This window comes from Nitrincola sp. A-D6 (genome assembly GCF_000764495.1).
GTDB lineage: Bacteria > Pseudomonadota > Gammaproteobacteria > Pseudomonadales > Balneatricaceae > Nitrincola.
Genome location: NZ_JRLB01000082.1, coordinates 1 through 52,678, shown reverse-complemented (window position 1 = coordinate 52,678; position 52,678 = coordinate 1). Strand labels below are relative to the sequence as shown.

General features: G+C 49.5%; 55 protein-coding genes and 5 pseudogenes. 32 read left to right on the top strand and 28 right to left on the bottom strand.

All coding sequences use genetic code 11. From position 1 onward, the window contains the following. Nucleotides 1-657 (bottom strand): LysR family transcriptional regulator (locus tag LH51_RS13170; RefSeq protein ID WP_036522828.1); only part of this gene is annotated, 657 nt, incomplete at its 3' end. A 94-nt stretch (nucleotides 658-751) separates the two neighbouring features. Here LH51_RS13170 and LH51_RS13165 point away from each other — a divergent pair. From LH51_RS13165 to LH51_RS13140, 7 genes are all read left to right on the top strand, one after another. Beyond that, entirely contained in the window at nucleotides 752-1,951 is a 1,200-nt protein-coding gene (locus LH51_RS13165; RefSeq protein WP_036522825.1) for an MFS transporter, read from the top strand. Between the two features lie 23 nt (nucleotides 1,952-1,974). Then, nucleotides 1,975-2,631: a fumarylacetoacetate hydrolase family protein gene (locus LH51_RS13160; protein ID WP_036522822.1), complete on the top strand. Its 657-nt coding sequence runs from the start codon at nucleotides 1,975-1,977 to the stop codon at nucleotides 2,629-2,631. Between the two features lie 99 nt (nucleotides 2,632-2,730). Next, nucleotides 2,731-3,687 (top strand): GGDEF domain-containing protein, encoded by a 957-nt coding sequence (locus LH51_RS19395; protein ID WP_052063772.1) that lies wholly within the window; start codon nucleotides 2,731-2,733, stop codon nucleotides 3,685-3,687. Further along, the gene (locus LH51_RS19390; protein WP_081960817.1) at nucleotides 3,645-4,391 is read left to right on the top strand and encodes a putative bifunctional diguanylate cyclase/phosphodiesterase; all 747 of its coding nucleotides are present in this window, start codon (nucleotides 3,645-3,647) and stop codon (nucleotides 4,389-4,391) included. The genes LH51_RS19395 and LH51_RS19390 overlap by 43 nt, the downstream gene beginning before the upstream one ends. Before the next feature lie 121 nt (nucleotides 4,392-4,512). Further along, on the top strand, nucleotides 4,513-6,033 hold the full coding sequence (gene exaC, locus LH51_RS13150) for an acetaldehyde dehydrogenase ExaC (protein WP_036522819.1): 1,521 nt from the start codon (nucleotides 4,513-4,515) through the stop codon (nucleotides 6,031-6,033). Nucleotides 6,034-6,176: 143 nt separating this feature from the next. Then, on the top strand, nucleotides 6,177-7,370 hold the full coding sequence (locus LH51_RS13145) for a sensor histidine kinase (RefSeq protein WP_081960816.1): 1,194 nt from the start codon (nucleotides 6,177-6,179) through the stop codon (nucleotides 7,368-7,370). Further along, the gene (locus LH51_RS13140; RefSeq protein ID WP_036522816.1) at nucleotides 7,370-8,044 is read left to right on the top strand and encodes a response regulator transcription factor; all 675 of its coding nucleotides are present in this window, start codon (nucleotides 7,370-7,372) and stop codon (nucleotides 8,042-8,044) included. The genes LH51_RS13145 and LH51_RS13140 overlap by 1 nt, the downstream gene beginning before the upstream one ends. A 22-nt stretch (nucleotides 8,045-8,066) precedes the next feature. On the opposite strand, the gene LH51_RS22855 is transcribed toward LH51_RS13140, so the two are convergent. The 3 genes from LH51_RS22855 to LH51_RS13130 all read right to left on the bottom strand — a co-directional run bounded on the left by LH51_RS22855 (nucleotide 8,067) and on the right by LH51_RS13130 (nucleotide 10,651). Continuing rightward, a complete protein-coding gene (locus tag LH51_RS22855) occupies nucleotides 8,067-8,387 on the bottom strand; it encodes a pentapeptide repeat-containing protein (RefSeq protein ID WP_052063769.1) in 321 nt (106 codons plus the stop codon). Further along, nucleotides 8,333-8,575 (bottom strand): pentapeptide repeat-containing protein, encoded by a 243-nt coding sequence (locus LH51_RS22850; protein WP_235263733.1) that lies wholly within the window; start codon nucleotides 8,573-8,575, stop codon nucleotides 8,333-8,335. The genes LH51_RS22855 and LH51_RS22850 overlap by 55 nt, the downstream gene beginning before the upstream one ends. Nucleotides 8,576-8,791: 216 nt before the next feature. Then, on the bottom strand, nucleotides 8,792-10,651 hold the full coding sequence (locus LH51_RS13130; RefSeq protein WP_036522850.1) for a PQQ-dependent methanol/ethanol family dehydrogenase: 1,860 nt from the start codon (nucleotides 10,649-10,651) through the stop codon (nucleotides 8,792-8,794). A gap of 448 nt (nucleotides 10,652-11,099) precedes the next feature. Here LH51_RS13130 and pqqA point away from each other — a divergent pair, with 448 nt between their 5' ends. The 11 genes and pseudogenes from pqqA (at nucleotide 11,100) to LH51_RS13085 (ending at nucleotide 20,202) form a co-directional block, all read left to right on the top strand. Then, nucleotides 11,100-11,171, top strand: a complete 72-nt coding sequence (pqqA, locus tag LH51_RS20115; RefSeq protein ID WP_003243383.1) for a pyrroloquinoline quinone precursor peptide PqqA — start codon at nucleotides 11,100-11,102, stop codon at nucleotides 11,169-11,171. A 65-nt stretch (nucleotides 11,172-11,236) separates the two neighbouring features. Further along, nucleotides 11,237-12,155, top strand: a pseudogene (gene pqqB, locus LH51_RS13125) (pyrroloquinoline quinone biosynthesis protein PqqB). Nucleotides 12,156-12,188: 33 nt separating this feature from the next. Beyond that, nucleotides 12,189-12,942: pseudogene (gene pqqC / locus LH51_RS13120) on the top strand (pyrroloquinoline-quinone synthase PqqC). Next, complete coding sequence (gene pqqD / locus LH51_RS13115; protein WP_036522813.1) at nucleotides 12,942-13,208, top strand: pyrroloquinoline quinone biosynthesis peptide chaperone PqqD; 267 nt, start codon at nucleotides 12,942-12,944, stop codon at nucleotides 13,206-13,208. Before pqqC ends, pqqD begins: the two are co-directional and overlap by 1 nt. Further along, nucleotides 13,201-14,328 carry a pyrroloquinoline quinone biosynthesis protein PqqE gene (gene pqqE / locus LH51_RS13110; RefSeq protein WP_036522810.1) on the top strand — a complete coding sequence of 376 codons (1,128 nt, stop codon included), beginning with the start codon at nucleotides 13,201-13,203 and terminating at the stop codon, nucleotides 14,326-14,328. Before pqqD ends, pqqE begins: the two co-directional genes overlap by 8 nt. A gap of 3 nt (nucleotides 14,329-14,331) precedes the next feature. Next, a complete protein-coding gene (locus LH51_RS13105) occupies nucleotides 14,332-14,673 on the top strand; it encodes a hypothetical protein (protein WP_036522807.1) in 342 nt (113 codons plus the stop codon). Between the two features lie 220 nt (nucleotides 14,674-14,893). Further along, nucleotides 14,894-15,700 (top strand): alpha/beta hydrolase family protein, encoded by an 807-nt coding sequence (locus LH51_RS13100; protein WP_036522804.1) that lies wholly within the window; start codon nucleotides 14,894-14,896, stop codon nucleotides 15,698-15,700. Then, nucleotides 15,690-16,226 carry an alpha/beta hydrolase family protein gene (locus tag LH51_RS13095; protein WP_268746575.1) on the top strand — a complete coding sequence of 179 codons (537 nt, stop codon included), beginning with the start codon at nucleotides 15,690-15,692 and terminating at the stop codon, nucleotides 16,224-16,226. The genes LH51_RS13100 and LH51_RS13095 overlap by 11 nt, the downstream gene beginning before the upstream one ends. Before the next feature lie 396 nt (nucleotides 16,227-16,622). After that, nucleotides 16,623-17,098: pseudogene (locus LH51_RS22845) on the top strand (FIST N-terminal domain-containing protein); the annotation flags it as partial. Then, on the top strand, nucleotides 17,084-17,608 hold the full coding sequence (locus LH51_RS22840; RefSeq protein WP_327125008.1) for an FIST C-terminal domain-containing protein: 525 nt from the start codon (nucleotides 17,084-17,086) through the stop codon (nucleotides 17,606-17,608). The pseudogene LH51_RS22845 and the gene LH51_RS22840, both read left to right, overlap by 15 nt. Next, nucleotides 17,608-20,202, top strand: a complete 2,595-nt coding sequence (locus tag LH51_RS13085; RefSeq protein ID WP_036522798.1) for a hybrid sensor histidine kinase/response regulator — start codon at nucleotides 17,608-17,610, stop codon at nucleotides 20,200-20,202. The genes LH51_RS22840 and LH51_RS13085 overlap by 1 nt, the downstream gene beginning before the upstream one ends. A gap of 31 nt (nucleotides 20,203-20,233) precedes the next feature. On the opposite strand, the gene LH51_RS13080 is transcribed toward LH51_RS13085, so the two are convergent. The 7 genes from LH51_RS13080 to LH51_RS13055 form a co-directional block, all read right to left on the bottom strand. Continuing rightward, nucleotides 20,234-20,908, bottom strand: a complete 675-nt coding sequence (locus LH51_RS13080; protein ID WP_036522795.1) for a response regulator — start codon at nucleotides 20,906-20,908, stop codon at nucleotides 20,234-20,236. A 45-nt stretch (nucleotides 20,909-20,953) separates the two neighbouring features. Further along, nucleotides 20,954-21,520: a rhodanese-like domain-containing protein gene (locus LH51_RS13075; RefSeq protein WP_052063768.1), complete on the bottom strand. Its 567-nt coding sequence runs from the start codon at nucleotides 21,518-21,520 to the stop codon at nucleotides 20,954-20,956. A gap of 146 nt (nucleotides 21,521-21,666) precedes the next feature. Next, nucleotides 21,667-21,936 carry an ABC transporter permease gene (locus tag LH51_RS22835; protein ID WP_235263730.1) on the bottom strand — a complete coding sequence of 90 codons (270 nt, stop codon included), beginning with the start codon at nucleotides 21,934-21,936 and terminating at the stop codon, nucleotides 21,667-21,669. Nucleotides 21,937-22,010: 74 nt separating this feature from the next. Then, complete coding sequence (locus tag LH51_RS22830) at nucleotides 22,011-22,469, bottom strand: ABC transporter permease (protein WP_235263729.1); 459 nt, start codon at nucleotides 22,467-22,469, stop codon at nucleotides 22,011-22,013. Further along, on the bottom strand, nucleotides 22,463-23,203 hold the full coding sequence (locus tag LH51_RS13065) for an ATP-binding cassette domain-containing protein (protein WP_036522792.1): 741 nt from the start codon (nucleotides 23,201-23,203) through the stop codon (nucleotides 22,463-22,465). The genes LH51_RS22830 and LH51_RS13065 overlap by 7 nt, the downstream gene beginning before the upstream one ends. Then, complete coding sequence (locus LH51_RS13060; protein WP_036522782.1) at nucleotides 23,200-24,171, bottom strand: YVTN family beta-propeller repeat protein; 972 nt, start codon at nucleotides 24,169-24,171, stop codon at nucleotides 23,200-23,202. Before LH51_RS13060 ends, LH51_RS13065 begins: the two co-directional genes overlap by 4 nt. 20 nt (nucleotides 24,172-24,191) lie before the next feature. After that, nucleotides 24,192-25,379: an ABC transporter substrate-binding protein gene (locus LH51_RS13055; RefSeq protein WP_036522779.1), complete on the bottom strand. Its 1,188-nt coding sequence runs from the start codon at nucleotides 25,377-25,379 to the stop codon at nucleotides 24,192-24,194. Nucleotides 25,380-25,551: 172 nt separating this feature from the next. On the opposite strand from LH51_RS13055, the gene LH51_RS13050 reads away from it, so the two are divergent. From LH51_RS13050 to LH51_RS13025, 7 genes and pseudogenes are all read left to right on the top strand, one after another. After that, nucleotides 25,552-25,992 (top strand): hypothetical protein, encoded by a 441-nt coding sequence (locus tag LH51_RS13050; RefSeq protein WP_036522777.1) that lies wholly within the window; start codon nucleotides 25,552-25,554, stop codon nucleotides 25,990-25,992. Between the two features lie 136 nt (nucleotides 25,993-26,128). Beyond that, on the top strand, nucleotides 26,129-26,578 hold the full coding sequence (pedF, locus tag LH51_RS13045; RefSeq protein ID WP_036522774.1) for a cytochrome c-550 PedF: 450 nt from the start codon (nucleotides 26,129-26,131) through the stop codon (nucleotides 26,576-26,578). Continuing rightward, entirely contained in the window at nucleotides 26,565-27,407 is an 843-nt protein-coding gene (locus LH51_RS13040; RefSeq protein ID WP_052063767.1) for a substrate-binding periplasmic protein, read from the top strand. Before pedF ends, LH51_RS13040 begins: the two co-directional genes overlap by 14 nt. A gap of 129 nt (nucleotides 27,408-27,536) precedes the next feature. Further along, nucleotides 27,537-27,902, top strand: a pseudogene (locus LH51_RS24825) (thiosulfate oxidation carrier protein SoxY); the annotation flags it as partial. A 56-nt stretch (nucleotides 27,903-27,958) separates the two neighbouring features. Continuing rightward, nucleotides 27,959-28,297, top strand: coding sequence for a thiosulfate oxidation carrier complex protein SoxZ (locus LH51_RS22825; protein WP_235263728.1), 339 nt, complete (start codon nucleotides 27,959-27,961; stop codon nucleotides 28,295-28,297). Between the two features lie 15 nt (nucleotides 28,298-28,312). Continuing rightward, nucleotides 28,313-29,245, top strand: coding sequence for a quinoprotein relay system zinc metallohydrolase 1 (locus tag LH51_RS13030; protein ID WP_036522772.1), 933 nt, complete (start codon nucleotides 28,313-28,315; stop codon nucleotides 29,243-29,245). Nucleotides 29,246-29,365: 120 nt separating this feature from the next. Then, the gene (locus tag LH51_RS13025; protein ID WP_036522769.1) at nucleotides 29,366-31,132 is read left to right on the top strand and encodes a PQQ-dependent methanol/ethanol family dehydrogenase; all 1,767 of its coding nucleotides are present in this window, start codon (nucleotides 29,366-29,368) and stop codon (nucleotides 31,130-31,132) included. A 146-nt stretch (nucleotides 31,133-31,278) separates the two neighbouring features. Here LH51_RS13025 and LH51_RS13020 read toward each other — a convergent pair whose 3' ends face one another. Continuing rightward, a complete protein-coding gene (locus LH51_RS13020) occupies nucleotides 31,279-31,560 on the bottom strand; it encodes a hypothetical protein (RefSeq protein ID WP_036522766.1) in 282 nt (93 codons plus the stop codon). A gap of 219 nt (nucleotides 31,561-31,779) precedes the next feature. Here LH51_RS13020 and LH51_RS13015 point away from each other — a divergent pair, with 219 nt between their 5' ends. Next, entirely contained in the window at nucleotides 31,780-32,199 is a 420-nt protein-coding gene (locus LH51_RS13015; RefSeq protein WP_036522763.1) for a CopD family protein, read from the top strand. On the opposite strand, the gene LH51_RS19380 is transcribed toward LH51_RS13015, so the two are convergent. The 14 genes and pseudogenes from LH51_RS19380 to LH51_RS24340 form a co-directional block, all read right to left on the bottom strand. Next, on the bottom strand, nucleotides 32,149-33,483 hold the full coding sequence (locus tag LH51_RS19380; RefSeq protein WP_052063766.1) for a GGDEF domain-containing protein: 1,335 nt from the start codon (nucleotides 33,481-33,483) through the stop codon (nucleotides 32,149-32,151). The two genes, LH51_RS13015 and LH51_RS19380, sit on opposite strands and share 51 nt — an antisense overlap. Next, nucleotides 33,480-34,850 (bottom strand): substrate-binding periplasmic protein, encoded by a 1,371-nt coding sequence (locus tag LH51_RS20110; RefSeq protein ID WP_081960814.1) that lies wholly within the window; start codon nucleotides 34,848-34,850, stop codon nucleotides 33,480-33,482. The genes LH51_RS19380 and LH51_RS20110 overlap by 4 nt, the downstream gene beginning before the upstream one ends. Before the next feature lie 143 nt (nucleotides 34,851-34,993). Then, nucleotides 34,994-35,131, bottom strand: a complete 138-nt coding sequence (locus LH51_RS20885; protein WP_160173730.1) for a hypothetical protein — start codon at nucleotides 35,129-35,131, stop codon at nucleotides 34,994-34,996. 11 nt (nucleotides 35,132-35,142) lie between these two features. Next, the gene (locus LH51_RS12990; RefSeq protein ID WP_036522760.1) at nucleotides 35,143-35,610 is read right to left on the bottom strand and encodes a ubiquinone biosynthesis accessory factor UbiJ; all 468 of its coding nucleotides are present in this window, start codon (nucleotides 35,608-35,610) and stop codon (nucleotides 35,143-35,145) included. 10 nt (nucleotides 35,611-35,620) lie between these two features. Next, nucleotides 35,621-36,379: a bifunctional demethylmenaquinone methyltransferase/2-methoxy-6-polyprenyl-1,4-benzoquinol methylase UbiE gene (ubiE, locus tag LH51_RS12985; protein WP_036522757.1), complete on the bottom strand. Its 759-nt coding sequence runs from the start codon at nucleotides 36,377-36,379 to the stop codon at nucleotides 35,621-35,623. A 90-nt stretch (nucleotides 36,380-36,469) separates the two neighbouring features. After that, nucleotides 36,470-36,847 (bottom strand): gamma-butyrobetaine hydroxylase-like domain-containing protein, encoded by a 378-nt coding sequence (locus LH51_RS12980; RefSeq protein WP_036522835.1) that lies wholly within the window; start codon nucleotides 36,845-36,847, stop codon nucleotides 36,470-36,472. A 96-nt stretch (nucleotides 36,848-36,943) separates the two neighbouring features. Continuing rightward, nucleotides 36,944-38,270 (bottom strand): annotated as a pseudogene (gene hslU, locus LH51_RS12975) (ATP-dependent protease ATPase subunit HslU). Beyond that, the gene (gene hslV, locus LH51_RS12970; protein WP_036522754.1) at nucleotides 38,270-38,812 is read right to left on the bottom strand and encodes an ATP-dependent protease subunit HslV; all 543 of its coding nucleotides are present in this window, start codon (nucleotides 38,810-38,812) and stop codon (nucleotides 38,270-38,272) included. Before hslV ends, hslU begins: the two are co-directional and overlap by 1 nt. A gap of 104 nt (nucleotides 38,813-38,916) precedes the next feature. Further along, nucleotides 38,917-39,600 carry an SPOR domain-containing protein gene (locus LH51_RS19375; RefSeq protein WP_052063765.1) on the bottom strand — a complete coding sequence of 228 codons (684 nt, stop codon included), beginning with the start codon at nucleotides 39,598-39,600 and terminating at the stop codon, nucleotides 38,917-38,919. Between the two features lie 3 nt (nucleotides 39,601-39,603). Then, nucleotides 39,604-41,361: an arginine--tRNA ligase gene (gene argS, locus LH51_RS12960; RefSeq protein WP_036522752.1), complete on the bottom strand. Its 1,758-nt coding sequence runs from the start codon at nucleotides 41,359-41,361 to the stop codon at nucleotides 39,604-39,606. 141 nt (nucleotides 41,362-41,502) lie between these two features. After that, entirely contained in the window at nucleotides 41,503-41,793 is a 291-nt protein-coding gene (locus LH51_RS24355; protein WP_327124987.1) for a hypothetical protein, read from the bottom strand. Next, a complete protein-coding gene (locus LH51_RS24350; protein WP_327124985.1) occupies nucleotides 41,756-41,992 on the bottom strand; it encodes a hypothetical protein in 237 nt (78 codons plus the stop codon). Before LH51_RS24350 ends, LH51_RS24355 begins: the two co-directional genes overlap by 38 nt. Beyond that, complete coding sequence (gene priA, locus LH51_RS24345; RefSeq protein WP_327125004.1) at nucleotides 41,971-43,071, bottom strand: replication restart helicase PriA; 1,101 nt, start codon at nucleotides 43,069-43,071, stop codon at nucleotides 41,971-41,973. Before priA ends, LH51_RS24350 begins: the two co-directional genes overlap by 22 nt. A gap of 73 nt (nucleotides 43,072-43,144) precedes the next feature. After that, a complete protein-coding gene (locus tag LH51_RS24340) occupies nucleotides 43,145-43,705 on the bottom strand; it encodes a hypothetical protein (RefSeq protein ID WP_327124983.1) in 561 nt (186 codons plus the stop codon). Between the two features lie 274 nt (nucleotides 43,706-43,979). Between LH51_RS24340 and rpmE the strand changes: the two genes are divergently transcribed. Next, a complete protein-coding gene (rpmE, locus tag LH51_RS12950; protein WP_036522749.1) occupies nucleotides 43,980-44,198 on the top strand; it encodes a 50S ribosomal protein L31 in 219 nt (72 codons plus the stop codon). Between the two features lie 313 nt (nucleotides 44,199-44,511). Further along, entirely contained in the window at nucleotides 44,512-45,777 is a 1,266-nt protein-coding gene (locus LH51_RS12945; RefSeq protein ID WP_036522747.1) for a malic enzyme-like NAD(P)-binding protein, read from the top strand. A gap of 110 nt (nucleotides 45,778-45,887) precedes the next feature. Here the strand turns inward: LH51_RS12945 and LH51_RS12940 are convergent, their stop codons facing one another. Beyond that, nucleotides 45,888-46,121, bottom strand: coding sequence for a DUF1127 domain-containing protein (locus LH51_RS12940; protein ID WP_036522746.1), 234 nt, complete (start codon nucleotides 46,119-46,121; stop codon nucleotides 45,888-45,890). Nucleotides 46,122-46,505: 384 nt separating this feature from the next. After that, nucleotides 46,506-49,334, bottom strand: coding sequence for an excinuclease ABC subunit UvrA (gene uvrA / locus LH51_RS12935; protein ID WP_036522741.1), 2,829 nt, complete (start codon nucleotides 49,332-49,334; stop codon nucleotides 46,506-46,508). A 293-nt stretch (nucleotides 49,335-49,627) separates the two neighbouring features. Between uvrA and LH51_RS12930 the strand changes: the two genes are divergently transcribed. The 4 genes from LH51_RS12930 (at nucleotide 49,628) to ssb (ending at nucleotide 52,639) form a co-directional block, all read left to right on the top strand. Then, on the top strand, nucleotides 49,628-50,287 hold the full coding sequence (locus LH51_RS12930) for a PDC sensor domain-containing protein (RefSeq protein ID WP_036522740.1): 660 nt from the start codon (nucleotides 49,628-49,630) through the stop codon (nucleotides 50,285-50,287). Between the two features lie 26 nt (nucleotides 50,288-50,313). Further along, nucleotides 50,314-51,357, top strand: coding sequence for a GGDEF domain-containing protein (locus LH51_RS19370; protein WP_052063764.1), 1,044 nt, complete (start codon nucleotides 50,314-50,316; stop codon nucleotides 51,355-51,357). Further along, nucleotides 51,341-51,982 carry an EAL domain-containing protein gene (locus LH51_RS19365; RefSeq protein ID WP_052063763.1) on the top strand — a complete coding sequence of 214 codons (642 nt, stop codon included), beginning with the start codon at nucleotides 51,341-51,343 and terminating at the stop codon, nucleotides 51,980-51,982. Before LH51_RS19370 ends, LH51_RS19365 begins: the two co-directional genes overlap by 17 nt. A 126-nt stretch (nucleotides 51,983-52,108) precedes the next feature. Beyond that, the gene (gene ssb, locus LH51_RS12920) at nucleotides 52,109-52,639 is read left to right on the top strand and encodes a single-stranded DNA-binding protein (RefSeq protein ID WP_036522738.1); all 531 of its coding nucleotides are present in this window, start codon (nucleotides 52,109-52,111) and stop codon (nucleotides 52,637-52,639) included. The last annotated feature ends 39 nt before the right edge of the window (nucleotides 52,640-52,678 follow it).

Here is a 52,678-nt window from a genome sequence, read left to right as displayed (position 1 = left end):
TCRAACAATATGGGGTTGTAAGCCGGTTTCCAACAGCAGACGATTGATCACTTCACGGTGGAAATAACCCTCTTTGAACAGCACCAGTTCCTGAGCAAAAAAATCTTCGGGTGTGATGCACTGACAGGCTGCCAGGGGGTGGTCATCCGCCATTACCACCATCATCTCTTCACGCAAAAACGGGCACAGCTCCAGTTCCTTGGTTGGGGAATCTTCAACAATCACACCTATGTCGATTTCACCACTTAACAGCATCTGTTGTAGCTTGCGGGTGCCTGCCTCAATCACTGATATCTGCAGGTCCGGATAACGGTGGCGGAAGGCCATCAGAATTGGAGGAAAATAATAAGACCCCAACATGCCTGGAATACCAATCCGCACTTCACCGCGTTTGAGTCCACTCAACTCTTGCATGGCCAGCTCGGCTTCATCTGCAGCCATCAAGACCCGGCGTGCATGTATTAACAATTCTCTGCCTTCATCTGTCAGGCTGATTTGACGGTCGTGGCGATGGAATAGCGATACCGACAGGGTTTGCTCCAGCTTCTGGATGGCCATACTCACAGCGGGCTGAGCCAGATGTAGCTGTTCAGCCGCTGCGGTAAAGCTGCTCAGCTCGGCCACCCGAACGAAATAACGCAAGTGTTTTAGATTCATTATCACTTTCTCTTATCGTACTTATCATTAGTATATATTTTTATGATGCATTTGCCACTGCTAAGCTACGGTCCAGTTAATACAGGTAAGCAAAATGATAGAAACAACCAGCCCACAATTCTGGCGTGCTACCTTGGCTCTGTGCCTGGCGTCCTTTATTGTATTTGCCAATCTTCATGGTATGCAGCCGTTATTACCGATGCTGGCAGACAGTCTTGAGCGTACAGAGCTGGAGATCAGCCATGCTTATACTATCGCTACACTGGTGCTGGGTCTGTCATTATTAGTGTATGGACCGGTATCGGATGTGTTGGGCCGGCGTGGTATTTTGTTGATGACCCTGGCAGGTGTTGCGCTGACAACCCTGGGACTGGGATTTGTCGATAACTACAGTTCGCTGTTTTGGTTGCGTGCTCTGCAAGGCTTTTTTCTGGCTGGTGTGCCCGCGGTTGCAATCGCGTATATGGGAGATGAGTTCAGCCGCCCGGCGCTAGTGACGGCGGTTGGGCTTTATATTGCCAGTAATTCGCTTGGTGGTGTAACCGGAAGACTGCTGGCGGGTGCCGTGGGTGATTGGCTGGGCTGGTCGGAAGTGTTTCTGCTGTTGGGTGTATTCAGTATTCTGGGACTGCTGCTGGTGATCCGCTTATTACCACCGTCCAGTCATTTCAGCCCGGTACCCTTCCGGCCGCAGCGGATGTTAATGGATCTGCTGGGGCATCTTCGGAATCCTGTATTGTTTATTGCCTATCTTATTGGTGGGCTGAATTTCCTGATCTTTCTGAATCAGTACACCTATATTACCTTTGTACTGGCAGCAGAGCCTTTCAACCTTTCGGCTACCTGGATCGGCTTGTTATTTTTGACCTACCTGACAGGAACCTTTGGCTCTTTGATCTCCGGGCGCTTGAGTCGACGCTTTTCAGCCCCGCTGTGTATGGCGATAGGCATTATTGTTTTGATGCTGGGAACCTTGATAACACTGCTTGGTAACTTACCTGCCATTATTGGCGGTTTCTTTATAAACAGCTTTGGTTTCTTCTTAACCCATTCTGTCGCCAGTAGCTGGGTCAGTCAGCAGGCCGTTAAGGCACGAGCCAGTGCATCGGCACTCTATCTGGTGTTTTATTATGTTGGAGCCAGTGTCGGTGGCTTTTATCTGCACCCTTTCTGGCAATTGGCTGGTTGGACAGGCATAGTCGCCGGCTCGATATTAATCTTTTTGGTTACCTTGGGTTGTGCGATGCTTCTGCTCTATTGGCAGCGCTGCGGACGTGTTATAACAACCGCCTGATTAGCTAACAGACAGGAGATACTATGGACTATCAACACCAGTTCCTTAAAGGAGATAAGCAGCTACCGGTCGGCAAAGTAGTGTGTATTGGGCGTAATTATGCCGAGCATGCCAAAGAGCTGAATAATCCAGTGCCAGATGAGCCGCTACTGTTTATCAAACCTTCCACGGCGATTATTCCACTGTCTCAATCCATTGTTTTGCCCCAGGGGCGAGGTGGCTTACATTATGAAACTGAGTTGGCGATTCTGATAGGGCAGCGTTTGACTCATGCAAGTGAAGCCGAGGCGGGCCAGGCTATCGCCGGGGTGGGACTGGCACTGGATTTGACCTTGCGTGATTTGCAGTCGACCCTCAAGTCCAAAGGTCTGCCTTGGGAGAAAGCCAAAGCATTTGATGGCAGTTGCAGCTTGTCAGCCTTTGCTGCTCCAGCAGGTTTGGACCTGACTCAGCTCGAATTTAACTTGTGGATTAATGATGCGTTGCGTCAGCAGGGTAATACGGCGCAGATGCTGTTACCGGTGACGGCCTTGTTGGCCTATATCAGTGAATGGTTCACCCTGTTACCTGGCGATGTCGTGTTAACCGGTACACCTGCCGGTGTGGGACAGTTACAGGCTGGAGATCAGCTGCGTCTGCAGTTGGATCAAGTGATTCAGGATGAAACCCGGGTGGTATAATAAGTAAAACGAAAAACTGCTACTAATGGTATAGAAATGATCAATTAACAGCTGCCTTTAAAACTGTTATGGTGCGCTTTAAAAAAGCGGAGTCGAGTAGTGTTGGTGCAGCTGAAAACCGAGCATTTACAGCAAAAAATAATACGCTTTGTCGCCGTTGGTATTTTGCTGACCGGCCTGCTGCTGAGTGGGGTCGCGGTATTTCAGATCTATTACGAAACTCAGCGCGTAGCAGAACAGTTGACCTCAGCTATTACGGCCAGTTTGTCGCAGGACGCTACGCTGCCTGAAAATGATCTAACCCTTTCGGCTTACCGGGTTCTGGTAAGTTCTATCATGATGACGCTAGTCATTCTGGTTGCCGGTATTATCTTTATCACCTATAAAATTCGTCCTTTACTGCGGCAGTTGGATCAGTCCAATCAACAGCAGCAGCTTTCCGAACAGCGTATTCATTATCTTGTGCACCATGACCAGTTGACTGGTCTGCCCAACTGGTCACAGCTTTACGACAGCTTGTGTGAACGCATGAGTGAGGTGGAACAACAAAAAGATCAGCAACTGGCAATTCTGTTCATTAACCTGAGTCGCTTCAAAGTGGTGAATGAAAGCCTGGGCCATGATGCGGGTAATCAGGTACTGATGCTGATGGCCGAGCGTCTAAAGCAATTGGCTCGGCCAGATGACCTGCTGGCACGAGCTGGCGGCGATGAGTTCCTGTTATGTGTCAAGGTCACTCAAGGCGAGCCATTGATTGAGGTGTTAGCACAGCAGATCCTGGATAGCCTGAAGCAGCCTTTCGAACTGGAGGGTAAGACGATTTATCTGGAAGCCACCATAGGCATCAGTCTTTTTCCAGATAATGGCGTGCATGCTGATGCACTGTTACGCCATGCCGATGCCGCTCTGACACGTGCCCGGCGGCTTGGTCAGGGCCGCTATCAGTTCTATGAAGCCGACATGAGTGAACTGAACCGCGAAAAGTTTGAGCTGGAAACGGATCTTCGGGGGCACTGGAGCGTCACGAATTTGAAGTCTACTATCAGCCTCAGATAGATCTGCAGAGTAATTGTATTTCCGGTGCGGAAGCGCTGATTCGTTGGAATCATCCGACCCGGGGCCGTGTTCCACCAGATCAGTTTATTCCGATAGCTGAAGAAACCGGGCTGATCCATGCCATAGGTCATTGGGTGCTTGAAGAATCCTGTCGTCAGGCACGTATCTGGCAGGAGGAAGGGCACTTCCTGAAAGTGTCGGTTAATTTGTCGGCACTGCAACTGAACAGTGGTGATATTGTTAATGTTGTACGGTCAGTATTGGATCAGACTGGGCTGGAATCGCGTTGGCTGGAGCTGGAGTTAACCGAAAGCTATCTGTTTGAGAATTTTATTCGTAGTGCACGGGTATTGAAGCGTTTGCGTTTGTTAGGGGTGAGCCTGGCACTCGATGATTTTGGTACCGGCTATTCGTCGTTGAGTTATTTGCGTCGCTTAACCCTGCACCGTCTGAAAATTGACCGCAGTTTTGTCAAGGGGCTACCGGGTGATCCAGGTGACCTGGCAATTGTTAATACCATTATTGCCATGTCGAAAAGCCTCGGACTGGAAGTTGTGGCTGAAGGGGTGGAAACCGCGGAGCAACGTCAAAGTCTGGAGAAATTGGGTTGTCATACCTATCAGGGTTATTTTTATGCCGCCCCTGAATCAGCGTTCGCGTTTCGTACCCGACTTTCTGATTTTAAACTTGCGAAGCAGTACTAAAGGCGTAGTTCTTATGTGCCAATGCACAATTGGTGTTATGGTCATCTGATGACTAATATGAAGCCTGAAGCATCGTGACTCGCAAAGAGTCAGGTAGATAACAACAAAAGAGGCTCACACAATGATCTATACACAGCCAGGGCTTGAGGGCTCCGTCACTTCACTGAAACCCCGTTACGAAAACTATATTGGTGGCAAGTGGGTTGCTCCCGTCAAGGGCCAGTATTTCAAAAATGTTTCACCAGTCACCGGTGAGGTTTTTTGTGAAATACCGCGTTCTACCGCTGAAGATGTCGAACTGGCATTGGATGCAGCGCATGCAGCAAAGCAGGCATGGGGTCTCAAGTCAGTTACCGAACGTTCAAATTTGTTGCTGAAAATTGCCGATCGTCTGGAACAGAATCTTGAATCGATAGCTGTCGCGGAATCCTGGGATAACGGTAAGGCTGTACGTGAAACCCTAAACGCCGATGTACCACTTGCAGTGGATCATTTTCGTTATTTTGCCGGCGCTATTCGTGCGCAGGAAGGTTCTATCGGTGAGATAGATCACAATACCGTCGCCTATCATTTCCATGAGCCACTGGGTGTTGTTGGTCAGATTATTCCCTGGAATTTTCCCCTGCTTATGGCGGCATGGAAAATCGCGCCGGCTCTGGCAGCAGGTAACTGCATAGTCATGAAGCCAGCCGAGCAAACCCCCTGGTCTATTCTGAAGTTCATCGAGGTGATCGAAGATCTGTTACCAGCAGGCATTTTGAATATCGTCAATGGCTTTGGTGCAGAAGCCGGTCAGGCGCTGGCTACCAGCAAGCGTATTGCCAAAATTGCGTTCACCGGTTCTACCCCAGTTGGCGCGCACATCATGAAATGTGCAGCCGAAAATATTATTCCTTCCACGGTTGAGTTGGGTGGTAAATCACCAAACATCTTCTTCAAAGATGTCATGGATTTTGAAGATAGTTACCTGAGTAAATGTATTGAAGGTGTGGTGTTGGCCTTCTTCAATCAGGGTGAAGTGTGTACCTGCCCATCACGCCTGCTGGTGCAGGAAGATATCTATGATGAGTTCATCGCCAAGGTAATAGAGCGTACCAAGCTGATTAAGCGTGGCAGTCCACTGGATACCGATGTCATGGTGGGTGCTCAGGCCTCGGAAGAGCAGTTTAAAAAGATCATGGGTTACTTTGATATTGGCCGTGATGAGGGTGCTGAAATTCTCATCGGTGGTGATAAGGATCAGATGGATGCGTCATTGGGTGGTGGCTACTATATTCAGCCAACCCTGATCAAAGGCAACAACAAAATGCGCGTATTCCAGGAAGAAATCTTTGGCCCGGTTGTATCTGTCACCACTTTCAAAGATGAAGCTGAAGCCCTGGCTATTGCCAATGACTCTGAGTTCGGACTGGGTGCAGGCCTGTGGACACGTGATATGAACCGTGCTTACCGTATGGGTCGTGGTATTGAAGCCGGTCGCGTGTGGACTAACTGCTATCATCATTATCCAGCACATGCGGCGTTTGGTGGTTACAAGAAATCCGGTGTCGGCCGTGAAAACCACAAGATGATGCTGGATCATTATCAGCAGACCAAAAACATGCTGGTTAGCTATGATGTAAACCCGATGGGCTTTTTCTAAGCCAGTAAGCGCTCTTTACTCTCCGTTGATCGGTACAGGGATGTACCTGCTGCATGGTCGCGCACCCTGCGACCAGTAATTGACTCTGTCATGTAGTATTTAACCTCCTTCGGGAGGTTTTTTTTTCTAATGAGTAAGCCGTCATGTCCAGATTTTTAACGTTAATGATGTCGCTTTTTTTGGTTTTCGGTTTTTTATTTTTGTTGGCATTCGCTGCTCTTGTTCAGCAGGGCAAAACGGATGTCCAGCGCGAGCTGGCAGCAAGCAGGGAGTTAGCACAGCTCTTGTCCACGCTGGCTGAGGGTGATAGGCAACGTTTGCACCTGCTTGAACAGGCAGAGTTGCGTCATGTGGTTATCAGCGTTAAGCATTCAATACAGCTGGAAGACTTAGATGGATCTGATGAGGTACCGAAGTGGTTTTTTCAGCTGATTTGGCGGGAAGATCTGGTTCAGGATGCTAATACCTTATACCTGCCTGATGGACGGCGCATGTGGTTGTTAGCCAACCCCTTCGATGAGGTTGAGGAGGTGTGGGAGTCTGTGGTCTTGGTATTTGTGTTATTTGTGGCGACCTATTTAGTGGCCGCTATGGCCGCATTCTATGGGCGACGCTTAGGGTTAAAGCCTTTTCAACTGCTGGCTACTTGTTATTCGACCCTGGCGAATGCCCTTGAGCTGGAGCAGAAAAGTAATCAGCATTTAACCGGGGAGTTAATGGCGCTCCAGGAAAAAGAACGTGCCTATTTAGCGCGAGAATTACACGATGACCTTGGACAATATGTTACAGGCATTCGGGCTCAATCCTACTTAATCTCTCAAACACCTGACGATGCGATGTTGGTTAAGCGGACAGCAGAGATCATTATTGAACATTGCCAGGCAATGCAGGAAGGATTTCTGCGCTTAGTACGAAGTTTGCACCCCGTGATTCTTGAGCCCCTAGGGTTAGGCCAATCGTTACAAAGTCTTGCTACGCAATGGCAGCAATCCAGTGGCATAAGTTGCAGTATTTTGGTGCCTGATTGCGTGCCACCTTTGCAAAAAGATGCGGCAACACATCTATATCGGATGGTACAAGAGGCGCTCAATAATGTGGCACGTCATGCTAAAGCCAATAGAGTATCAATTGATCTTAGACTTATTGAAACGGGTTTGGAGTTAGTGGTTGATGACAACGGGCAGGGATTGCAGGCCAATATGGTGCAGGGGGTCGGTCTGCGCTCTATGTATGAGAGAGCCCGCTGTATGAACGCAAACTTACGCCTTGTTTCGAAAGCAGGCCAGGGCTTGAAAATTATTGTAAAGGTTCCTGTATTGCAGGAGGGTATAGCTTGATGAAAATTCTATTGATTGATGATCATGCCGTGGTCAGGCAGGGCTATGCCAGTTTACTGTCTGCCATGTTAGATACATGCCATATACTTGAAGCCAGTACGGGAGCTGACGGCTTTGCTTTATGGCAGCAACATACGCCCGATCTGATTATTTTGGATATACATTTGCCAGATTTGACCGGGCTGGAAATCGGTAGGCGAATACTGCAACGAGAAGCCAGTACGCGTATTCTTTTTTTCAGTATGTATGATGAGCTACCCATGGTGCAGCAAGCCTTGGATGTGGGTGCTTTGGGTTATATTTCCAAAAGTGGTTCACCCGAGGTGCTATTGGAAGCTGTTACGCGTGTAATGCAGGGTAAGCCCTATGTTGAGCATGAGTTAGCGATGCGTTTGGCCATGCATCGACCTGTAGATGAGAGAGGGTTGTCTGATATAACGCCCAGAGAGTTTGAAATTTTTGTGATGCTGGCTAAAGGCTTGCCCTCGAAAACGATTGCAGAGCATTTGTGTGTCAGTGTGAAAACAGTAGCCAATCACACGGCGCTCTTAAAAAGTAAACTGCAAGTGACATCTACTGCACAATTTGTCCATTTGGCGATTCAGTTTGGAGTTATTAAGTTGGGTGAAATTCAAAGCGGAGCGCCTGCCTCAGGCGAGCAGCTTCCGCATTGAGGGGTCATCAGTGTAACCTGAATTAATCCGTGTAGTTTTTTGGGATCATCCAGTCGTGAGGGCAGCCTTCGCAGCCATCCATCAGGGTGTTTTGAAAGGTCGCAAAGCGAAAAATTGCACCTGTGAATTGAGCGTTTCCAAGATTAGCATTGTTAAATTTTGCCTCTTGAAGATTGGCATCCTCAAAGCTGGCTCCTGTCATATCGGCCTTTGTCAGCCATGCCATTTCCAGATTGGCGGCATAAAAGCTGGCGTTCTCGAACTTGCCTTGTGTCAGGCGAGCAAAGGTTAAATCGGCGCCATCAAAACGTGTGCTTTTGAATGATGCACCTTGACCAAACATAGCCCATGCAGATACGGATTGCAGGTTGGCATGGTCAAGTGTGGCACCACGTAGATTGGTTTTTCCAGGTTGGCCCGGGTAAGTGTGGCGTGGCGTAAATCAGCGCCTTGTAAGTTTGCTCCACGCAGGTCTGCATGTCGCAAATCCGCATACCGAAGGTCAGCGCCACTTAAATTAATATAGCGCATATCGCGTCCAGCTAACTCAAAAGATTCAAATTGGCCATTAGCGCATTCTGCATTAGGTGTGAAAGGGCAATCGTCTGCGAAGGCGGGAGACAGTAGGCACGAGCAAAGCAGCAGTGCTGAAAAGAGTAAAGGCTTCATAAGCATAACGTCCTTAAAAAAAGAGCCTGTATGAACAGGCTCAAAGCCATGTAACAATCGTTTCACAAAATCGCGGTTTTATTGGGCCCAGGATGGAAGCTTGAAGGCCCAGAAAGCACCCCCTTGAGGAACAGGACGCGTTAATACAGCCATCTCACCTCCCCATAGCGGAACGGCGCCACCATAGCCTGAGGCAATGCCGACATACTGCTCACCATCCATTTCCCATGTGACTGGGCTGGAAACAATGCCTGAGCCTGTTTGGAACTTCCAAAGCTCTTCACCGGTTTTGGCGTGGAAAGCCTTAAGATAGCCGTCACTCGTACCTGTAAAAACCAGGTCGCCTTTCGTGGCTAATACGCCGGACCAAAGTGGAAGGGCTTCTTTATGTTCCCACTCTATTTCGCCTGTGAGAGGGTTCATCGCACGTAGAATGCCGACATGGTCGTCATACATTTTTTTGATGCGGAAGCCTTGTCCTAAATAAGCTGAACCCTTTTGGTAGGTGACTTCTTCGGTCCAGTAATCCTCTTTCCAGTGGTTACCAGGCACATAGAACCAGCCGGTGTCCTGGCTATAAGCCATGGGGTTCCAGTTTTTACCACCCAGAAAGGGTGGAGAGACTTCAATAGCTTCACCACGTTCTTCACCTGGTGCAGGGAGCGGTGGGCGTTGCCCTTCAACTTCGACAGGACGGCCTGTTTCAGGATCGATATGTGTTGCCCAGGTGATATTGTCAACAAATGGGAAGGCACGAATAAAGCTGCCATCTTCACGGTTGATAACGTAGAAAAATCCGTTTCGGTCAGCGTGAGCTGTTGCTTTGACGGTTTCACCCTCGTCATCATACTCAAACAGGACCAGTTCATTGTTGCCGGAGAAATCCCAGGCATCATTCGGAGTGTGCTGGTAGAACCATTTTACTTCGCCTGTAGTGGGGTCTACGCCCACCTGACCTGAGGTGTAGAGGTTGTCGTAATCAAGTGGATTACCCCCTTCAGATGTGCGCTTCCAGGTATTCCAGGGGGCTGGATTGCCTGCACCCACAATGATTGTGTTGGTTTCGACGTCAAAACTTGCACTCTGCCAGGGAGCACCGCCCCCATGGCTCCAGGCATCAACCTTGCCTGTCTCTGTGTTGTCATCATCTGGCCATGAAGGGGCTCTTGGGTCTCCTGTTGGTGTGCTCTCTTCACCATTAAGGCGGCCCACATGACCCTCCACGAATGGACGCATCCAGACCTCTTCGCCAGTGTGCGGGTCGCGAGCAAATAGTTTGCCGACAACGCCAAATTCATCGCCTGACGAACCATGAATGAGCAAGGTGCGTCCAGAGGCTTGATCTTTAACAATCGTGGGAGCACCCGTCATGGTGTAGCCAGCAGAATGATCACCGAATTTTTCACGCCAGACGACACGGCCAGTGGTTTTATCCAGTGCGACCATGGCAGCATCGAGTGTACCAAAGTAAATTTTGTCTTCGAATATTGCTGCACCGCGATTGACGACATCACAACAAGGGCGAATATCATCTGGTAGTCTGGCGGCGTAGTTCCAAAGCTGCTTGCCTGTTTTTGCATCAATAGCAAACACTCGAGAATAAGAGCCTGTTACGTATATAACACCATCATGAACCAGAGCCTGGGATTCTTGTCCGCGCTGTTTTTCATCACCAAATGAGAAAGACCAGGCAGGGGTCAGGCGATTCACGTTGTCGGTATTGATTGTTGTCATTGGACTATAGCGCTGGGCCTTGGGTCCAAAACCATAACTTAGAACGGTTTGTGTGTTGTCCGGATCATTAACAATATCATCCCAAGAAACTTCAGTGGCGGCGTATGCCGAAGTACTACTGAGGCCAATTGCTGCAGACAATAGAGCGGCCTTGATCGAATAGCCCAGAGGTGTGTAACGAGACGTTATTTTTGTTGTATGCATCATAATAATACCCTGTTGGATGAGTAACTCAGCAGCTGAGTTAAATTCAATGCCTTAGTGCCAGGGTAGTATGGGTAGAGCGACCGATAATAACGATGGATGAGTGCCCGCAGATACCAGGATTTCAGCCAGTAAAAACGAGGAAAAAAGCGCAGGATTTTGGGAAATATTCCCTATAAAACAATATGTTGTATTAAAGTTGTACGACCTAAGCACAGTGTATTTCATTCTAGTGAGTAATGAAAGTAGTGTGGTGTTGTAATTTATTCGGCCAGCATCCGTAGCCTTTATTCCGCCTCTCTGTAGTGTAAGGGGGAAGTGTGAAAGTTTGTGCCGACAAAATGCCCAGAAAATTAGTTCCAAAGTACCATGTTGTCCGCTTCTTCAACATCCTACTATCAAAAGGGTGCCAATTATGACATCCATAACAAAAAAGAAGGAGTCGTTTATGTGGACTAAACCTGCATATACCGATCTGCGCATCGGTTTTGAAGTCACTATGTACTTCGCAAACCGCTAAGCGCTAAGGGCGGCCCTCACTGAGGGTCGCTTTTTGTACCACTTCTGTAAGAGATAATAATAACAATGCATATCCAGATTCTAGGTTCAGCTGCTGGCGGTGGTTTTCCGCAGTGGAACTGCAATTGCGCGAACTGCGATGGGTTTCGTAAAGGAACCTTGAATGCACAGGCACGTACGCAATCCTCGATTGCCGTGAGTGCTGATGGTGAACGTTGGGTTTTATTTAATGCCTCTCCGGATATTCGTGCCCAACTTGCTGATTTCGCGCCTATGCAACCGGCACGTGCCGTGCGCGATACCGGCATACATGCCATTGTCCTCATGGACAGTCAGATCGATCATACAACAGGGTTGTTAATGTTACGCGAAGGTTGCCCACATCAGGTGTATTGTACTGATCGCGTGCATCAGGATTTAAGTCTCAGCTTCCCGATTTTTACCATGCTGAAAAACTGGAATAGTGGATTGATTCATCATCCTATCGCCGTAGATCAGTTTTTGAATCCATTTGAAATTGTTGGCATCGAGGACCTTGAGTTTATCGCTCTGCCGATTCTATCAAGCGCACCCCCTTACTCACCACACCGTTTAAACCCGCATCCTGGAGACAATATAGCGGTATTGATTCGGGATAAGCGCAGTGGCAAATCACTCTTTTACGCGCCGGGTTTACGCGATATCGATGCTCCGCTGACGCAGGTGATGGCTGAGGCTGATTGCCTGCTCGTAGATGGTACCCTTTGGCGTGAAGATGAAATGGCGTTTATGGGTGTAGGCGATAAGCTTGGCGTACATATGGGGCACTCCCCCAATCCGGTGAAGGCGGTATGATTGAATTTTTAGACCCCTCACCAAACCTCGCAAAATATTGATTCACATAAATAACACCAACCCTATCTTGATTGAAGACTCACCAGAACGGGCCTTGTTAGATGCCAAAGGCATCGAAGTCGCATTTGATGGGATGCAGGTACAGTTATAAATCAGAATACAACATGATTAGGTGGCGACCTTGATGAACCCTATAGTTAACGCTTTAAGTCGAACCGAGTTTGAACAGGCCCTGCGTGACAAAGGCGCCTATTACCACACACATCACCCCTATCACCAGGCCATGTATGAAGGCCATGCGACGCCAGAGCAGATTCGTGCTGGGTGGCCAATCGTTTTTACTATCAAATCAGCATTCCGATTAAAGATGCTGCGATTATGGCCAATTGTCCTGATCGTGATGTGCGGCGTCATTGGGTTCAGCGAATTTTGGATCACGATGGCTATGAAGGTGCCGAAGGTGGTATTGAAGCATGGTTGCGCTTAGGTGAGGCGGTGGCTTATCACGTGAAGAAATTCTTTCACAAGAGCATGTATTGCCCGGTGTGCGTTTTGCCGTGGATGCCTACGTTAATTTTGCCCGCCGTGCCACCTGGGAAGAGGCCGCCAGTTCGTCTTTAACGGAGCTGTTTGCGCCGCATATTCACCAGTCGCGTCTGGATGCCTGGCCGACGCATTATCCTTGGATCAATGCCGAAGGCTATACCTATTTCCGAAACCGTTTGACCGAGGCGCGTCGTGATGTGGAGCAAGGCTTAAAAATTACCCTGGATCACTATCAAACGGCTGCACAGCAAACCCGCATGCTGGAAATTTTACAGTTTAAACTGGATGTGCTTTGGACAATGCTGGATGCGATGAGCATGGCTTATGAATTAAACCGGCCGCCTTACCACACGGTTACGGATACCGCTGTTTATCATCGGGGACTATTCTGATGCCAGGGTCTATTCCCGTGATTAATCGTATGTTTCGTTTGCAATGGGAAGAGGCGCAAGCGGCCTGGGTGTTGCTTTACCCTGAAGGGATGGTACAACTTAATGCCAGCGCAGCAGAAATACTCACCCGTATCGATGGCATAAAGAGTGTTGACGACATACAGGCAGAGCTGAACGCCAAATACCCGGACGCGGAAGATTTAGAGCAGGATGTGAACGAGTTTTTCACCCATGCACAAACACTTAACTGGATAGACTATGTCTGAGACTGCCAAGCATCGACAACCGCTTTGGTTGTTAGCTGAGTTAACCTACAAATGCCCTTTGCAATGTCCCTATTGCAGCAACCCTCTGGATTTTGCAGCGGCAGGGCAGGAGTTAACCACCGAGCAATGGATCGACGTTTTCACCCAGGCGCGTAAAATGGGCGCTGCCCAATTGGGTTTTTCCGGTGGCGAGCCCTTGGTGCGTCAAGACCTGGAAGTTCTCATTGCGGAAGCACGGCGTCTGGGTTATTACACCAACTTAATTACCTCGGGTATTGGCTTGAATGCGCAACGCATCGCACGCTTTCACGAGGCGGGATTAGACCATATTCAAGTAAGTTTTCAGGCGTCGGATGAAGCGGTGAATCAGATGCTGTCTGGCTCTGCCAAAGCCTTTGCCCAGAAATTAAAAATGGCGCGCGAAGTCAAAGCACAAGGCTATCCGATGGTGCTGAATTTCGTTACCCACCGGCATAACATCGATCAAATTGACCGCATTATCGAGCTGTGTGTTGAGCTGGAAGCCGACTATGTTGAGCTGGCTACTTGCCAGTATTATGGCTGGGCGTATGAAAACCGTGAGGCCTTGTTGCCGACTCAGGCCCAACTGGAACGCGCTGAACGTATCACCAATGAATACCGTGAACGTTTGGCCGCGCAGGGGCATCCGATCAAGTTGATTTTTGTAACACCGGATTATTATGAACAGCGCCCGAAAAAATGTATGAACGGCTGGGGCGAACTCTTCCTGACTGTCACGCCGGATGGTACCGCGTTGCCTTGCCACAGTGCGCGGATGCTGCCGCTTTCCTTCCCGAATGTGAAGGATCATAGCCTGCCCTATATCTGGAATGACTCTGAGGGCTTTAACTATTTTCGTGGCAAAGGCTGGATGAAAGAGCCTTGTCGCAGTTGCGATGAACAGGATGATGATCTCGGTGGTTGTCGTTGTCAGGCTTTTATGCTGACGGGCGATATGCACAATGCCGATCCTGTGTGCAGTAAGTCTGAACATCACTCACTCATATTGGAAGCGCGTCTTGCCGCCGAGGCTGATGTGTCAGCAAGCGCCATGACCTTTCGCAATGAACGTAATTCGCGTGTCTTTTTTAAAGGCTAAGAGATGAGCCGCGTGCCTTCAGCTGCCAGGGTCGTGCAGGGGTTTAAAGAATACCACTCTGTCTCGGCTGTTGCCTCTGGTGTGGCCTGGGTCGAATCGAATCCGGCTACTGGTCGCAACCGCCTCTTTTTAAGTGAGCAGGGAAGCGTGACAGGTATCACACCCGAACAGTGCAGTGTGGGCAGTCGCGTCAATGGGTATGGGGGTGTGGCCTGGGTGCTGTTGGACGATGCCTTTGCCTGGGTGAATGCCACAGACCAACAAATCTGGATCAGCCTTATCCCCGTGAAAAGGGTGTTGCAATCGATACTTCCCTTTCCTCCAGCTCTCTGCATGCCGCTTTAACCTCAACCCCTTGGCGCAGCTTTGCTGATTGTATTTATGATTCAGCGCGGAAACGCTTAATCGCCGTGTGTGAATCCCAGGTTGAGGGTGCTGCAGAGAATCAACACAGCTTGGTAACGATTGATTGCGCCACAGGAGCGGTGGAGGATCTCATTCAGGGGGCTGACTTTTATGCCTCTCCTTGTTTAAGTTCTGACGGCCACACCTTGGTATGGATTGAGTGGAATCATCCGCATCAGCCTGGTTATCGACGCAGCTGGTCTCTATTCAATTGCATCATGATGGAACACTGGATCTGTCTACTCAGACGCAGTTGGCCAATAATGCCAGCTGGTTGCAACCGCATTTTTCACCTGAAGATGATTTAGTCGCACTGGGTGATCCTGATAACTGGTGGAATCCTTACGTATTTGTACAAACAGCACACAGACACATCGAAGCGGTACGCCTGTTCGATGAGATCTTTCCCGTCGAGTTTACAACCGCCCCTTGGGCACTGGGATTGAGCACCTATGCATGGGACAATCAGGGACATTTGCATGCCCTGGTACAGGACAAAGGCTACAGTCATTATTGGCGTTTTGATGCGCAAAGCAAGGCTAAACAGTCGGTCACCTTGCCCTTTTCACGCCTAAGCAGTCTGAGTTTAAGCGCCACCCATGCGTATCTGGTGGCAGACTCCGAAGATCGCTATCCGGGTGTCATTGCGCTCGATCTTGCCGAGTTGAGTTGGCAGATCATCATTGGCGCAGGCAAGCCTGATTACCCAGTCAATCTGCCTCAGTCTTATTGGATCAAAGTGGCAAATACGTATGATGTGCAAAGTTTTTACTATCCGCCACAAAAGCAACTGACTCATGAGCAGACGCCACCGCCCTTAATTCTGCTCACCCACGGTGGCCCGACTTCAGCAACCTATCCCGTGCTAAATCCCCGTGTCCAATACTGGACATCAGCTGGTTTTGCCGTGCCGATATTAATTATCGGGGTTCCTGTGGTTATGGGAGAGCATTTCGTTGTGCCTTAGCCGGGCGCTGGGGGTGGCTGAGGTAGAAGACGTTGAGTATTTGGTGGATCAACTCGTGGCCGAGGGTCTGGCACACCCTGAAGCTTTGTTTATCCGCGGACAAAGTGCTGGAGGCTACACTACCCTGATGGCGCTGATACATTCCGCGCGTTTTAAGGCTGGCGCCAGTCTTTATGGTGTAAGTGATCTGGTGCCGCTGAATGCACAGACCCATAAATTTGAGTCGCATTACTTGAGCTGGCTGGTTGGAGATGAGAGTGCATTGCGCAACCCAAAGCGTTCACCCGTGCACCAGGCTGAAGCTGTTTCGGCTGGCGTGATTTTTTTCCAAGGGCTTAAAGACACAGTGGTTCTGCCGGAACAAACGCAACGTATGGTTAAGGTTTTAAGGAAACAGGGCACCGCTGTGCAAGTGACTTATTTTAATAATGAGGCACATGGCTTCAGGTTGGCTGAAAATCAACAAAGCGTGTTAGAGCAGGAGCTACAATTCTATTTGCGTTTTATAACCCTGTCTTTGGGATAGACTGTAGCATAAGCAGGTCGATAGGTTGGAACGCTTGCGTATTACACAACATAGCCATTGAATTGTGACCGTTTGTTGCTGTTAAAATATCGACTAAAGTTTGTATTTATAGGTCTGAAGTATAGTATCGCTTGTACCCGACTCTTTCTAAGCTTAATGATGTGCTGAGTGGATTACACTGAGATACATATATAACGGAGTCAGGCTCAATTGATGAGTATAGGTTTTTAAAGTGAATGCACCTTTCGTTTAAAGCCGATTGAGACTGCCAAGACTAATTTGGCAGATACTGAAGCGGCTGCGTTAGAATTGTCCAATCAGTTATTGCATCCTGACTTGGGATTCGTACTTTTTTTCTGTTCTGCTGAATATGATCTGGAAGCGCTTGCTCATGCCATGGCCAGTGCTTTCCCGGATATCAAACTGGCCGGGTGCACGACAGCAGGCGAGCTTACATCGACAGGTTATGAGCGCGGTTCCATTAGTGCCGTTGGCTTTGACAAGCATTTTTTTGCAATAGAAGTGGGTCTGGTTGCAGAGCTTGATGGCTTTGGACTGCAGCAGGCGCAATCCCTGGTCGATAAACTTTTTTTGCAGGGACGGCACAAGCAGGTTGCACCAAGCAAAGGACACACCTTCGCCATGACGCTGCTGGATGGCCTGTCAAGTCAAGAAGAAATGGTGCTGGTGGCGTTGGATTCAGCCTGGGAAACATTCCTCACTTTGGCGGATCAGCGGGTGATGATATTCAGCTAGCTAATACCCATATTTTTTATGATGGTCAGTTTCATAATGAAGCAGCCGTGCTTATCTTAATTAATACACCTTTGGATTTTGAGGTTTTTACAACGCATCATATGCGTAGTCTGGATAAGAAATTAGTGGTTACAGCGGCTGAACCGTCTTCTCGTGCAGTCATGGAGTTTAATGCCGCACCGGCTGCCTTAGAGTACGCCGCCCTCGTGGGTATTGCGCCAGAGGATTTAAACCCCAAAGTGTTTGCACTGCATCCTTTGGCGGTAAGAATTGGCAATGAGTTTTACGTCCGCTCCATTCAGCGGGTCAACCCTGACATGAGTTTGACCTTCTATTGCGCTGTCGGTAATGGAATCGTGCTAACCGCCATGGAGCCACAACCGATTTTGCCGGATCTTGAAAGACGTTTTGCTGAAATCGAATCGAGAATAGGCACACCAATTATCACCCTGGGGTGTGATTGTTTCTTACGTCGATTAGAAACCGAACATCTGGGTGCTTTACAGGAAGCCTCGGATTTTTTCGTTAAACACCGCGTGGTTGGCTTTAACACCTATGGCGAGCATTTTGATGGTGTGCATATTAATCAAACCTTTACCGGTGTGGTGATTGGCGGTTTGCGCTGATGAACCAGTCACGACCCTCCTCTGATGAAGTTATTGCCGAGCTTAAATACGAAAATGAAAAGTTAAGGCGGATCAACCAGGCCCTGATTGAACGTGTCGAAGCTGGGAGTTCAATGAGTGCAGCACCTTATGCGGCCTTTGAGCACTCTGCCGTACTCGCAGAGCAGGTGAGAGATAGAACCGAAGCACTCTCTGTCACCATGGCCGAGTTAAAAGCCAGCAACCGTGCGCTTAAAGAAGCAAATCAGGAAGCTGCAACCGCTCATCAGCGTCTTATTGATGCAATTGAAAGTATCTCTGATGCTTTTGTTTTGTTTGATAATGAGCGCAGGGTTCTTCTTTATAATAGCCGTTTCAGTGAGTATTGGCGTGAGGTTGGGGTCAGTATTACCCGCGGAGTCAGCATTCATGATATACGCCGTTTAACCCGTGAAAGAGGACTGGTCTCTGAGGTTTATTCCGAAGAGGCTGATGCCGCCAAGATTTTGCACCTCAGTAACGGGCGTTGGGTACAGATATCCGAACGTCAAACGGGTGATGGCGGTTTAGTGGTGTTGTATACGGATATTACTGATTTAAAAGCCAGTGAGGCGGTTCAGCGGGAGAAAGCGCTGGCACAAAAGTCCCATCTCTTACAAAGCACCGTTGATAACCTGTCCCAGGGCGTGAGTTTGGTCAATGCCGAGGGGCAGTTGGAAATTTGGAACCGTCGTTTTCTTGAGTTAACCACTTTAAGTCCGCAGCAGGTGTTGTCATCAGCTGATTTTGAGGCACTGATGGCGCAATCTGAAGTTGTGTTTTTATCACCCAGACAGACTAAGGATGAGGTCAAACCGCTACTCGAATTAGAGCAGCGCTTGCTCGATGGCCGGGTTATTGAGATTAAAACACATCCCATGCAATCTGGTGACTATGTTAACACCTATACGGATATTACCGAGCACTACCGCTACGCTGAAAACTTGCGTGAAAGTGAACGCTGGATACGCCTTATCACTGACCACGTACCCGCGCTAATTGCCTATTTGGGTGCGGATATGTGCTACCGCTTTACTAACCAGGTGTACGATGACTTTTATGGCTGGCCCCGCGGTTCATTGATTGGTGAGAATATCAGTCGCGCTCATGGTGAAGCTTCATTTACCAAGCTGCTGCCCTATGTTGAACGGGCTTTGAAAGGTGAAAGCGTTAACTTTGAAATCGAAGAACAAAATGCGGCAGGTGAAAACCGGTATATGCTCAAGTCGTACGTGCCGAATCTTGATCTGGAAGGCGATGCCGTTGGTTTTTTCGTTCTGATTCGGGATATAACGGAACGTAAACGCACCTCGGAAGCCCTGCAACAAGCTTACATTAATCTTGAACAACGGGTGCGTGATCGAACATCAGAGTTGACCGGGCTAAACCAGAAGCTGCGTACTGAGATCAATGAGCGAAAAACCATCGAATATCGTTTGATTGAAGCAAAGCAAGAAGCCGAACAAGCCAACCTGTCCAAAACCAAATTTCTTGCTGCTGTCAGCCATGATTTACTCCAGCCCTTGAATGCGGCACGACTTTTTACCGGCGCATTGCTGGAACAAAAAATTCCAGAACAGATTTTTTCATTGATTAAGTCGATCAGCAATTCGCTGGAGGATGTGGAAAGTCTGTTGGGTACCCTGGTTGATATCTCTAAACTTGATGCTGGAGTCATTAAAGCCGATGTTGCATCGTTTCGACTTAAAGAGTTGCTAGATAATTTGGCGGTTGAATATAAACAGATTGCTGAAGCCGAAAATATCGGCTTTAGCTATCAATCGAGCGAGGTAATTGTGTCTTCAGATGCAACCTTGCTGGCGCGTATTCTGAGAAACCTGCTGACCAATGCAGTACGCTATACGCCCACTGGTGGTAAAATTCTGTTGGGCTGCCGTCGTCAAAGTCAGTCAGTCTTAATCCAGGTTTACGATACGGGTTGTGGGGTTCCCTCAGATAAGCTGGATGAAATTTTTCTCGAGTTCAAACGCCTGACACCCAACAAAAATCGTCAGGATAAAGGGCTGGGCCTGGGGTTGGCTATAGTGGATAAGATTGCCCGCATCTTGTCACATCCCATTCATGTGCGTTCTCAGTATGACAAGGGTTCGGTTTTTTCTGTTGAGGTTCCTCTGGGTGAATTAGCACCACATAGTCTATTGCCTATCCATGAAGAACAAGGCTTTGATCGTTACCTGGCTGGTGCAAAGATATGGATGGTGGATAATGATCCATCAATATGCAATGGGATGCGCGTATTGCTTGAAGGCTGGGGTTGTTCAGTGATTACAGCCACAGGGCTTAGTGATTTACAGGAAATTATCAGCATCGGTAGTACGGAGGTAGATCTCTTGATAGCTGACTATCATCTGGATGATGATGTGGTCGGTACAGATGTCGTTAAAGAAATATTGGCCTGCCGTACTAGAGCGATTCCTGTGTTGATGATAACCGCAAATTATAGCAATGAATTAAAGCAACAGATGCGTGAAGCGGGTTATGCTTTGATTAATAAGCCTGTTAAGCCGCTAAAACTGAAAGCCACCTTGTCGCATTTATTAAAAGCAGGCGATTGAACATTATCTATCCAGTGATATCTTTCGTTTCCTATCGACGTAAATAGTTAGAAAAATTTATGTCGCTTGCGGCTAAAATAGCTTGCACGCGGTTGTGCACACCCAGTTTAGATAAAATAGCAGAAACATGCGCTTTTACAGTGGTTTCGGCAATATTTAACTGGTAAGCAATTTGCTTATTCGACTCACCAGTGACCATGCGTTCCAATACTAATAACTGACGTCGGGTAAGCGACATTAAGAGTTCAGATGGAATTTCCGGGTTATTGCTGCTTTTCCGGTGACGCTGCATATTCGGATCTTGGGTCTGCCGAATAATATCGGGCGGAAGATAGACATTTCCTTTTAATATTTGTTCCAGGGCTTCGGTCATTTGCGCACGGGGTGATGATTTGGAGATAAAACCAACGGCTCCGCAGGTGATCGCCTGCAATACGATTTGTTTGTCATCTTCAGCGGATACGATGACAACAGGGATAGTCGGGAACTCATTACGTATGGAGATCAGGCCGTTTAAGCCATTCATGCCCGGCATATTCAAATCTAATAAAACCAAATCTAAATCGTCATCAGCCTGCGCCATGATCAGTGCTTCATCAAGACTCTCGGTCTCAAGAATATCTGCATCTGGGTAAGCTGAGGCTATCACGCTTTGTATGGCCTCTCGAAAAAGGGGATGATCGTCGGCTACAAGTATCTTATACACGGTTATTCTCACTCAGCTTTAAGGGTAGAGTACCCTTGTTTATTGTTATTCTGTGTAGAGTAAAGCTTCGACCCCAAGGGGTTCAGGCGCTATCTCAACCAGCGGCAAGCCGGCTTCATGCCATCCATCACTACCATCAGCGTACCAATAGAGTTGAGTATAACCCCATTGCGACGCACGGCGCACAGCATTCCATGACATCCAGCAATCTGCGGTACAAAAAATAGCAATCGCCTTGCTTTTATCCCTTCCGGTTAATGCTTGTAAATGCTCTGAAAAATATCTCAGCCAGTGCTCTTCGGCTTCGCCCCAGCCAACATTAGGCAGCCAGACACTGTTGGGTAATGTCCGACGTGGCGGGTTTGAAATAAATATCCCATTTCGCCAGGTTACAGGCTGGACATCGATCAGAATTATTTCGTGATTAGCCTGCAGTTTACTCAGTAATGCAGCGGTTGTAATTAAACGGCCACCGTCTACCTGATCTGGTGTGGCACTTCGGTAATAGCTTATTCTGTAGCCATCTTCTGAAAAATGGGGTAACTCATCCGCCTGCACTGAAAGCACTAAAGTTAACATAGCTAGTAAAAAAAGAGTTTTCACCCGTTTCACTCATTTCACCTGCTTCATCTGTTTTTATTATTAAAGACATTACACCGCTTAAGTATTAAGACCTGAATTAGACCATGTGGCTAAAAACCAAGTACTGAAGTAGTAAGTTTAGTTTGTTCTTATGTAGCAAGCCTAACCTGCTGCTTTTAAGGCTGGGAAGAGGATGTCGATGTAATGACTTTTTCAGGTTTAAATCCCCAAATGGCCAGCAATCCAAAGCCGCCAGTGGTCAGCAGAGTAATCACCAGCGCCTGGGTATTGAGCTGTTGATACAGGGCAAATCTGACCAACTCGACCGCATAGGTAAACGGGTTGAGGCTACAGACCCAGTAAAGCCATTCACTGCTTTCGCGCATTCGCCATAGAGGGTACAGTGCCGATGACATAAAAAACATGGGGAAAATCACAAAATTCATGACTCCCGCGAAATTTTCCAGCTGACGTATTTTCGATGACAGGAATAGACCGATAGCACCTAACTCCAGGGCTGTCAGTAACAGTGCGGGTAATGCATAGAGTAATCCTGGGTCGGTAAGCGGATATCGAGCAATATAGCGATGGCATAAAAGGCATAGACTTGAATTAAGGAAATAATCGCTATAGCCAATAGCTTGCTGAATAATAACCAGGCACGGGGCAGAGGACTCATCAGCAACACGCGCATACTCCCCATTTCGCGGTCGTAGACCATTGATAACGCACTTTGCATGCCATTAAACAGCAAAATCATGCAAGCCAGACCCGGAATGATGTAGGTTTCATAGGTAATATAGGTTGCATAGGGTGGCGTTATCGACAGACCGAGTGCGGCTCTGAATCCTGCAGCAAATACCACCAGCCAGAGTAGCGGGCGAACGAGTGAGCTAAAAAAGCGCGAGCGCTGCTGAATAAAGCGTAAGAATTCACGGTATAAAATGCCTTTGAAGCTGTAGAAATACAAACTCAACATGACACATCTCCCGTTGCCAGGCCGGTAAGTTGCTCAAACGCTGCGGTTAAATCAGTACAGCTGGTTAGTTTGAGTAAATCCTGGCCCTTGCCCTGAGCAACTAATCGGCCCTGATCCAGGACGATAATGTGATCTTCAGGCTGCAATTCATCGATTAAATGCGTGGTCCAGAGAAGGGTTAAATTATCGCTCTGACACAGGGAGCGGACATAACTGTTAAGTTCCAAACGGCTTCGGGTGTCTAGCCCCACGCTGGGCTCATCTAAAAGCAGTAAGGATGGTCGATGTAATAGAGCCCGCGCAATTTCAACACGCCGCCGATGCCCACCATTTAACGTGCGCACCTTATCGTTGAGTCGATTAGACAGCCCCTGGCGCTCAAGCTCCTCACCAGCGCGCTGCTTAACCGCAGACGTAGAGAGGCCATGCAATGCACCGTGATAATGCAAGTTCTGCAGAACGGTGAGATCCAGATCGAGCGTGCTTTGTTGAAAAACCACGCCAATGTGTTTCATGAGCTGGCGAGGCTGCTGCGCTAAATCCAACTCTTCCAGTTGAATACAACCCTGTTGCAAAGCCAACAAGCGCGTGATCAGCGAAATTAACGTACTTTTACCCGCTCCATTGGGGCCTAGTAACGCATTAAACTGACCTGAGGGAAGGTCGAACGTCAGATCCTTCAGGACCTGACGTGACCCATAGCTAAAGCTTAAGTCCCTGAGCGATAAGCTCATCTAGGGGTCGCCACGACGCCCCAAGGGTAGCGTCCTACTTTTAAGGTTTTAATCACTTCGCGTTTTTCGACATCAATAATCGACACATCGCCACTGACACCGTTGGTTGAGAGGACAAACTGATCATCAGGTGTCAGTCCCACGCCCCAGACCCGGCGTCCTACCATGAAGTATTCTAAGACCTCATAGGTTTGTTGATCGATCATCGCTATATGGTTTGCAGGTCCCAGGGCGACAAACGCATAACGACCATCTTGTGTGAGCTGAATACCCACAGGTTGTATACGATCGGGATGCACCCCTTTAATAGCAAATTCTATTTTATGAATCTCGCTGCGCTTGTCGACATCATAGATAGTGACAGAGCCACCAATTTCGGCGGATGCCCATAAATATTTACTGTCATGGCTAAATTCAACATGACGTGGGCGTTGATCGATGACCGTATTGTCTACTAATTCAAGTGATTCGGTATCAATCCAGTGCAACATGTTGGTCGTTTCACTGGTGTTGACCGCCCATTTGCCGTCCGGGCTGACGCCCATGCCTTCCGGTTCAATACCGACTTCAATCTGCGCCAACACCTGATGTGTGTCTGTATCGACAACAGAAACGATGTCGTCGTCCTCGTTGGCAATAAACAGAAGTCGATCATTCGGGTGCAGCGCAAACTGCTCAGGGTCATCGCCAGAAGGAAGGTCTGTGATGAGCTCAAAGGTTTTGGCGTCATAGATCTCAACACGATCAGAATCACTGGCGCAGACATAAAGTCTGGAATAGTCGCTACTCAGTAGAATACCGCGTGGGCGCATGCCAACCTCAAAGGTATTTACCACCTCCCAGGATTGCGTGTCTATAACCGAGATGGTGTTATCGCGTTCATTAGAAATGAATGCGTTTCCGGCCCAGCTCGAACCGGTAAACAACACACCGGCTATCAGGCTTGTAAGTACGTGTTTTTTAAACATATATGACTCCTGTTATTATTTTACTTAACCTTGCACTGACTTTCAGGTGCATCAAAACCCAGCGTATCCAGGTCCGTCACCGGGTGTAAAAATCCTTCTTGCGGAGATTGAGATACTAAAGCCCTGGGATGTACGAGTGGGATAGGTTGCTTTAACTGTCCACTCCAGCCACGAAATTCCAAACGACGTCCTTTGAAACCTGACAACTGAAAATTTTCCGACAGAATAAATGCCCTGACGGTTTCGAGATCATCAGTTTTGATAAGGGTGATGGCTTCACCCAGGCTGCGAACGCCAGCCCAGGCGGCATAGTCCAGTTCGTTCATCCACCGATCAGCATGGCGTTCAAAGCGACTGTGCAGCTGCGCTGCCCCCCAGGCTTCAACCGCTTTGTGCCAGCCTGTGGGTGTCAAACCTTGAGTCCCGGCAACAGGGCGCGGAAGCCAGGTATTAAATAAAAGAAATTCGCCAAAATCGCCACGCTCATCAGCGACGATGACGACATCATAATCACGAGCGCGGGTAAAGGCCGGGAGTTCTTGTTGTGCACTGCGGCGTAAATCCGTATCAAAGCTCCAGAATTTTTCTTCAATAATACGTCCGCCAAATCGGTCGGCAGCACGATGTATTGAGGCCGCATAGGCTTTGTCAGCGTCGGTTTGACCAGTCACTAACAGCCAGTTCGTCCAGCGTCTGGCCGCCAGCCATTGCCCAAGTGCATCCGCTAACATGGCGCGAGAAGGGATGGTGTGAAGGAGGCCGGGTATACATTGATCAACGCGCAAGGCGTTATCCTTGCTACCTGCATTGAATATCAGCGCATCATCACCGGTGATCGAATAAAGTCTGCTGAGTTGTTCACTCGGCAGGTTGGCAACAAAAAAGCGCACGCCATCCTGATGAAGATGCTCGGCAAAGTGAAGCAGTTCATCAGCATCGTCTGACTGAAGCGCCTCAAGGGTGTAGGTCTGTTTTAGAAATCGGCCGGTTGTATTGTTATCGCGTAAAGCGACCTCGGCCCCTTTCAGACCTGAATCATCCGGTTCCGGGAAAGCGTTGGATAAAAGAGGGCCTTTGTCCTCTTCATAACCCAGGTAAGCAATACGAATATTCAATTCATCTGCATTAGCTGTGTTGATTGAAATGAATAGGCTGCTTAATAATGCCAAAGCAAAATAGGCAGTCGCCAATGTTTTTATCGTTTTCATGGCATCTATTTCTTTGTCGTTAAGTTGTTATTCAATCCTAGTGGCTGAAATCAAAAAATGAAATGTGAATAAAGTAGTAATTAATCAGTACCTAAGTACTATTTTTTTAAAGTTCACATGAGTTAGTCTAATTTAGAAATAATGATAAATTAATAAAAATAAGGAAAAAACTATGAAAGCCATAATGAAAAGTGTTGTCTGTGCCTCCTTGTTACTGTCATCCAGTATGGTTTGGAGTGCTGGTGACTTGGCGCAGCGCCCGGAACGGCTTCAACCTATTGAATTAGGTAAACTTACTGAGACTGAGTTGTTGGACTATTACATGCAACCGAAAGAATATACTTTCGTAACAGGTCAGTCCTATCGCCTTAAAATACAGGCTTCCGGCTTAAAAGAATATGCATTTCGTGCACCTGACTTTTTTGAATCTATTTACATTCGTAAAATTGAAGCGGGTGGTGTTGAAATAAAAGGCGTTGGTTTAAGTGAATTAGAGTTTGAAGATGTAGGTGAAGCGGAAATATTTTTCGTTCCTGTCCGTGCGGGTGAATTTCCTTTTTATGTAAAAGGACATGAAGAGCGTGGTATGGCAGGTGTTTTTAAAGTTGAATAAAAATTCCACTTAAATATTAGTACCTAAGTAGTAGTAATTATAACCCAAGGATGAATCAAAATTTAAATGGTATTTGCCCACTATAAATGATCATAAAAATTAAGCTGTAAATAAATCTAATAATGGGTGAATGAGTATGAAAAATGTAGCCAATCTTTTGGGTGTTTTAACCGTTGCTACGGCTTCCCTTGGTTTCTCAGGTATGGTTTCTGCACACGGTGATGTTGTACCACAATCCGTGGATACTAAAGGGCTTACTCCTTTGGGAAATGAGACCTGGTTAGAAGAAAATCCCTACCATAAAGAACATCCTGAATACGAAGTTGCAGTTCGTATTGGTGCCTCAGCCTATAATCAAAACTGTGCGCGTTGTCATGGTCTTGAGGCCATTTCAGGTGGCATTGCTCCAGATTTGCGTGAGCTGGAAAATGGATTTGTCGGTGATGAGTGGTTTATCTATCGCGTGCGTGAAGGTGCTGTGCGTGATGGTCGCGTTTACATGCCTCGCATGGCCGATCATATGGATCAAGAGGCGGTCTGGGCTATTCGAGCCTGGTTGGAGACAGTAAGTCTTGAAAGCAACTAATCTCAAATCAATCATCGTTTTTCTTGCGCTTGCTCTGCTCTATGCAGGGCAAGCGCTTGCTCGACCCTATGATGAGCTCATGGCGTCGGGGTTTTTGCGGGTGGGTGTTTATGAAAACTTCCCACCCTATTCCTTTAAAGATGATCAAGGCCAGCCTCGGGGTATTGATGTCGATTTGGCACAACATATCGCCGATGAAATGGAACTAAGCCTGGAGTTGTTATGGATGCTTCCCGATGAAGATCTTGGCGATGACTTGCGCAATTACCTTTGGCGAGGACATGTGCTCGACCATGATCACAAGCATGAACGGCTGTCGGGTAAAAAAGTGGCAGATCTTCTGCTGCGTATTCCTTATGACAAGGCTTACAACTATGCGCGGGGCTATATAGGCGAAGGTGTGTATGCCTACCAGCATGATCTGGTGGTCATGATGATGCCCTACCAGCGCGAAACCTGGGCGCTTGCCCACAATAACACTCGCCTGGAAACCGTCAGAACACTTGCCGTTTTTCAATATCATCCCATAGCCGTCGAAATAGAAACCGTACCAGCCTTCATGCTGACGTCTGTTTTCAATGGCGCCTTACGCGATCAGGTGCGTTTATACCGGAGTGCGACTGAGGCTTTTAATCAGTTACTCGAAGGAGAGGTTGCGGCAACAGTAGGGTTACGAGGAGAGATTGACTGGTTTTTGCATCAGGCTCTACACCCCGCCATCGTGAAAGGTGAAACTACCTTCCGGCACTGGGTAAGCAGGAGTGGGATGTGGGGATTGCTGTGCGTGAAGCTGATCGTCAGCTTGGTTATCACGTTGAAGGGATTTTAGAGCCTTTGGTGATGTCCGGAGAGATCGCAGAAATTTTTCAACGCTACGGTGTCTTCTGGGAAATCCCGAGCTTTTATGATTTTTAATTTACGTCCCAAGCGAGCATAACAATAAAAGAGGCATGGGGTTATGAAAACAATACATCCGCTATTGATCTGTCTGGTTACTGCCTTGCTCAGTTTGCCCTTGAGTGCAGAGGTGCATGACAGTGTGATGTGGGATTACTCCCGAAAAATCTTCTTGGGAGACGCTGCAGAATATCAGTTCGATGCACGCATTAAGGTTGTCTTGCCTGATTTTGCTGAGGATTCAATGCAAGTGCCGCTGATGGTTGATGCAACGGGTGTAGATGAGCCCATTCAAAAAATTATCGCTTGGGCAGACTATAACCCGATCCAACATATCTTTACCTTTTATCCTCAATCGCAGCTATCACCTAAATTAACCCTGCCTTTTAAAGTTCAACAGAGCACACCTGTCAGGGCGGCTGTGCTTACTGAGTCCGGCCTTTGGTTGGTCGGCAGTGGTTTTGTGAACGCAGCCGGTGGTGGTTGTACCCTCCGAGTGAATCAAGACAAACAGATGATTGGCATAAATCACTGGGTAAAATCAGCGCGGGTCGATTTGCACTGGGTGGGCAGGATCAGGCCGAACGCTTCAAGTTCAAAGTCATGCATCCGATGGATACCGGATTGGTGGCGAGCATACCCAGCTTTTACATTGATCAGGTTGAACTCAGAAGCCACTCAAATGAAATCCAGGGTCGCCTGGAACTATCGCCAGCCGTTGCTGAAAACCCGGTGTTTACCTTTGATACCCAGGTTGAGGATGTAGCCTTGCAGCTGTGGTTGCGTGACAACGATGGCAACGAATTTAGACGCGCCATGTAACTGAAGGAACAGACTATGCGAATCTTATACTTACTTGGACTACTGCTCGTCTGCCCCGTTGTTGCCCAGGCTCAGGCATTCACTTATCAGTTGCTGCCAGAACAGATTGCAAAGAATACCTGGGTTGTAACCGGGCTCACGGAAGATTTCTCCTCTACCAACGGTGGCGATGTTGTGAATAGCGCATTTATTGTCACAGATGTTGGAGTTTTAGTGTTAGATACAGGGCCCTCCAGGCGCTACGGTGAAGCGCTTCGCCAGTTAATTTCAGAGATTACCGCTCAACCCATCCTGGCTGTTTATAACAGCCATCACCATCCAGACCACTTTTTAGGCAATCAAGCCTTTGCTGATCTGCCAATTTACAGTTTGCCATCAACCCGTGCGCTTATTTCCAGTAGAGGCGAGGCCTACACCGAAAATATGTACCGTCTGCTAGGTGACTGGATGCGAGGTACGGATGTGCTGCCGCCCTCACACAACATCGAATTGGGCGAGCATTGGATCGGTGAGCATCAATTAACGTTTATGGCGTTTTCGGGACACAGTGGCGATCAGGCCGATCTGGTGATTTTGGATAACTCCACAGGGGTACTGTTTGCCTTCGATTTAGTGTTTAACGAACGGGCTTTAACTACGCCGGATACGCCAGGTTTACAGCAGTGGATTGAGGATCTGGAGCATCTGGGGCAGTTGTCTTTTCAGTACTTAGTGCCCGGCCACGGAGTCGTTACATCAGATGCGACGCCTATTGATCAGACACTATCCTACTTGCGTTGGTTAGATGCCTTGCTGGATACCTCTTCGCGCCAGGGTTTAAGTGCCATCGATGTGATGCTACAGCCTATACCGGAAGAATTTGCTGAGGTAACGCTGACACGGTCAGAGTTACAACGCAGTGTTGTGCATCTCTATCCCGCTTACGAAGCCCGGTTTCTTGTTGAGTAGTACGACCATTGTACTGTTTGTTCAGCACGAGAGAGGAATAGTCGATTCAGGGCAAAAGATCACAATGAACTATTCCTGATAAAACCGGGAAAACAACAATAATCCGTAAAGGTGATAAAAATGAAACAACGCCATGTACAAACATTTGCTATAAGCGCCCTGGTGGTCGCTATGGGGCTGGGTGCTCAAACCCATGCCGTGACAAATGAAGATATCCTTAATGACCACCTCTCTGTTGACCGCATAGTGACGGATGGCATGGGGCTTCAAAAACAACGCTTTAGTCCATTAACCAAGCTGAATCCGGATAATGTTCAAGAATTACGTCCGGTCTGGGCGTTTTCGTTTGGTAGTGAAAAACAAAGGGGGCAAGAATCGCAGCCAATCGTAGTTGATGGCGTCATGTACGTGTCCGCTTCGTATTCACGCGTTTTTGCTGTGGATGCCAGAACAGGTGAGGAACTCTGGGAATACAACGCCCGTTTGCCCGATGGCATTATGCCTTGTTGTGATGTTATCAACCGAGGTGTGGCTGTATATGACAACCTGGTGATCTTCGGGACCCTCGATGCGCGTTTGGTCGCCTTGGATAAAGATACCGGGCGTGTCGTTTGGCGTAAAACGGTCGGTGACTATCAAGAGGGCTATTCAATCACCGCGGCACCGTTGGTGGTTAACGGTAAGGTTATTACCGGTGTCGCTGGTGGCGAATTTGGTATTGTCGGTAAGGTTGAAGCGTATGATGCCAAAACTGGCAATATTATTTGGTCACGTCCTACTGTAGAGGGGCATATGGGTTATGTCTGGGAGGGGGATACCCAGGTTGAAAAAGGTATTACCGGTGGTGAAGCGGGTCAAAGCTGGCCAGGTGATCTCTGGAAAACCGGTGGTGCGGCAACCTGGTTAGGTGGAACCTATGACCCGGATAGCAATTTGCTGTTCTTCGGGACAGGTAACCCGGCCCCCTGGAACTCGCATTTGCGTCCTGGAGATAACCTTTATTCGGCTTCACGTCTGGCCTTAAATCCTGATACGGGTGAGATTGTCTGGTCGTTCCAAACGACACCTAATGATGGCTGGGATTATGATGGTGTGAACGAAGTTATCCCATTTGACTACCAGGACGAGGGGCAAACAGTTAAAGCGGTAGCAACAGCAGACCGTAACGGTTTTTTCTATGTATTACAGCGTGAAACTGGTGAGTTTATTCGCGGTTTCCCCTTTGTTGATAAAATCACCTGGGCCTCTGGCCTGGATGATAATGGTCGTCCGATTTTTGTAGACGAAAATCGCCCAGGCAATCCAGCCAAAACTGAAGATACACAAGGCGTCACGGTAACCACTGCTCCCTCCTTCCTGGGTGGTAAAAACTGGATGCCCATGGCCTATAGTCAGGAGACGGGTTTATTTTATGTTCCTTCCAATGAATGGGAGATGGATATTTGGAACGAGGATGTAACCTACCGCAAAGGTGCGGCTTATTTAGGGGCTGGCTTTACGATTCGACCTCTAAACGAAGATTATATAGGTGTGTTGCGGGCCATGGATCCCAAAACAGGGGAGGAGGTGTGGCGTTATAACAACTATGCACCGCTGTGGGGCGGGGTGATGACGACCAAGTCTAATCTTGTTTTTGCCGGCAACCCTGAAGGTTACCTGATGGCATTTGATGCCAAAACCGGGGAGATGCTCTACCGCTTTAATACGGGCTCAGGCATAGTCGGTACACCCGTTACCTGGGAAATGGATGACGAACAGTATGTCTCCATCGTGTCCGGGTGGGGTGGTGCTGTACCGCTGTGGGGCGGTGAAGTGGCTCAGCGAGTCAGTGCTTTTAATCAGGGTGGATCGGTATTTACGTTTAAACTACCTAAAGCCTATGAATAAGCATCAACCGTGCTTTGATTAAGTGCCAAAAGGCAAGTGCGCTGCACTTGCCTTTTTAGTTTTTTTGGCCATTTGAGATGACTAGCTTTTCTGATAGCTTTCCTGTGCGTAAGAGCTGAATAGTGTCTGCTCCAGGCCAGGGTATCTTAAGATGTCAGGCAGAGTTCAGCCGTATAATCAGGATATTCCTGTTCCAGGCGTTCGGCCAGCGCTGTACCGGCTGGCGTGATAAAAATACCCCGCGACTTACCGGCTGCAATTTTCAGATAGCCTTTGTCTTGCAACACCTGCATGTGTTGAAAAAATTCATTGTATTCCAGTTCACTGAACTGGTTTCTGAGCGTTAGCATTACGGGTGGAAAAACGCCGTTGCGTTTACCCAGTCGCTTCAGGGCAATCAGAATGTTCGTCTCTATTGTGCTGATCATAGGTAATCACCTGTATAATTGATCAAAGTATAACCAATTATATACGACTTTTGTTGCAGTGCAACATATTTTTGGCTTTTCTGACAGAAATACTCGGATAAGCGGGGTATTCGACTTTAGTTGAGTATTGTAACGTGTTTTCAATCGGAGTTTTACCCCTTTAGGCGCTGCAAAGGGTAGAATAATTGGCGCTGTTAAATATTGATTAAGGACACGTTGATGATGTTTTTATGGATTAAGCTGTTGCATATCCTGACCATGACCAGCTGGATGGCGGGTATTTTTTATCTGCCGCGCATCTATGTGCATTATGTAGAAGGCCGCGCTGCCGGACAGGATGTTGCACGTCTGGAGATTATGGCGCGTAAGCTGTTTGGTTTTATGTCTGTGATGGCAGTGCTGACGCTGATTTTTGGCTTATGGCTGTGGCTGGGCTATGGTTTTCGTGGTGGCTGGGTACATGCGAAGCTGATGTTCGTTGGCTTTTTGATTGGCTATCACGGCTGGTGCTTTGCCTATCTCAAGCGGTTGCAGGCGGGCAGGCTGACGCAGAGTGGTCGTTATTTCCGCTTATTCAATGAATTGCCCTTATTGATTTTTATACCGATTCTTTATTTTGTGTTGATGAAGCCGTTTTAACTTTCGGATGTTGTCGGATGATGCGGTTGCGTCCAGATTCCTTAGCCAGATAGAGACGCTCATCAGCCAGAAGCAGCAGTCTATCTGGACTGCTTTCATCTCGCATGGGTATTTCTGAGCTACGCCGATGCTGAGCGAGATGTGTTCACTGCAGCTGGAATAGGCATGTGGTAGATTGAGTTGGGTAATGCTTTGTTGTAACCGGCATGCCAGCTTGTAGGCGCCTTGCAGATCCGTGGCGGGCAGAATACAGACAAACTCTTCACCACCATAGCGGGCGACCAGATCGTCGGGGCGCGTTACGGTTGTCAGCATGGCCTTGGCAACCTGTTGCAGGCACTCATCTCCGGCGGCATGGCCATAATTGTCATTAAAGGGTTTAAAAAAATCGATATCCATAAAAATCAATGCGACAGGTAGCTGCTGTTCACGGGCCGTTTGCCATGTCTGTTCCAGGTGGGCATCAAAGTGGCGACGGTTGGCGAGTCCAGTGAGTCCATCGACACTGGAGAGGGTGTGCAGGTGATCACGCTGATCCAGGCCTGTCTGAAAGGCTTTTAGAAGGTCATCAAGACCCTTGACCAGGTGATCCAGTTCATCACCCTGATTGTACTTTAAATGCGGTCGGTTCCATTTACCCGGTGCTTCCGGGTTAACTTTTTGTAGTGCATTGTAAACACGCAGTAATGGTCCGGTTATCAGAAAGGCGAAAACCCAGACCATGATCAATACGATGCCCAGGGTTTTTAACAGGCTGAGGCTGAATATCAGTAGCCCGCGCTGAGTGAAGGTTTGTCCCAGTGTCTGTTGTGCCAGTGTCAGTTCAAGCTCACCAACCACTTTTCCTGAGTCACCCGACTGGAGACGATACTCCAGTGTTTGCTGGTAGTGGAGGATATCACCGAATAAGTGTTGGTAGAGTGGATTAGTGATCTGTTCGGCTTCTCCGAGACTATACATAATGCGTCCAAAATCATCGCGTAGTTCCACTTTAGCGATGGTTTCTCCAGAATAGAGGCCGGTGATTACCTGTTCAGCCAATTCCGGGTTAAGCTGAAACGCGGCTTCTGCTGCAGTAGCCTCTACCAGCTTGATCATTTGCCAGGTTTGGCTCTGTACTTCCCCACGCATACTGCGGACATCTAGAATCAGCTCAATGGAGCCGGCAATGAAACTGAGAGTCAGACCTGCCAGCAGTGTAGCGAAAGCCTGCTTAGTGGTCAGGCTACGTCGGCGGGATACACTTTTTAGGTGCGCACTGACGGGTTCTTTATCAGGTTTCACTCAGCACTTACCTCATCCTGAGTGGATTTTGTCAGTTCGGTCTGCTCTTTTAAAATGACCTCAAGCGTGGTTTGCAGCAGTTGTTTCAGACCAGGTGATAGGGTTTTATTGCAGGCCAGATAGAGCGGGACTTCATTAAAAACAAATAGTTTGTTCAGAGTGATTCCTTGTTGCTCAGCCAAGTATTCAGCTGAGGCTACACCTGTGACCCAAACATCAATCAGGTTGGCACTCAGGCGATTCAGGTTTTCGTGGTCTGTGGTTGCCAAAATCAGGCTGAGCCCTTGATCTTGCACATAGTTGCCTACGGCATCCTCGCGAAAACTACCGATGCGTAGCCCGACCAGATCATCCAGATTGTCTGCCTTAATTGTGGATGAGGCCAGAGAAAATGCACCCCACTGGTTGTTCAGCAAAGGCCCTATCCATTCAAAATGAGCGTTTCGCTCCACTGTACGTGTGGTTGAAAATACACAGGTATTTTCACGCATTTGTGCTTCGGTTAGGGCGCGTGCCCAGGGCAATAGCTGAAAGTCTGCGGTCAGTCCACTTCGCTGTAACAGGTTTTTAATCAATTCTGTAGCTGTACCCTGAACTTCACCCTGTGCATTGATGTAGTTATACGGTGGGTATTCTTCCGTGACTAATCTAAGTTGTGGCTGTGTGCTGCTGGCTTTATTTACGGCGGCTTGTAGTTGTGCTGTCAGGTCCGGATCAGTGTCAGAGTTAAGTGCAAAATACAGATAGGCTTCACTGAGCGTGTAGACAGGTTCGAACTCCTGTCGATCATAGCCACCGGTATCCATGAGCCAGAAGGCAACATCTTCACCATAGGCCCAGAGATCAACCCGGTTAGCATCCAACATGGCAAGGGCGCTGGTATTGTTTATTGCCGTGTGTATACGGGCGGGGTCAACACCCAGCTCCTGGAGCCGTTGGGCGCCAATATCCTCATGTATAACAACAATCTGCAGGTTGGACTGATTAAGCTCCTCGATGCTGTCAAGCTGAATTGCATTGGCTTTGTGTGCCATCAGCACGACGCGATCTGCTGAGATGGGGCCTGCCCACTGAAACAATGCTTCACGAGCGTCTGTGCGGGTGGTCGAGAAAAGTACGCTATTCGGGGTGTGGAGGACGGTTTCATAGCCCCGAGCCCAGGGCAAAAGTTCGATCTTTTCTCGATCCAGTTGCTGGCCGTTTTGCTCAAAGGCACTCTCCAGCAACTCTATGGCAATACCCTGCAATCTACCTTTCTCAGTGTAGTTGTAGGGTGGGTACTCTTCCGTTATAAATCTGAGCCTGTCCAGTCCGGCTTGTGCCGAAATAGCGAACATGAGACTCAGCAGAAACAACCAGTTACGCATAGGCTATCCATACCTGTATCTATGAGCGTAGTTATTATTGTCGTTTTAGAATAACTATTCGCTTATGTATCGTTTAGAAAATACACAATGGAGCCCTAATATACAAGCGCTTCTGGTGAGTTATTCTGATGGGTTTGTTTGAATTATGAGTGGTGGCGAAGTGTATTGATACGTGCTTCCAGACGTTCTGTTGCATCACGCAGTTGGTCAACCGCTTCCAGAAATCCGTCAATTTCAGCACGTGGAGGCAGGATGCGCAGCTCTTCTTGCAGGTATTCCACACTGTTTGCTGTCAGGCTGTGTTGTATGCGTCCAAATTGCTGCTTTTGAGTACGAAAAAACCTGCCAGAGGGTGAGCAAGCGTGTCTCCGACCCTGTCACCCAGCCAGGCTTCCCAGTCAATACTGAAGTCCTTCAAAATACTGCTGAAGGTTGTTGCCAGGCCGGTATCACCACTGATCTTGATACCCTTACCAAAAAGCTTGTCTGTGGAGTTTTCGCTGCTGGCCATCTGGATAAAATCCTGGGCTGCTCCACTAAGTGTAAGGTCGGCAGGGCTCTCACTATGCAATAGCAGGTCAAGACCGTTTGGACCAGGGTGCAGGGTTAGACTCAGCGTGGGTTGACTGATTTGCAGGCAAATCACTTTCCCCGTTAGTGCGGCAAGTCGCTGCAGAGTTACAGGGTCCTGTTGCAGTAGCTTGTTAAGGCTGGTTTCGGCGCTGCCCAGCAGGGCAGCAGAGAGCATCTGCACAGCCATGGTTTGTCCCTCAGGGTTTGATGCCAGTATGCAGGGCAACGACGCCCCCAGTCATATTTTCATAACGACAATTCACCAGCCCAGCCGTTTCCATCATCGATTTCAGCGTATCCTGATCCGGATGCATACGAATGGATTCAGCCAGGTAGCGGTAACTTTCAGCATCATTGGCAATCATTTTGCCCATTTGCGGCAGAATATTGAACGAGTAAAAATCATACAGCTTGGTCAGGGCTGGGTTCTGCGTTTTGGAAAATTCCAGCACCATGAGTTTGCCGCCCGGTTTCAATACCCGCTGCATAGAGCGCAGCGCGGCGTCTTTATCGGTCACATTACGCAGACCAAAGGCAATAGTGATGATGTCGAAGGTGTTGTCGGCAAACGGCAGGGCTTCAGCATTGGCTTGGATATATTCAACATTACCGGCTGTACCACTATTGATCAGCTTGTCTCGCCCCACTTTAAGCATGGAGTCGTTGATATCGGCCAATACAACCTTGCCACTTGGGCCGGTAATGCGGGAGAATTTTTTCGTCAGATCACCCGTGCCACCGGCTATGTCGAGGATGCAATGACCTGTACGCGCACCACTGCGTTCAATGGTGATACGTTTCCACAATCGGTGCACTCCACCTGACATCAGGTCATTCATGAGATCGTATTTACCGGCTACAGAATGAAAAACATCGGCAACGTGGCGCACTTTTTCCGCAGCCGGTATTTGCCGAAAACCGAAATCGGTGGTGTTGTCCTGATTATTTTCGTTCATGCTGTCTCTGCCTGTTGGGTTGATGGTGGCATTGTAGCGCTGACAAGCGGGTTTGTCCTCTTATAACCACGGGGTATTAACCACAGGGGGTTAACCGCGGGCAATCAACCCGCCATCACGTGAGCCACCGCTTTCAGCGAGTTTGGTCAGATAACGCTGCCAGTAGTCAGTGTGATTATGTGCCAGATCGTGCAGGTATTCCCAGGTATAGAGTCCCGAGTCATGACCATCGTCAAAAACTATTTTCAGGGCGTAGTTGCCACTGGGTTGAACAGAGCGGATACCTACCAGTTTTTTGCCGGTTTGCAGGGTTTCCTGTCCTATGCCGTGTCCGCGAACTTCGGCAGAGGGCGAGTGTACCCGCAGGTATTCGGCGGTCAGTTCGAAACTGCCATCGTCGTACACCAGTTCCAGTGTTCTGGATTTAAGGTGCAGGCGGACGTCTTTCGGTAGTGGGACCTGGATCATAACTGCTCCATTAAACGCCGCTCCTGCGCATCCATGCGCCTGCGGCATACCGTACATCCTGTACATGAAAGTCGGGTAGCCTGGCTGCCCAGGGGCTTACAGGATGTAGTGGCTCAGATCTTCGTTATGGCTGAGCTCAGCCAGTTGCAGGTCCACATACGCCGCATCAATAAGGATGCTGTCACCGGCACGATCCGATGCGGCGTAAGACAATTCATCCAGCAGACGTTCCATCATTGTATGCAGGCGGCGTGCGCCGATATTTTCAGTTTTTTCATTGACCTCGAAAGCCAGTTCAGCAATCCGACTGATGCCATCCTCTGAAAATTCGATTTTCACACCCTCTGTCGCCAGCAGTGCTTTGTACTGTTCAGTCAGTGACGCTGTGGGCTCGGTGAGTATGCGACGGAAATCTTCCGGCGTGAGTGCTTTTAGCTCCACGCGGATAGGCAGACGCCCCTGAAGCTCAGGAATAAGGTCTGAAGGTTTGGCCAGATGAAACGCACCGGAGGCAATAAACAGGATATGTCAGTTTTCACCATGCCATATTTAGTGGTGACAGTGCAGCCTTCAATCAGAGGCAGCAGATCACGCTGAACGCCTTCACGGGATACATCGGCACCACCGGATTCACCGCGTTTACAGACTTTATCTATCTCATCCAGAAATACGATGCCGTTTTGCTCAACCTTATAGACAGCCTGCTGCTTGATGTCATCTTCTTTGACCAAGCTGGCGGCTTCTTCATCAGTCAGCAGTTTTAAGGCTTCTTTGACCTTGATGCGGCGCGATTGTTTGCGCTGCTGACCCATGCTCGAAAACATGCTCTGCAGTTGGCTGGTCATCTCTTCCATGCCAGGAGGTGCCATGATTTCCACACCCATTTTAGGCTGGGCCACTTCAATATCGATCTCTTTATCGTCCAGCTGTCCTTCACGCAGTTTTTTGCGGAAAATCTGGCGTGTGGCGCTGTCAGTGCGCGCTTCATCGCTGGCTTGGTTGTCACGTGCCTGAGGTAGCAGAGCATCCAGAATACGATCTTCGGCCAGATCTTCGGCCTTGACACGGACCTTGGTCATAGCTTCTTCACGCACCATTTTCACGGCCATTTCCACCAGTCGCGGACAATGGTTTCAACATCACGGCCGACATAGCCCACTTCGGTGAATTTGGTGGCTTCTACCTTGATAAAAGGCGCATCGGCGAGGCGGGCCAGACGTCGGGCAATTTCAGTTTTGCCTACACCGGTCGGGCCGATCATCAGAATATTCTTGGGGGTGACCTCCGGACGTAATACTTCATCCAGTTGCATGCGGCGCCAGCGATTACGCAGTGCAATGGCTACGGAGCGTTTTGCCTGTTCCTGACCGACAATATGACGGTTGAGTTCGTGGACGATTTCACGGGGTGTCATGTCAGACATCAGGCGGTTCCTCCAGCAATAGATTCCAGCTGTTCAATGGTCAGGTTGTTGTTGGTGAATACGCAGATGTCAGCGGCAATATGCAGGCTTTTTTCCACTATCTCCCGTGCATTTAATTCAGTGTTAGCGATCAGCGCTTTGGCGGCTGCCAGCGCATAGTTGCCACCGGAGCCTATGGCGACGACACCATCTTCCGGTTCAATCACATCACCATTGCCGGAAATCAGGAAGGTTTTGTCCTTGTTGGCTACCAGCATCAGGGCTTCTAATCGCCGTAGGACACGATCGCTGCGCCACTCGCGGGCCAGATAAATCACCGCATTCACAATGTTACCCTGGTGCTTGTCGAGTTGTTGCTCAAACAGATCCCTGAGGGTGATAGCATCGGCCGTACCGCCAGCAAATCCGGTGATAACCTGATGTTTTGCCAATACGCTGACTTTGCGTGCTGTGCCTTTCATGACAGTGTTGCCCAGTGAAACCTGGCCATCACCGCCAACGACCACCTGATCACCTCGGCGGACAGAAACAATAGTTGTCATAATTAATCCATTCCCTAGTGCGTTAATCCTGTTGATATGGATGCGCGGACCGGTATTTCAAGTGAAAAACGCCCCCGTCTGTAGAAATTTCCACCCCTGGCGGTTTAATCCAGCGGTATAGGTAAGGGAGTGATCCCCAGGCTGGTTAACTGATTGCGAGCCCGGTTCAGCTCGGTGCGGTTGTTGAATGGACCGGTTCTGACGCGATACCAGATGCCATTATCACCCTCTACCCGGGAGGTGTGTACATTGGGCAAGCCACTTAATAGCAGTTGTACACGCATGCGTTCGGCATCGGCTTCGGCTCGAAACGAGCCGGTTTGCAGCAGGTGTCGGGACTGCGCTTCAGGCGCGTCGCGCGGGGTCGAATGGTAGACATTCTGAGGGCCCTGTACTTCAGAGCGGGGCAGTATGTCGTAGAAATCAAACCGTGCTTCCGGTGCTTGTGGCGGAGGCGGCATCTCAGGTGTTTCAGCACCAGGTGCTACCACGGCAGGTTCTGCCGGCAAGGCGGGAGTTACCTGCACAGGCTCTGCTGGCCGCGAGGGGGCAGCGGGCTGTGCAGGTTGGCGCACGGGCTGGGTGTCCGTGCTGGCTGGCCCCTGAGGGCCGGTGGCTATGAGCATTTTCAGCAGATAAATCAGCCCGACCAGCGCGGCTGTCGTCAGCAGGGCTCTGGGCCACCAGGATTTGCGTCGGGCGGGTGGCTTAGACGGTTGCCGCTTGGGAGCCGAGCGGCTCGCTGAGGTACCGCGACGTCGCTTCTGGGCGTAATCCTGTCGGGCCATGGATTACATTTGCTCCGGTGCAGAGGCGCCGAGTAACTTCAGCGCATTAGCTAGCACCTGACGTACCGCTACGCTGAGCGTTAGCCGGGCGTTGCGCAATTCAGCCTCATCGATGAGCATTTTATGACCGTTATACCAGGTGTGATAGTCGCCAGCCAGCTCGCGCAGGTAGTTGGCCAACAGGTGCGGTTCATAATTCAGTGCCGCATTCTGTAACACTTCCGGATAAAGTGATAGCTTAGTGATCAAGTCTTTTTCCGCTTCGCTATCCAGGCGCTTGAGTTCCATCAGGCCCTGCTGCTGATCCCACTGCTGTCCTTCAGCTTCCAGCTTGCGTAGCACGGAGCAAACGCGCGCATGTGCATACTGAATATAGTAAATCGGATTGTCTTTTGACTCAGTTTTGGCCAGTTCGAGATCAAAATCCATGTGCTGCTCGGCTTTACGGGTGACGTAGAAGAAACGACAGGCGTCCTTACCTACTTCATCGCGCAACTCACGCAGAGTGACAAAGGAGCCGGAGCGGGTCGACATTTGCACACGCTCGGCACCGCGGTAGAGGATGGCAAACTGCACCAGTTTCACAATCAGACGCTCAGGATCGTAACCCAGTGCGGAGATGGCGGCTTTAACGCGGGTGATATAACCATGGTGGTCGGCACCCCAGATATTGACGACCTGGTCAAAACCCCGGTCAAACTTGTTCATGTGGTAGGCAATATCGGATGCGAAGTAGGTGGTCTGACCATTGGCGCGGCGCACAACGCGGTCTTTGTCATCACCGAAATCGGTGGAACGAAACCACAGATTGCCTTCGGCCTCATACAAGTGGCCTTTATCCTGCAGAATATTCAGTGCGGTATCGACATCACCGCTGTGGGTCAGGGAACGCTCAGAGAACCACACCTGATAATCCACACCAAATTCACTCAGATCCTGACGTATATCGCCGAGTATGGCATCCAGTCCGGCGTTGAAAATCAGTGTGTAATCATCACCCAACAGGTGTTGCGCACGTTCAATCAAGGCATCAATGTGCTGATCCTTGTCGCCGCCCTGAGGTTCATCCGCTGGGAGGTCAGCAAATACCTGTTCGGTGGATTGCTGAAAGCGTGGGCCATGATCCTGCAGCAGACGGTGGGCTATATCGCGAACATAATGCCCCTGGTAGCCATTGCTGGGGAAACTGAGTTGAGCCTCCAGTTCTTCCAGGTAACGCAGCCAGACGCTGGCAGCCAGAATGTTCATCTGCCGCCCGGCATCATTGACATAATATTCCCGCTCAACTTCCAGACCTGCCGCTTCAAGTAGATCGGCGACTGTGGCACCGTAAGCGGCTCCACGTCCGTGACCGACATGCAAGGGGCCAGTAGGGTTAGCTGACACAAATTCCACCTGGACACGTGGGCCGGAGTTGGGTTCGGCGCGGCCAAAGGCTGTGCCCTGACTGAGAATGTCACCGACTACAGTGTAAATAGCATCGGGATTGATAAAAAAATTGATAAAGCCGGGGCCAGCAATTTCAGTTTTAACCACCTTGTCAGAAGCCGGAAGTGCCGCACAGATTTTTTCCGCCAGTTGCCGGGGGTTGCATCGAGCGGCTTTTGCCAGCGTCATCGCCAGATTGCTGGCCAGATCACCATGGGCTTTGTCACGGGTGTTTTCGATATGAATTTCCGCTTGGGCATCCGGCGGCAGGGTGCCCGCCTGAATCAGTGACTGAATCGCTTGGTTAAGCAGGTCGGCTAAATGTGCTTTCATGAGTCTTCCGTTGGGTGGCAGTGTTCCGTACCGGACAGCGGTCGGATTGGACTAAGCGGACATTATAATTCGTCCGGTGGTGTGAATGCCAATCTCTGAGTGCATCCAGTGACCCGTTTGCCGATCTATTCAGCTATTAAATCAATAACTGTCCAGTGGATCGACATCAATTGACCAGCGTACCTTGTTGCGCGCTTTGTGCTGAACTAAAAAAGTCAGTATGCGCAGGAGTAACTGGTGCAGGTCACCGCGTTGGCGACTTTGAATCAGTAATTGCGCCCGATACAGTCCGGCACGCTTTTCCATGGGTGACGGGAAGGGGCCAGACCAGTGGCTGCCAGCGGGTGCGGCGAGTTGCTGTTCCATCATCTCGCGTATGTCGCGCAGAAAACCTTCAGCCCAGCCCTGGCGTGTCGCTTCGGCACGAATCAACGCATGAAAGCTGAAGGGGGCAGGCCGCGGCTTTACGCATTTGTAGTTCTGAGGCGGCGAAGGCGCTGTAGCCTTCACGAATCAGTGCATTCAGCATGGGATGGTCCGGGTGGCGGGTCTGCATCACAACTTCCCCAGGGTGGTCGGCCCGACCGGCACGCCCGGCTACCTGCAGGACTAATTGTGCGGTTTTTTCCATACCGCGAAAATCTGCACTGAATAACCCGCTGTCGGCATCCAGCACGGCGACCAGGGTAACGCGGGGAAGTGATGGCCCTTGGCCAGCATCTGCGTACCAATCATAATGCAGGGCTTGCCGGTATGGATCTGAGCCATAAGCCGGCTCATGGCATCCTTGCGTGCGGTGCTGTCACGATCGATTCGCAGTACGGGAGTTTTAGGGAAGCGTTGACAGAGATAATCTTCAGTACGTTCTGTGCCCGCGCCTGATGGGCGCAGATCATCACTGCCGCATTGATTGCAGCGTAAGGGTATCGGGGTTTGCCGGTCGCAGTGGTGGCAGTGCATGTGGGGTGGCGAGCGGTGCAGCGTCATACGCGCATCACAGCGGGTGCACTCATTCACAGCACCACAGTTATGGCAGATTAATGAAGGCGAAAACCCCCGGCGGTTAAGAAAAATCAGCACCTGGGTGTCTTGTGCCAAGTGTGTTTCGATGCGCTGTGTCAGGCTGTCGGACAGGCCGCAATTGAGTGTTTCGCCACGTATATCCAGCAGCTCAAATGCAGGCGGCATCGCCTTGCCAGCTCGCGTGGTTAACAAACTGTGGCGATAGCGGCCGCTCAGTGCGTTTTGCAGACTTTCAAGTGAAGGGGTGGCGCTGCCCAGTACCAGAGGAATATCTTCATGTTTTGCGCGTAGTACCGCCAGGTCGCGTGCCGAGTAACGAAAACCATCCTGCTGTTTAAAGGATTGATCATGCTCCTCATCGACAATGATCAGGCCAGGATAGCGCATCGGCGTAAAAATGGCGGAGCGAGTGCCGATGAGAATGCGCGCACTGCCTTCTCGTGCCATTAGCCAGGCATCCAGACGCTGCCGGTCAGTCAGTCCGGAGTGCAGGGCGACAACCGGCACCTGAAAGCGGGCTTTGAAACGTGCCAGTGTCTGCGGTGTCAGGCCGATCTCAGGTACCAGAATCAGGGCTTGTTTCCCTTCTTTGAGTACCTGTTGGATGGCTTGCAGGTAGACTTCGGTTTTGCCTGAACCGGTGATCCCTTCAAGTAACAGGGTGTTAAACCCTGAACCTGCTGCAATATCCTGTAATGCCTGGTGTTGTTCTGCATTCAGTGTCAGCGGCGCTTCTTTTAAAATGTCGCCCTCTTCACACTCACCAGCATGCAGGGGGTGGGTGATGGATGAAGTCTTCAGCCAGTCCTTTATCCTTCAGGGTTTTTAATAAGGGGACAGGGAGCGATTCTACACGCAGCAGGTCGGTACTGACCCCCTGGGGGTTGCGCAGCAGTAACTCCAGTAGTTCACGTTGGCGCGAGGCTGATTTGGACAGCGCGTCAAGGCTGGCGCCTTGCGCTGCCCGCCAGAGTGTTTCATGCGCAAATTCGGTAGGCTCACCTTTGCGCAGCAAGGCCGGTAAGGCCTGAGACAGCGCATCACCCTCCGGATAGGCATAGTAACTGGCCGCCCAGCGAGATAAATAAAACTGCAGGCTGTCGAGTACTGGTGCAGCGTCCAGTATGGCCTTCGCAGGTTTGAGCTTGTCCAGCGGAAACTCGGAATGCTCGGGCAGTGCCGTGATGATACCAATGACCTCACGTTGGCCAAACGGCACGCTTACACGGCAGCCGACCTGCGGCTTCAGGTTGCCGGAAAGCGGTGGCCGGTAATCAAATAGCCGGTGCAAAGGGGTGGGAATGGCGACTCTAAGAATCAATCAGGGCTCTCATTTTGGCTGATGGTTGGACGCTAACAGTCTAAATTCTTTTGGCTGGCGATAAAATAGCCTTTTTAGGTTGCGGGATGTACAGCCTGGCCGTATAATTTCCGCCCTTGTAATTGTACGGGTGGGTGTGCCCTTTTCAGCGGAGTGTAAAATCTCGGCAGAGCGTAAACCTGTCCAACCCTTGTTAGTGCGGTGCCTGGCAATTTGAAGCAATAGATCCTTCCGATCAGGTGGCGGCACATCAATAACTCCATTGAGGTTCAAAATGAAAGCTGGTATCCATCCCGAATATACTGACATTACCATCACCTGTTCTTGTGGTAACGTCATGCAGACCAAATCTACTTTAGGTGATAGCTCTATGCTGGTTGACGTGTGCAGCAGCTGCCACCCTTTCTACACAGGTAAGCAGAAAGAAGCGACTACCGGCGGCCGTGTGGACCGTTTCAACAAGCGTTTTGGTGCCCGTTCACTGAAAAAGTAACGCTTACACTGGTAATAAAGTTTCTCAAAAAGCATCCCCCGCGGATGCTTTTTGTTTATGTACAGGATGTACGGTATACCCAAAACACTCGCTCCGCTCGCGGGGCAGGCCCTGCCGCGGGCGCATGGATGCGCACGACTGCATGGATGCAGGAGGTAGTGCAACGCAGGAGCAGTTGCCGAGGAGCGGCGCGCAGCACAGTGATTGTGCAAAACCGGGTGTTTATGCACCCTTAAAGGGCGGTTGTTGTCAACATGGCTTTTGGTTATGATGCAAGACCGTTTAACTACAACCTTAGTTGGAATCTGCAACCATGTCTCAAGATTTTAAGCAAGCGGCTCTAGATTACCACGAGTTTCCTCGTCCCGGTAAAATCAGTGTTGAGCTATCAACAGCTGCAGAGACGGCTCATGATCTCGCATTGGCTTACTCACCTGGCGTAGCGGAGCCGGTACGTGAGATCGCCAAAGATCCTGAAGCGGCCTATCGTTATACAGCGAAGGGTAACCTGGTTGCCGTAATTTCCAATGGGACTGCCATTCTGGGCCTGGGTGATCTGGGTCCACTGGCATCCAAACCTGTCATGGAAGGCAAGGCACTGTTATTCAAGCGTTTTGCCAATATCGATTCTATCGATATTGAAGTAGACGCTGAAAGTCCACAGGCGTTCATCGATACGGTCGCCCGTATTGCGGAAACCTTTGGCGGCATCAACCTGGAAGACATTAAAGCACCGGAATGTTTTGAGATAGAGCGTACGCTGATTGAGCGTTGTAATATCCCGGTATTCCATGATGATCAGCACGGTACCGCCATCGTGACGGCTGCCGGTATGATCAATGCGCTGGAGCTGGCTGGTAAAAAGCTGGATGAAGCGTCGATTGTCTGTCTGGGTGCAGGTGCTGCCGCCAGTGCTTGTATGAAGCTGCTCATTAACATGGGCGCGAAAGTCGAGAATGTATATATGATCGACCGCAAGGGTGTGATCCACTCTGGTCGAGCTGACCTGACTGCCGAAAAAGCGGCATTCGCAACGGAAACTGATAAACGTACCCTGGATGATGCCATCGAGGGCGCAGATGTATTTTTAGGTCTGTCTGGTCCGGACCTGCTGTCACCTGAACAGCTTAAGAAAATGGCGGATAACCCCGTTGTCTTCGCCTGTGCTAACCCTGATCCTGAAATTCGGCCGGAAGTTGCTAATGCAGCCCGTCCTGATGTGATCATGGCTACAGGACGTTCTGACTTCCCCAACCAGGTTAATAATGTACTGGGCTTCCCCTTCATTTTCCGTGGTGCACTCGATGTCCGTGCATCAGCGATTAATGAAGAAATGAAAGCTGCTGCGGTGAAGGCGCTGGCCGGTTTGGCTCGTGAACCTGTTACCCAGGAAGTGCTGATAGCTTACGGTTTGCAGTCCCTGGAATTCGGCCGTGATTACATTTTGCCAAAAGCAACTGATTCACGCCTGCTGGGCCGTATCTCTTATGCGGTTGCACAGGCTGCGATCGATAGTGGTGTGGCGCGTTTGCCCATGCCAGAACACTATCCAATTCGTAGTGAAACTGAGTTGGCTTGAGAGCTGGCACTGATCTGAATCAGTGTTGAGGTATAAAAAAACCGCTAGGGGTGATTAAACGCCGTTAGCGGTTTTTTATTGGCGGATACAACCGTTAGAACACCAGCGCATCAGCGTTTCTGTACAACAGGAGCCGCTGTGTGTTGGGTGGAGTCTTCCACAACATGCAAGGCTCTAATAGTCAGGTTATTGGGGGTGTCGCTTTCTTGTGGCAATCTCTGGCTTGCATCAGGGTTCAAGCCCACATCTTTCAACAAGCGTGCATCCAGGTGTGCAATACTTTGCCGCGTAACAGCACGGGTAAAATAGCTTTGCAGATGGTGTAACAGTTTCAGCGGGAACATCTCTATCTCCTTTCAAAAAGGGCCGGAGATATCTTCTGAGTCTGGGGTGGTGGGAAGTGCACCGGAGGCCGCGAAGATATCGCGGCCGGAAAAATCAGATCACAGCACGCGAGACACGAGAATTCGCCATCAGCCAGCGATTGGCGACGGAAATTCGGGTATTCGGGCGTTTGTGCATCTGAGTCATGGGTGTCGTCTTCAAAGTAAAAAAGGTCTGAATGTTTTCAGACCTTCTTTTTCTAACATTTCCGCGCTGCTGTCAACCGCTTAATTGTCGTGATGACACTTAACGCCATGGACGGCGTGTATGCAGAAAACGCAGGAGCAGTTTTCTGCTAATGCCATGGACGGCGTGTATGCAGAAAACGCAGGAGCAGTTTTCTGCTAGCGCTGCAGTAGTGGCTTCAGGAAGCGGCCGGTATGTGAGCGTTCCACTTCAGCTATTGCTTCAGGCGTACCTGTAGCAATAATTTCGCCGCCGCCTTTACCCCCTTCAGGACCCAGGTCAATGACCCAGTCAGCGGTTTTGATCACATCCAGGTTGTGTTCAATCACCACAATGGTATTGCCATGGTCGCGTAGCCGATAGAGCACATTCAATAATTGCTGAATATCATAGAAATGCAGACCGGTGGTAGGCTCATCCAGAATATACAGGGTTTTACCTGTATCACGTTTGGACAGTTCGCGTGACAGCTTCACCCTTTGCGCTTCACCGCCTGACAGGGTCGTCGCGCTTTGACCCAGACGAATATAGCTAAGCCCTACATCAATCAGGGTTTGCAGCTTACGCGCCAGTGCTGGAATGGCATCAAAAAATTCCCGCGCATCCTCCACGGTCATGCTCAGCACTTCATCGATAGTTTTGCCTTTATAACGCACTTCCAGTGTTTCGCGGTTGTAGCGTTTGCCGTGGCAAACGTCACAGGGTACAAAAATATCCGGGAGGAAGTGCATCTCCACCTTGATCACACCATCCCCCTGACAGGCTTCACAGCGGCCACCTTTAACGTTAAAGCTAAAGCGTCCGGGTTTGTATCCGCGTGAGCGGGCTTCCTGGGTGCCAGCAAAGAGTTCGCGGACCGGGGTGAAAATGCCCGTGTAGGTGGCAGGGTTGGAGCGTGGTGTGCGTCCTATCGGGCTTTGATCTATATCGATGACCTTGTCAAAATGGTGCATCCCTTCAATCCGGTCATGTTCAGCGGCTTCCAGTGTAGTGGCGTGGTTTAGCTCTGTGGCGGCAATAGGGTAGAGCGTACTGTTGATCAGCGTAGATTTACCCGAACCAGACACCCCGGTAACACAAGTGAGCAGGCCAACAGGGATTTCCAGAGTAACATCCTTCAGGTTGTTGCCGCGTGCGCCGATCAGGTGTAAAAACTTATCAGGGTCAACCGGATAGCGTTGTGCGGGTACTTCAATACAGCGGACCCCAGAGAGGTATTGGCCTGTTATTGAGGCCGGGTTGTCCATCACCTCTTGTGGTGTGCCTGCCGCAATCACTTTACCGCCATGTACACCGGCGCCTGGTCCTATGTCGATGACATGATCAGCCAGGCGTATGGCATCTTCATCATGTTCCACCACGATCACCGTATTACCCAGATCACGCAAATGCCTCAGTGTTTCCAGCAGGCGGTCGTTATCGCGTTGGTGCAGACCAATAGAGGGCTCATCGAGAATATACATAACCCCGACCAGTCCGGCACCTATCTGACTGGCCAACCGAATACGCTGGGCTTCTCCACCGGACAGGGATTCAGCGCTGCGATCCAGGGATAAGTAGTCCAATCCGACATTGACCAGGAAAGACAGGCGTTGGCGGATCTCTTTCAGGATTTTGTCAGCAATTTCACCCTGTTTGCCGCTCAGCTCCAGTTGATCAAAATAGGCCTTGCTGTCACCTATGGCCATACGCACGATTTCAGGCAGGGTGCGTTCGTCAATATACACATGCCGGGCTTCGCGACGCAGACGGGTACCATGGCAAGAGGGGCAGGGCTGCATATTCAGGTATTTGGCCAGATCTTCACGGACCATATCCGATTCAGTTTCTTTATAGCGCCGCTCCAGATTGTTCAGCACGCCCTCAAAGGGGTGATGCTTGCTGACACGCGTACCGCGATCATTGGTATAACTGAACTCTATCTTCTCTGCACCGCTACCGTGCAGGATCACCTTCTGCTGCGCCTGGGTCAGATCGCGGAAAGGGGTGTCCATATCAAAGCTGTAATGATCTGCCACCGCTTTGAGTTGCTGGAAATAGTACAGACTGCGTCTATCCCAGCCGCGAATGGCTCCCTCTGATAGCGTTAACGAAGGATCGTGCACCACCTTGACCGGATCAAAGTACTGTTTGACGCCCAACCCGTCACAGGCAGGACAGGCGCCGTGCGGATTGTTAAACGAAAACATCCGCGGTTCCAGCTCTTGAATACTGTGACCACAGACCGGGCAAGCAAAGCGGGCGGAGAAAATCAGATCGTCCTTACCTTCATCTTCCATCCAGGCGACTCGGGCGATGCCATCGGTCAGATTCAGCGCGGTTTCAAAGGATTCGGCAAGACGTATCTGCAGATCGTCACGTACCTTGAAGCGATCAATAACAACTTCAATGGAGTGTTTTTTGTTCTTATCCAGCGCGGGGGCACTGTCCAGATCAACAATAATGTCATTGATGCGCGCGCGCACAAATCCCTGTGAACGCAGTTCGCTGATAGTGTGTAAGTGCTCACCTTTGCGACCTTGTACCACTGGAGCCAGCAGCATCATTTTGCTGCCTTCAGGCAAGGTCAGTACCTGATCTACCATCTGTGAAACCGTTTGTGCCGCCAGTGGCAGGTCATGGTCGGGGCAGCGTGGCTCACCGGCACGCGCGTAGAGCAAGCGCAGATAGTCATAGATTTCGGTGATGGTACCAACAGTCGAGCGTGGGTTATGCGAGGTGGATTTCTGTTCAATAGAGATGGCCGGAGACAGGCCTTCGATATGATCTACATCCGGTTTTTCCATCATCGACAGAAACTGACGGGCATAGGTAGATAACGATTCTACGTAGCGGCGTTGCCCTTCAGCATAAAGGGTATCAAACGCCAGCGAGGATTTGCCGGAACCTGACAAGCCGGTGATGACGATCAGCTTGTCCCGGGGAATATCCAGGTCGATATTTTTCAGGTTATGGGTGCGCGCACCCCGTACCATTATTTTATCCATTACCGCTCCGGTGACAGTGCAAAAACGAGTATTATAAGCCTTTAGTTCGGATTTTACATGGACGGGCTGCGTTCAATGACGTCATGTTCACTACCAAGTCGAAGGATTCTGGGTTCATCAAGCCCCACAAACCCAGGGAGTCAATTATTTAGATATTTGACAAGCTCAGGTTGAGTCATAACCTTTCATGTATTGTTGATATATTTAGTAGCAAAAATGTCTCCATGCTTCAGTGCGCCTGCGCTAGTCATCAGCCATATTAATGATTAATAACATGGGAGCCTGAAGCATTGATGAGGTCGTTACGGAGTCGCCTTTCGCTGCTGGTTGGTCTGATAACCTTGCCCGGTTACCTGGTCATCTCTGCTGATATGTTGGAGAACCGACAGCAGGCATTATTAAATCTTGAATATCAAGTTGAGGTAACGGCTAACGAACTGGCTGCATTGCAGCGCAGAATTCTCATCGACACCGAAGCCTATCTGACTCATCTAGTGCAATTACCTGAAGTGCAGAATCCGGCGGCGCCTGCCTGTGGTGAGTTTTTGGCAAAAATACTCAAACTCAATACGCAGTTCGTAAATCTCGGGGTTCCCCTGGCCAGCGGTGATCTGCTGTGCAACGCCCATCCGTTGAATTACCCTGTCAATGTATTTGACCGATCCTATTTTCAGGAGGCGTTGACCAACAGGCGTTTCTCTATCGGCACCTTTCAACTTGATCGCGCCGCTAATACAACCAGTATCAATTTCGGCTACCCAGTCACCGATTTAACCACTAATGAGGTGCGCGGGGTTGCTGTTGCTGTTGTGTCGCTGGCCTGGTGGACTCAATACCTTGAATCCAGCAACTTGCCGGAATCCAGTACGGCATTTATTACCGATAGTCAGGGCACTTTGATAGCCAACTATCCTGCCAACCTTCTGAGCTGGGTGCAACAGTCACGGAAATAAATGGGCAGTCTCAGGCGGAGCAGTTGATGGGTAAAGACGGCATCAAGCGGATGAAATACTCCATTCCACTGCTGCATAACACTGATGAGGAATTATTTGTTGTGACCATCGGCGTACCGACAGAGGCCGTGTTAAAGCGTATCAATCAGCGCTTTTACCTCTCATTGCTGCTGTTTTCGCTGGTCATGTTGAGTATCTACCGAATCAGCACCCGGTTGCTTAAAAATGGAGTGCTTACACCGATCGAAGCGCTTACAGATGCCAGTCGTAAGCTGCAGCGTGGTATTTTCGAGCCGAGTAAAGCCAATGAAGGTGTTGTTGAGTTGATGCAATTAAAACAGCAGTTTGAACAAATGGCCGAAACGCGGCTGGAGGCCGAACGGCAGATATGGCTACAGGCCAATATCGACGCTCTGACAGCGCTACCGAACCGCTATATGCTTAACTACCAGTTATCCCAGGCACTCGAGCGTGTAAAACATGAAGAGCAACAACTTAGCCTGTTGATGCTTGATCTGGATAACTTTAAGGATATCAATGATACCCTTGGTCATGACGCCGGTGACAAGCTGCTGCGTGAAGTCGCCGGGAGACTAAAAAGCATAATCAGGGAGCCAAATCTGCTGGCCAGACTTGGAGGCGATGAGTTTACTATTGTTCTCACTGATTTCAAACACCTCACCAACCCTATCGATGAGCTCTGCGAACAGATCCTTAAACTGCTTGCAGAACCTATACAAGTAGATCAGCATCGACTCTTCATCACCACCAGTATCGGGGTTGCCATCTACCCTGCTGATGGAAAAACCGTGGAGGAGTTACTCAAATCTGCAGATCAGGCAATGTTTGCTGCCAAGCAGGAGGGTCGCAACCGGCTCAAGTACTTTGACCCGATAATGCAAGAAGCGATTCTGCATAAACGTGAGCTGATCAGCGATCTACGCGATGCCATCGACACAGAGCTGATCGTCTATTATCAGCCATTCTCAACTGTAAATCACAGCACATCACTAAAGCAGAAGCCTGATTCGCTGGCAGCACCCGGAAAAGGGTTTGATCAGTCCAGCTGAGTTCATCCCTCTTGCTGAAGAGTGCGGGCTGATTATCGCCATTGGGCAAAGAGTATTTGATCAGGTGTGCAAGGATATCCCGGCACTGAAGCAGACATACGGAGAGAGCTTTCAGGTCAGCATCAACGTTTCCCCGATACAGTTTGCCCATGAAAAAACCCAATTGACCGATTGGGTTAACCGTCTCGATGCACAACATTTGCTATGCAGTGACATTATTATCGAGATCACAGAGGGCGTTATGCTGGACCCCAATTGTGAAACCATCAAAAAACTGATGGTGTTCAGAGATCGTGGTGTGCAGGTGGCATTGGATGATTTTGGCACTGGCTATTCATCTCTTGCCTATATTCATCGATACGATATCGATTACCTGAAGATAGATCGCTGCTTCATTAGTAACCTCAGTGCGAATTCGGATGCGTTAGCCTTGTGTGAGGCGATGGTACTCATGGCGCATAAACTGGGTATTCAGGTTGTAGCGGAAGGTGTCGAAACAATCGAGCAGGCCGACCTGATTCGGAGTGTCGGCTGTGACTTTATTCAAGGCTACCTGATATCAAAACCACAGCCACTTGAGGTGCTGGTTGCAGATCATAAGGGAGCCAGGGTCACTTATACCTAGACCTTTATGAAAAATTTAGCTTAGCTGTTCAGCCTAAACCTAAGCTTGTGTTATTCTCATCCAACCTACAAAGGTTGGATGCAGGGAGCACCAACATGTAGAACATTTTACGATTTGGAGAGAACAATGGCACGCGGCATCAATAAAGTAATCCTGATAGGCAACCTGGGCCAGGACCCGGAAGTTAAGTACATGCCATCAGGCAATGCAGTTACCAACCTGACTCTGGCAACCAGCGATACATGGAAGGATAAGCAGACCGGACAGCCACAGGAAAGAACCGAATGGCACCGGGTGGTATTCTTCAATCGTCTGGCTGAAATTGCCGGTGAATACCTGCGCAAAGGCTCGAAAGTGTATATCGAAGGCGCTTTGCGTACACGTAAATGGCAGGATCAGAGTGGTCAGGACCGTTACACCACCGAGATAGTAGCCAATGAAATGCAGATGCTGGATGGCCGAGGCGGTGACAGCGGCGGCGGTAATCAGGGCGGTTACGCCGGTAACCAGGATCCAATGGGGTATGGTCAACAACCGCAGCAGCAATCACGTCCTGCGCCTCAGCAGTCTCGTCCGCAAAACCAGCCTGCACCCCAGCAGCAGCCTGCCCAACCGGCACCAGGGTTTGATGACTTTGATGATGATATTCCGTTCTAGACTGACTCTTAGTCTTAGCATTTTGTAACGTTTATGAAG

Bases quoted from the DNA above. Each gene is read 5' to 3' on its own strand.
- LH51_RS13165 (WP_036522825.1), top strand. From the start codon at position 752: ATGATAGAAACAACCAGCCCACAATTCTGGCGTGCTACCTTGGCTCTG.
- LH51_RS13160 (WP_036522822.1), top strand. From the start codon at position 1,975: ATGGACTATCAACACCAGTTCCTTAAAGGAGATAAGCAGCTACCGGTC.
- exaC (WP_036522819.1), top strand. From the start codon at position 4,513: ATGATCTATACACAGCCAGGGCTTGAGGGCTCCGTCACTTCACTGAAA.
- LH51_RS13145 (WP_081960816.1), top strand. From the start codon at position 6,177: ATGTCCAGATTTTTAACGTTAATGATGTCGCTTTTTTTGGTTTTCGGT.
- LH51_RS13140 (WP_036522816.1), top strand. From the start codon at position 7,370: ATGAAAATTCTATTGATTGATGATCATGCCGTGGTCAGGCAGGGCTAT.
- LH51_RS22855 (WP_052063769.1), bottom strand. From the start codon at position 8,387: ATGTTTGGTCAAGGTGCATCATTCAAAAGCACACGTTTTGATGGCGCC.
- LH51_RS22850 (WP_235263733.1), bottom strand. From the start codon at position 8,575: ATGCGCTATATTAATTTAAGTGGCGCTGACCTTCGGTATGCGGATTTG.
- LH51_RS13130 (WP_036522850.1), bottom strand. From the start codon at position 10,651: ATGCATACAACAAAAATAACGTCTCGTTACACACCTCTGGGCTATTCG.
- pqqD (WP_036522813.1), top strand. From the start codon at position 12,942: ATGCCAGGGTCTATTCCCGTGATTAATCGTATGTTTCGTTTGCAATGG.
- pqqE (WP_036522810.1), top strand. From the start codon at position 13,201: ATGTCTGAGACTGCCAAGCATCGACAACCGCTTTGGTTGTTAGCTGAG.
- LH51_RS13105 (WP_036522807.1), top strand. From the start codon at position 14,332: ATGAGCCGCGTGCCTTCAGCTGCCAGGGTCGTGCAGGGGTTTAAAGAA.
- LH51_RS22840 (WP_327125008.1), top strand. From the start codon at position 17,084: ATGCGTAGTCTGGATAAGAAATTAGTGGTTACAGCGGCTGAACCGTCT.
- LH51_RS13085 (WP_036522798.1), top strand. From the start codon at position 17,608: ATGAACCAGTCACGACCCTCCTCTGATGAAGTTATTGCCGAGCTTAAA.
- LH51_RS22835 (WP_235263730.1), bottom strand. From the start codon at position 21,936: ATGAATTTTGTGATTTTCCCCATGTTTTTTATGTCATCGGCACTGTAC.
- LH51_RS22830 (WP_235263729.1), bottom strand. From the start codon at position 22,469: ATGTTGAGTTTGTATTTCTACAGCTTCAAAGGCATTTTATACCGTGAA.
- LH51_RS13065 (WP_036522792.1), bottom strand. From the start codon at position 23,203: ATGAGCTTATCGCTCAGGGACTTAAGCTTTAGCTATGGGTCACGTCAG.
- LH51_RS13060 (WP_036522782.1), bottom strand. From the start codon at position 24,171: ATGTTTAAAAAACACGTACTTACAAGCCTGATAGCCGGTGTGTTGTTT.
- LH51_RS13055 (WP_036522779.1), bottom strand. From the start codon at position 25,379: ATGAAAACGATAAAAACATTGGCGACTGCCTATTTTGCTTTGGCATTA.
- LH51_RS13050 (WP_036522777.1), top strand. From the start codon at position 25,552: ATGAAAGCCATAATGAAAAGTGTTGTCTGTGCCTCCTTGTTACTGTCA.
- pedF (WP_036522774.1), top strand. From the start codon at position 26,129: ATGAAAAATGTAGCCAATCTTTTGGGTGTTTTAACCGTTGCTACGGCT.
- LH51_RS13030 (WP_036522772.1), top strand. From the start codon at position 28,313: ATGCGAATCTTATACTTACTTGGACTACTGCTCGTCTGCCCCGTTGTT.
- LH51_RS13025 (WP_036522769.1), top strand. From the start codon at position 29,366: ATGAAACAACGCCATGTACAAACATTTGCTATAAGCGCCCTGGTGGTC.
- LH51_RS13020 (WP_036522766.1), bottom strand. From the start codon at position 31,560: ATGATCAGCACAATAGAGACGAACATTCTGATTGCCCTGAAGCGACTG.
- LH51_RS13015 (WP_036522763.1), top strand. From the start codon at position 31,780: ATGATGTTTTTATGGATTAAGCTGTTGCATATCCTGACCATGACCAGC.
- LH51_RS20110 (WP_081960814.1), bottom strand. From the start codon at position 34,850: ATGCGTAACTGGTTGTTTCTGCTGAGTCTCATGTTCGCTATTTCGGCA.
- LH51_RS12990 (WP_036522760.1), bottom strand. From the start codon at position 35,610: ATGGCTGTGCAGATGCTCTCTGCTGCCCTGCTGGGCAGCGCCGAAACC.
- ubiE (WP_036522757.1), bottom strand. From the start codon at position 36,379: ATGAACGAAAATAATCAGGACAACACCACCGATTTCGGTTTTCGGCAA.
- LH51_RS12980 (WP_036522835.1), bottom strand. From the start codon at position 36,847: ATGATCCAGGTCCCACTACCGAAAGACGTCCGCCTGCACCTTAAATCC.
- hslV (WP_036522754.1), bottom strand. From the start codon at position 38,812: ATGACAACTATTGTTTCTGTCCGCCGAGGTGATCAGGTGGTCGTTGGC.
- LH51_RS19375 (WP_052063765.1), bottom strand. From the start codon at position 39,600: ATGGCCCGACAGGATTACGCCCAGAAGCGACGTCGCGGTACCTCAGCG.
- argS (WP_036522752.1), bottom strand. From the start codon at position 41,361: ATGAAAGCACATTTAGCCGACCTGCTTAACCAAGCGATTCAGTCACTG.
- LH51_RS24350 (WP_327124985.1), bottom strand. From the start codon at position 41,992: ATGGAAAAAACCGCACAATTAGTCCTGCAGGTAGCCGGGCGTGCCGGT.
- rpmE (WP_036522749.1), top strand. From the start codon at position 43,980: ATGAAAGCTGGTATCCATCCCGAATATACTGACATTACCATCACCTGT.
- LH51_RS12945 (WP_036522747.1), top strand. From the start codon at position 44,512: ATGTCTCAAGATTTTAAGCAAGCGGCTCTAGATTACCACGAGTTTCCT.
- LH51_RS12940 (WP_036522746.1), bottom strand. From the start codon at position 46,121: ATGTTCCCGCTGAAACTGTTACACCATCTGCAAAGCTATTTTACCCGT.
- uvrA (WP_036522741.1), bottom strand. From the start codon at position 49,334: ATGGATAAAATAATGGTACGGGGTGCGCGCACCCATAACCTGAAAAAT.
- LH51_RS12930 (WP_036522740.1), top strand. From the start codon at position 49,628: ATGAGGTCGTTACGGAGTCGCCTTTCGCTGCTGGTTGGTCTGATAACC.
- LH51_RS19370 (WP_052063764.1), top strand. From the start codon at position 50,314: ATGGGTAAAGACGGCATCAAGCGGATGAAATACTCCATTCCACTGCTG.
- ssb (WP_036522738.1), top strand. From the start codon at position 52,109: ATGGCACGCGGCATCAATAAAGTAATCCTGATAGGCAACCTGGGCCAG.